The organism is Dactylosporangium sp. NPDC050588 (genome assembly GCF_040654975.1).
GTDB classification, from domain to species: Bacteria; Actinomycetota; Actinomycetes; order Mycobacteriales; family Micromonosporaceae; genus Dactylosporangium; species Dactylosporangium maewongense.
The window spans coordinates 1-56,093 of sequence record NZ_JBFAJA010000048.1 but is presented as its reverse complement, the minus strand read 5'-3'; the positions used below and the strand labels follow the sequence as shown (position 1 = coordinate 56,093).

The window sequence follows — 56,093 nt, the reverse complement described above, 5'->3', positions numbered from 1 at the left end:
CTCGGCTTCGCTCGGTCGCGGCACAACCCGGTGGGATCGCCGCACGCCCGCGAACAGCTGGTTGAGATCCTGGACGCGGTCTCGGGCTGTCAACAGGCTCTCCTTCGCAGCGTTGACGTCGGGCAAGGGTGGCACGGGAGGTGACCGGCCACGCCCGAATTTCACGTGTACCGGAGGCAGCCGGTTCACCGTCGTCGTCGGTGCCAGCGGGCGTCGCCGGATGCCGCGAACGCCGGGGCGCGGCCGGACGGCCACCGGTGCGGGGTGCACCGGTGGCCGCCTGGTTCACGTCAGTGTTGCGTTGGGGTTGGAGGGTTAGGGGTAGTTCACGACCTGGCGCGGGGTGGTGTTGCCGGCCGGGTTGGGGACGGCGCCGCCGGTGTCGTTGACGACGTTGGCGATGGTGCCGACGTCGCCGAGGGAGACGGTGATGACGCTGTGCAGCCGGACGCCGGTCCGGTTGGGCACCTCGAAGCCTCGGTCCACGCGGACCGCGGGGTTGACGTTGAAGTAGCAGTACACGCCGCCGCCCCACAGTTCGTGGTCGGTGACGGTGTCGGCGACCTTGTAGGCGGCGTAACCGTTGCCTCGGGGGCCGATCCACGCTGCCTGGTTGGGCACGTCGTACGGCTTCTCGTTCTGGAAGAAGATCGTCTTGCCGCGGTTGCCGTTCCAGATCACTTCGTACTTCTGGTAGTGCTCGACGAACAGGCCGGTGGCGAGGACGTCGTCGCCGTTCACGAGGAGGCCGGTGTCGCCGGTGTTCACCGTCCAGCCGGTGGGTGCGCCGCCGTGGTCGGCCCGCCAGGCCCAGATGTGGTCGATGATCGTGTCATCGCTGTGCACGGCGAGGGTGGTGGTGGCCTTGCCCTGGACGCTGCTGCCGATGCGGAAGAACACGTCCTGGATGCTGATCGGGTTCGCCGCGTGGTCGGTGTGCGCACCGGCCGTGCCGACGGTCATCAGCGTGGGGCTGTTGGTCGTGCCGGCGTCGAAGGTCAGGCCGCTGACCTTGACCCCGTTGACGTCGGCGATGTTCAGCGCCTCGACGCCGTTGACCGGGATCAGGGTCGGGTAGCCGATGCCGGTGACCACCGTGTCGGCCCGCGTGACCCGGATCGTCTGGTCGAGGGAGTAGGTGCCCGGGGTGAAGAACAGGTTCAGGCCCTGGGCGAGGGCGGAGTTGATCCGGGCGGCGCTGTCACCGGGCTTGGCGACGTAGAACTGCCGCATCGGGATCGAGGTGCCGGGGGTGTTCGGCCAGGTGGCACCCGCGGAGTTGCGCCGGATGGACGGCACGAAGACGCGGTACAGGCCGGCGCTGTCGACGTACAGGTACGGCTTCTCCCGGGTGACCGGGGTGGTCGCGAGGGTGGTGTGCGGCGGGTTCGGGAACGCGTTGGGCGGGGCGCCCTGCACGCCGGAGTAGACCATGTTCCAGACGCCGCCGTCCCAGCGCTGGATCCGGCTGTCGCGGGTGTACCACTGCTGCTGCGAGCCGGAGGTCACGTAGCCGTCGACGACGGAGTCGGCCAGGTAGCCGCCGCTGGAGTAGCCCTGCCCGTTGTCCTGGTTGGACGGGGCCAGGGTCAGGTTGCCCTTGATGTGCACGCGGCGCATCGGGGCGGCCTGGGAGACGGCCCACCGGTTGATGCCGCCCTCCGGCACGATCGACAGGTTCTCCATGCTGCGCCAGAAGTTCTGCGTCGCGTTGGACTCGTCGCCGTAGTTCCAGCCGGAGTCGACGTTGACCGCACCGTTGATCGTCACGTCGTCGGGGTTGAGGCCGAGACCGGCGACCGTGGTGTAGAAGCCGACGTTGGCCCAGACCCGCCCGTACGTGCCGGGCTTGAACAGGAACACGTGGCGCTGGGTGCCGAACTGCGCGGTGGGGCTGCGCAGCTGCGCGTTGAACGCCTGGTCGACCGCGGACTGGATGGTCGCCACCGGGGTGGACTGGTCGAAGATCCGCACGTTCGGACCGAAGTCGGGCGTGTCGGAGGTCGGCAGCGTCGGCGTGCTGGACGACGTGCTGGGCGACGGCGAGGCCGAGGTCGTCGGGCCGGAGCCGGTGAACACCTGGAACTCCCAGAGCGAATAGCCATACCCGGTGGCCCGGGCGGTGCCGTTCACGCGCACGTAGCGACCGGTCGTCGTGGTGACGGCCGGGGTCTGCACGCCACCGGTGCCGGCGGTGGTGCTGTAGATGTTCGTCCAGCTCGTGCCGTTGGTGGACACCTGGATCTGGTAGGCGGTCGCGTACGCGGCCTCCCAGTTCAGCGAGACGCCACAGACGGACACGGCCGAGCCCAGGTCAACCTGGAGCCACTGCGGGTCAGCGGCCGCGCTGGACCAGCGGGTGCCGGTGTTGCCGTCGAACGCGGCCGAGGCCGGGGTCCCGGCGTTCTCCGTCGACGACGCGGTGGCCGTCTTGCCCTGCGCCGCGTTGGTGGTACCGCAGCCGCCGGGGGTGTCGGGGGTGCCGCCGAAGACCTGGAACTCCCACAGCGAGACGCCCCACTGGGTCGCCTTCGCGGTCGCGTTGACGCGCACGTAGCGGCCGGTGCCGGTGACCGGGAGGCTCTGCTGACCGCCGGTGCTGGTCGTGGTGGAATAGATGTTCGTCCACGTGTTGCCGTCGGCGGAGGTCTGGATCTGGTAGGCGGTCGCGTACGCGCCCTCCCAGTTCAGTGCGACCCGGGTGATCGACTGGGCGGAGCCGAGATCGACCTGGATCCACTGCGGGACGCTGAAGGCGCTCGACCAGCGGGTGCCTGTGTTGCCATCGGTCGCGCTGCTGGCGGGGGTACCGGCGTTCTCCGTCGACGAGGCGGTCGTCGGCCGGCCCTGCGACAGCAGGGTCTCGGCCGCGTTGGCGCGGGTCGTGACCACGACGATGTAGGTCACCAGCATGGCCGCTACCGCGGTCACGATGGCGGCCATGCGCAGGGTGCGCCGGCTCGTCGATGATCCGGATGAACGGCTATGGCCGGGGCGGGGTTCCGACCATTCCATAGGGACTCCTTCGTGACGCTGAGGTGTCGGCGGTGTGTCAGGGGTGTGAGAGAGCGCTCTCGCAGACGTCACTTTGACCGCTCCTTGGAGAGGTGTCAATGCCTCACGATGAACGAACGACCTCTGAGCACTGCCGTCCCCAGCGCAGGCCAGGGCGCTGCAACGCACCACTGACCTGCGACACCCGCCGAGTACACGCACCTGGGAGCGCTCTCTGAAGCGGTTGGCCACGACCGGGCCGCGGGCCTGGGTCAGGCGTCCAGAGGGCTGTTCAGACGTCGCAACACAGCCGGACGATGATGACGTCGTCGGGTAGGCGCTCGAGGTAGGCGGCCATCTCCGCTCGCGTCCACGGTTCGCGCCGGCCTGCGCGATGCGGACACGTGTCGAGGCTTTCGCAGGCTCCATGCACCGGCGCACAGTTCCGCTCGGTCCACCAACCGTCGAGCGTGAGCAGCTCGGATTGCCGCAGCGCGTCCTCTGACCGATCTCCGCGTCGGCGACCGCGCCGGCCAGGTCGTTCGCCGGCACGTTGAGGATGCCGGAAGGGGTGGGTCACGAGGTCGGCGGGTCCGCCGGTCTGGCTCGCTGCGGCTGGATCGTCTCGTGCCGGGCGAGCATCGCCACGAATTCGGCTATCTTCCGGGTGCGCGTCTCGGCCCGCTTGACGCTGTTGACCCGGTTGATGAGGGCGAAGCGGTTGGTCTTGGTGAGCACGTCGAACATCGCCTGCGCCGCCGGGTCGGCGGCGATCGCGGCGCGCAGGTCATCCGGCACCTCCGCTTCCGACGACGGCGCATAGGCGGCCGTCCACCGCCCGTCGGCCTTCGCGGCGTCCACCGCGGCGCGACCGGCGGGCAGCATCAGGCCGGCTGCCTCCAGCCGGGCCACGTTGGCGACATTGCGTCGGGACCAGACGCTGCGGGGCCGGCGCGGGGTGAACCGCCGCCAGGAACTGCCTTCGTCGCGCTTGCGGGCCTGCCCATCGATCCAGCCGAAGCACAGCGCCTCGTCGACCGCGTGCTGCCAGGTCAGCGTGGTGACGGAGCCGTCCTTCCTGGTCAGCGCAAGCCACACGCCAGGCGACGCGGCGTGGTTGTCCAGCAGCCACGCGCGCAGCGCCGCACCGTCGGCCACGATCAACTCGTCCAGCTCGGTTCCCGACACCACCACAGGCTAGTGGAGCGATCATGCTGGGTGGCGACGTGCTCCGGAGCGGCCGGGCTATGGAACGCCGCGCTCTCGACGATCGCCGTGCGCCGGCGTCGAGCTTATGGTGGGGCCCATGAAAAGGGTGTCGTGGGCGACTCCGGTCGTCCTGCTGGTCCTCGCCGGCGGCTGCGGCCTCTTCGGCTGGTACTTCGCCGACAAGGGTGAGCGGCTCGACCGGATCGGGATCACCACCGAGGCGGTGATCGTGGAGCAGGGCACGTCCGGCAGGAACGGCAACAGTGCGGAGGTCACCTTCGTCACCGAGCACGGCGAACGCCCCGAGGTGCCGTGCGACACCTGCTCCAAGGACCTGCGCAAGGGCGAGCGCGTCGACATCCGCTACGACCCGGAGAACCCGTGGGACCCGGTCGAGCAGGCAGGCCGCCCCCAGGGGCCCGAAGCCGCCAGGTTCGGCTGGGCCGGCGCCGCCATCCTGCTGGCGCTGTCGGTGCTCACGGCCTGGCTGCGCATCAAACGCACCCGGGCGGCGCGGCGGCCGTGACCGGCACAGGGCTCGCCCGAGCTGCTCCGCCGGCCGGCGGCGATGTCGTGACGCATGCGGACGGCGAGGACCGTACTGCGGGACGGGTCGTCCGCGAACGTCGCCCTTGTCGTTGGTCTCAGACCCCCAGTGAGCTGATCGGTCAGTCCGGTGGCGGCGGCTCGTAGGTCCAGTCGGGGCGTAGCGTGGGGCGTTGGTCGCGGAGGGTGCGTTTGAGGACCTTGCCGGACGGGTTGGTCGGAAACTCGTCGACGAGGTAGAGCTCCTTCGGGACCTTGAACTTGCCCAGGCGCTGCCGGGCGTGTTCGATGAGCGACTCCGCGGTCAGGCCGGGCCGGCCGATGACGAACGCGACCGGGACCTCCTGCCACTTCGGGTGCGGCGCGCCGATCACAGAGACGGCGAGGACGAGCGGATGGTCGGCGAGGACGTTCTCGATCTCGGCGCTCGCCATGTTCTCGCCGCCGCTGCGGATCATGTCCTTGAGGCGGTCGCGGATGTACAGGTAGCCGTCGGCGTCGAAGCAGCCGACGTCGCCGGTGTGGAACCAGCCGCCCCGGAACGCGTGCGCGGTGGCCTCCGGGTCGTCGAGGTAGCCGGGGCTGACCTTCGGGCCGCGGGCGACGACCTCGCCGTTCTCCCCCGCCGGTACGTCGTTGTCGTCGGCGTCCACGACCCGGACCTGGACCCACGGCACCGGGATGCCGACGGAGCCCTGCTTGGACTCCATGTGGGCGTGGTCGAGGTAGGTGAGGCCGCTGCACGTCTCGGTCAGGCCGTAGCCCTCGATCAGCCGGGCGTTGGGGAACAGTTCCCGCGCCACCGCGTACAGCGCCGAGGTCACCTGCGAGTAGATGAGCCACCGCACCGACGAAAGGTCCGCGGGCGTGTCCGAGCGGCGCACCATGTCGAGCATCGTGGCGGCCATGACCATGCCGGTGATGCGCTCGGCCTCGATGGCCTGCCGCACCGCGGCGGGGTCGAAGCGGCGTTGCAGCACCATGCAGCCGCCGACGTGCCAGATGCCGTAGCCGGGCAGGTCGGTGCCGCCGACGTGGTACAGCGGCGCGAAGTTGAGGATCCGGTCGGTCGGGCGCAGGCCGAGCTCGACGATCTGGGCGTGCATGTTCATGTTCACGTTGCCGTGGGTGAGCATGACGCCCTTGGGCAGGCTCGTCGTGCCGGACGTGTAGATGATGCGTTGCAGTGCGTCGTCGGCCAGCTCGGCGTCGGCGACCCGGGCGCCGCGGTGCGCCTCGACGAGCGCTCGCAGGTCGATCCACCCGTCGATCGGCTCCAGCGCGAGCTTCCGCACGCCGGGCAGGTCGGCGATCGCGGCGGCGGTCAGCTCGGCGAACTCCGGCACGGTCGCGACCGACTGCACCCGGGCGTGGCCGAGCAGCTGGGCGAGCTCGCCCGCGGTGAGCCGGTAGTTGAGCGGGACGAACACGGCGCCGAGCTTCGACAGGGCGAGGGACAGGATGAGGAACTCGGGCACGTTGTTGGCCACGATCGCGACCCGGCTGCCGTGCCCGACGCCCTCGCCGGTCAGGCCCGCGGCGAGGGCGTTGACGTCCTCGTCGAGCTGCCGGTGGGTCCACCGCCGGCCCTCGAAGACGAGCGCGTCGGCGTCGCCGAACCGCAGCGCGTTGCCGCCCAGCATCGCCGCGATGTTCGCGGTCGTCATGCCGACCTCAGCTCGCGCTTGAGGACCTTGCCGGAGTCGTTGCGCGGCAGCGACTCCACCACGTCGACGTACTTGGGCACCTTGAACCCGGCGAGGTTGGCCCGGCAGTGCGACCGGATGTCCTCGCCGGTGCTCGTCGCGCCGTCGCGGAGGATGACGAACGCCTTCGGCACCTCGTCCCACTGCGGGTCGGGGACGCCGATGACGGCGACCTCGGCGACGTCCGGGTGCTGCGCGATGACCCGCTCGATCTCGGCGCCGGCGACGTTCTCCCCGCCGGACTTGATGAGGTCGGTGCGCCGGTCGACGAACCACAGGTAGCCGTCCTCGTCGATCCGGCCGACGTCGCCGGTCAGGAACCAGCCGTCGCGGCGGGTGCGCCGGTTGGTCTCCTCGTCGTTCCAGTACCCGGGTGAGATCTTCGCGCCACGGATGATGATCTCCCCTTCGGTGCCGGGCGGGACCTGCCGGAACTGTTCGTCGACGATCCTGATGTGCACGCCGGGGAACGGGGCGCCGAGCGCGCCCATCTTGCTCTCCTCGTGCGCGGCGTCCATGTAGCAGACGCCGTTGCACAGTTCGGTCATCCCGAACGTGTCGATGAGCCGGACGTGCGGCAGGCGCCGCTTCACGTCGCGCCGCACGGTGGGCGCGACCCCGGCGAACAGCAGGTACCGCAGCGCCGACAGGTCCGGCGGCTCCGGCAGGTCGAGCAGGCCGAACAGGATCTGCGCGGCGAGGACCATGCCGGTGATGCGTTCCCCGCTCGCGATCCGGGCGATGTCGGCGGCCTTGAACGTGGGGGTGAGCACCATCGTCGCGCCGGCGGTGAAGATCGCCAGCCCGGGTGCTTCCAGGCCGCTGACGTGGAAGAGCGGCGCCGAGATCAGGATCCGGTCGTGCTGGGTCAGCTCGAGTTCGAGGACCTGGGCGAGGTGGTTGGCGGTGAGGTTCCCGCAGGTGTGGATGACGCCCTTCGGGTGTGCGGTGGTGCCGGAGGTGTACAGCAGCCGGTGGATGTCCTCGGGTGCCTTCTCCGCGTCGGGGACCCGGATCCCGGCCGGCTGCCGGTCGAGGAGCGCGGACAGCGGCTGCGCGTCGCCGACCACCTGCGCGCCGTTGGCGACCGCGGTCGCGATCCCGGTCTTGGCGCAGAGCTCCGCGGCGGTGTCGGCGAAGTCGTCGTCGTAGAGCAGGCAGGTGATGCCGGCCTGGTTGATGACGTAGGCCTGCTCGGTGACGTGCAGCCGCCAGTTCAGCGGCACCGAGATCGCACCGATCCGGGCGAGGGCGAGCAGCTCCAGGACGTAGGTGGCGGTGTTGCGGCCGAGCACCCCGACCAGGTCCGAAGCACCGATGCCGGCGGACAGCAGGGCCGCGGCGTGCCGGTCGACGTCGGCGTCGAGCTGGGCGTAGGTCCAGCGGTCGGCGCCGTCGACGAGGGCTTCCCGGTCCGCGCGCCGCAGCGCCTGCAGCCGCAGGGTCTCGGCGAAGTTCGCGGCGCCCATCAGTCCGCGGTGCCGTTCCGGTACGCCAGGATCTCCTCCCGGCTGGGCAGCGACACGAACTCGAGGAGGTTGCCGTCGAGGTCGCGGGCCGCGAACGCGGTGATGTACCCGTAGTTCTCCAGCAGCACCCGGTTGGGTTCGCCGAGGCATTCCGCGCCGAGCTCCGTCATCTTCCGGTGCAGGTCGCCGATCTCCTCGACGGGCACCTCGAAGCTGAGCAGGAACGTGCCGAGCTCCAGGTGCCCCGCGGTCGCGGTCCTGGTCTTGGTGCCGTTCCACTCGATGAGCTCGAGCTGCCCGATCTTGCTCGGTCCCTGCATGTACTGCACCTTGCCGGTGGTGCCGGGCGGCAGGCCGAGGGACACCTCGATCCCCGGCCCGCCGACGTCGCTGCGCAGGGTCCTGCGGTAGCCGAGGGCCTTCTCGTAGAAGTCGGCGGCCCGGTCCACGTCGGACACGGTCATGGCCACGTGATGCACTTCGCTGACCGGCATCAATCGCTCACTTTCCGGAAAGTACCTGCTGGATCAGTTCGACCTCGTCGGCGCCGCTGTCCGGGACGATGAAGCCGTCCAGGGAGCAGATCTCGTCGAGCGCGCCGAGGATGTCGTCGGGGGTCGCCGGGGTTTCGCCGCCGTACCAGCCGGGGGTGACACCCAGGAAGATCCGGCCGACGCGGCCGCCGCCGACGGTGAGGATGTGCCGGGTCAGGGTGCACTGCTCCGAGGCGAGGAACGTGCCGACGGCGGCGACGTGCCGCGGGTCGAACCGGTCGGCGAGCTCCCCGAGCAGGCCGTCGGTCATCCGGGTCGCGGCGGTCGGGGCGATGGTGTTGACCAGGATGCCCCGGCGGGCGCCTTCCAGGGACAGCACCTGCATCAGCCCGGCGAGACCGGCCTTCGCGGCGCCGTAGTTGGACTGGCCGAAGTTGCCGAGCAGCCCGGAGGACGAGCTGGTGAGCACGACCCGGCCGTACCCTTGCGCCGCCATGACCGGCCAGGCGGGGCGCAGCACGTTGAACGCGCCGGTGAGGTGCACGTCGAGGACTGCCTGCACGTCGTCGTCGGTGAGCTTCGCCAGGGTCCGGTCGCGCAGGATGCCGGCGTTGTGGATGACGGCGTCGACCGTGCCGTACGTGTCGACGGCGGTCCGTACCAGGGCGGCGCCGCCCGCCGGTGTCGCGACGGAGTCCGTGGACGCGGTGGCGGTGCCGCCGGCCGCGCGGATCTCGTCGACGACCTTGTCCGCCGCGCCGCCGGTGCCCGTACCGTCGACGCCGCCGCCAAGGTCGTTGACGACGACGGACGCGCCGTGCGCCGCGAGGGACAGGGCATGCGCCCGGCCGATGCCGTTGCCGGCGCCGGTGACGATGACGACCCGCCCGTCCAGCCGCACGGCGCTCATCGCTCGCTCCCCAGCACCGCGACGAACGCGACGCAGGAGCCGGGCTGGCCGCCGAGGTTCTGGGCGACGGCGAGCTTCGCGCCGGGGACCTGCCGGGCTCCGGCCTCGCCCCGCAGCTGGGTGAAGCACTCGAACATCATCCGCAGCCCGGTCGCGCCGATCGGGTGGCCGAAGGACTTCAGGCCGCCGTCGGTGTTGACCGGCAGCGCGCCGCCGAGGTCGTAGCGGCCGTCGAGCAGGTCCCGCCACGCCTTGCCACGCTCGGAGAACCCGAGGTCCTCCATGAGCACCACCTCCGTCGGGGTGAAACAGTCGTGCACCTCCGCCAGGGAGATCTCCGCGGCCGGGTCGGTGACGCCCGCCTGCTCGTAGGCCTGGCGGGCCGCGGCGACGACCTCGGGGAAGCTGGTGAAGTCGTAGCCGTCCGACGCCAGGCCCGCACCGGACCCGGCGACGAAGCTCATCCCCTTCAGGTAGATGGGTTTGCTGGTGTACCGATGTGCGTCCTCGGCCCGCACGATGATGGCGGCGGCGGCACCGTCGGACACGCCGGAGCAGTCCATGACCCCGAGCGGCCCCGCGATGCGCGGGGAGTTCTCGACGGTCTCGACGGTGACGGCCTTGCGGAACTGGGCGCGTTCGTTGAGCGCCCCGTTCGCGTGGTTCTTCATCGCGACCTTCGTCAGGGCGCTGCGCATGTCGCGGGCGTCGACGCCGTACGCCTCCTGATAGGCCGGGGCGAGCAACGAGAAGCCGGCCGGTGCGGTCCAGTCCACGGCGGTGCCGTCGTCGGGCGGGTACACCGCCGACAGCCCGGAGTAGGAGGAGTCCTTGAGCTTCTCCACGCCGGTCGCCATCACCATGTCGTAGGCGCCGGAGGCGACCGCGAACACGGCGTTGCGGAAGGCTTCCGAGCCGGTGGCGCAGTAGTTCTCGACCCGGGTGACGGGTTTGCCGGTCAGCCGCAGCGGCCGGGCGAGGGTCTGCCCGGACATGCCGGAGCCCTGGGTGCCGACCCAGAACGCGTCGACGTCGTCGAGGGTGACCGACGGCAGCGACCCGACGCACTCCTGCACGGCGTCGACGAGCAGGTCGTCGGCGGAGGAGTGCCAGTGGTCGCGGAACGGGGTGCAGCCCATCGCGATGATCGCGACGTCGTGCGTGGTGCGTCTGCTGCCCATCACTGACCTTCCGTAAGCGGTGCCGGGCGGAGTTTCCAGAAGTAGTTGTGGATCGCGTCGGTGGTCCACAGCCGGCGGAACACCGGGGTCATGGGCATGCCGACGGTGACGTCGCCGGGCGGGACGTCGGTGGCGTAGGCGCTGAGCCGGCCGCCGCCGTCGACGTCGGCGATGACGACGGCGACCTCCGGCTCCGGCATCGTGGTCAGGTGGTCGCGGGTCACGGAGACGACCCGGGCGGTCCGGTCCCGCAGCGACACCTTCGCCTCGCCGGCCCCGACGATGCCGCAGGCGGCGCAGACCCTGCTCGGCGGGGTGGTGACCCGGCCGCAGGCGCCGCACTGGCTGCCCTCGAGGCGGTACTTCCAGCCGGCCCGGCGGTGCATCGGCGGCGCCGCCGGGGCCGGTGCCGCGGGGCGGGCCGGGCCCTGCACGTCCAGCAGCCCGCGCCAGCGCAGGTACCGGCCGTAGCCGAGGACCTGCCGGGCGGCGAGCTGGTCGCGCACCGACGGACCGCTGCGGGCGTCGCGGACCCCGTCGCCGGCGCGGAACACGAACGCGTCGGCGCCCTCGGTCGCGGACAGCAGCAGGATCGTCTGTCCCGGCTCGGCGTCGTCGAGCGCGGCGGCGAGCAGCAGCCCCGGGTGGGCGGCGCCGGTGAAGCCGGTGGCCCGTTCCAGGGCGGCGTCCTGCTGGGAGGGCACGGTGCCGCGCAGCGCCCGGCGCAGGGCCGCCGCCGCCCGCGGGTTGGAGGAGGAGACGACGACGTGGTCGACGGCGTCCAGGGCCGCCTCGGCGAGGGCGCGGCGGGCCGCGTCGAGGCCGGCGGCGGCGAGGATCTCGGCGGTGAACCGCTCGTCCCAGACCCGGTCGTGGCGTTCGCCGGGCAGCCGCCACCGTTCGAGGATCTCGGTGGTGTGCCCGGCGCGGGCCAGCAGCACCGCGGCGTGCCCGGCGCCGCCGGCGAACGCGGCCGCGGCGTCGCCCTGGGCGAGCTCGTCGGGGGCGCCGGGGCGGGTGGTGCGCAGGTCGGCGGCGGCGGCGACGGCACCGGCCCGGACCACCAGGTCGAGGGCGGCCGCGCCGGAGCGGTGCCCGCGCAGGTCGACGGCGCTGACGCCGGGGTCGAGCCCGAGCGTCTCGTGCACGATCCCGGCGGAGGTTTTCGCCTCGTAGGGTGCGCTCGTGGTGGCGAGCAGCAGGTGCCGGCCGGCCGGGGTGGCGGCCGCGAGGTGCCGCAGCGCCTCGACGGCCATCGTGATCACGTCCTCGTCGTAGCCGGCGACGCTGCGCGCCGGGCCCTTGGCCGGGGCGGGCCCGGCGGCCGGGTCGAGGCGGTTGTCGGTGAGCACGTAGGCGGGCAGGTAGGCCGCGTACGCGTCGATACCCTGGTCAGTCAAGGAACGCTCCACAGAGGTCGGGTCCACAGCGGTCAGGTCCACGAGGGGATGGCGGCGAGCAGCCGGCGGGTGTAGTCCTGCCGCGGCCGGTCCAGCACGTCCTCGACGCCGCCCTGCTCGACCACCTGGCCGCGGCTCATCACCGCGATCCGGTCGCAGAGGTCACTGGCGAGCATCAGGTCGTGGGTGACGAACAGCAGGCCGATGCCGAGCTCGTCGACCAGGGTCCGGAACAGCGCGACGACCTTGGTCTGGGTGGTGACGTCGAGCGCGGTGGTGCACTCGTCGGCGATGACGAGCGCCGGGCGGGTGACGACGGCGAGGCCGATCGCGACCCGCTGGCGCAGCCCGCCGGACAGTTGGTGGGGGTAGCTGTCCAGGACCCGGGCCGGGTCGCTGATCCGCATCTGTTCGAGGACCTCGACGGAGCGCCGCTCGACGTCGGCCTTGCCGATGCCGTGGACGTGCCGGCGCAGCACCTCGCCGAGGTGGGTGCGGACCTTCATCAGCGGGTTCAGCGACCGGGACGCGTCCTGGAAGACCATGCCGACGGCGGTGCCGCGGATCCGGTCCGTGCGGTCGACGCCGGGGGCGACCACCACGTCGCCGGCCAGTTCGACGGTGCCGGCCTCGACGGTGACGTTGCGTTCGAGCAGGCCGACGACGGAGCGGGCGAGGGTGGTCTTGCCGCTGCCGGACTCGCCGACGACGCCGACGATCTGGCCGCGGCCCACGTCGAGGTCGACGCCGTCGAGCAGCCGGAGGTGCCCGTCGGCGAGGCGGGCCGAGATGGACAGGCCGGACACGTGCAGCAGGCTGGTCATCGGCGCCTCTTGCGGGGGTCGTAGTGGGTGAGCATGGCGTCGCCGAGCAGGTTGACCAGCAGCACGAGGACGGTGACCGCGAAGCCGGGGAAGAACGCGATCCACCAGGCCGTGCTCAGCTCGTCCTGGCCGGCCGCCAGCAGCGAGCCCCAGCTGTTCATCGGGGGCACCACGCCGAGGCCGAGGAAGCTGAGCGCGCTCTCGATCAGGATCGCGGTGCCGACCTGGAGGGTGCCGAGCGCGACGATCGTGCCGCCGAGGTTGGGCAGGATGTGCCGGAACACGATGCGCAGCTCCGACGCGCCGGCGGCGCGCAGCCCGAGCACGAACTGGCGTTCCCGGATCGCGAGGGTCGCCGAGCGGGTGACCCGGGCGCAGACGGCCCAGCCGGTGAGCGCCAGGACCAGGAACAGCACCGGCAGGGAGCTGCCCCGGTTCGCGATGATGGCGAGGGCGACGAGGATGAACGGCAGCGCGAGCTGGGCGTCGATGAGCACGGAGATGACCCGGTCGACCCAGCCGCGGAAGTATCCGGCGAGCAGGCCCAGCAGGGTGCCGGGACCGATCGCGACGACCGCGCCGACCAGGCCGATCATGATGGTCAGCCGGCCCGCCTCGATGAACTGGGTGAGCAGGTCCTGGCCGAGCTTGTCGGTGCCGAGCGGGTGCGACCAGGAGCCGCCGCTCAGGAAGCCGGGTGGCTGCCGGGTCGCGTTCAGGTCCTGGCCGGCGGCGGGGAGCAGGCCGGTCAGTGGCAGGACGAACACGGCGACGGCGACCACGGCGATCGGCACCGCCAGCCAGAACGCCGACGTCCGCTTGGACCGGCGCGGCGCCTCGGCCGGTTTGAGGTCGAGCTCCAACTGGCTCACGCGGGTCACCTCACCCTCGGGTCGACGATCGAGTGGATGACGTCGACGAGCAGATTGAGCAGGACGAAGACCAGCGCGCCGAACACGACGATCGCCTGGACGAGCGGGAAGTCGCGGAACTGGATGGCCTGCAGGGCGAGCTGCCCGAGGCCGGGCCAGGAGTACACGTACTCGACGGCGACCGCGCCGGACAGCAGGATGCCGGTCTGCAGCACGACGATGGTGAGGATCGGCATCATGGCGTTCTTGAACGCGTGCCGCCACACCACCCGGCGGCCGAGGATGCCGCGGGCCTTGGCGGCGTCGATGTACGGCTCCGCGAGGGCCTCGCTCATCGAGGCGCGGGTGAGGCGGGCGATCTGCGCCATCGGGTACACCGACATCGTCAGCGCCGGCAGCACCAGGTGTGCGGGGGTGCCGGACTGGCCGGCCGGCAGCCAGCCGAGGTTGACGGCGAACAGCACCACCAGCATCATCCCGAACCAGAAGACCGGCACGGACTGGCCGAGCAGCGCGACGGTGGACGCTGCCCGGTCCCACCAGGTGCCTTCGCGCCTGGCGGCGAGCACGCCGAGCGGCACGCCGACGAGGATGGCGAGGGCCATGCCGGCCGCGACGAGCTGCAGCGTGAACGGCAACCGGTCCATGATCATCGAGGTGTTCGACTGGTAGAACTGCAGCGACTGGCCGAGGTCGCCGGTGAAGACGCCCTTGAGGTAGTCGAGGTACTGGACCAGCAGCGGCCGGTCGAGGCCGAGCTCGTGACGCAGGGCCTCGCGCTGCTCGGGTGTCGCCATCGGGCCGAGGATGGTCGTGGTCGGGTCGCCGGACAGCCGGCCGAGCATGAACGCCATGCTCAGCGCGATCAGCAGCGACGCCAGCAGGGCGGCGATCCGGGCGGCGGCGCGGCGCAGCGCACCGGCCCGCCTGGACCGGCCGTTCTTCGCCGCCGGGTTCGCCCCGCCGGGCACCGCCGGCATGCCGGCCTTGGTCAGCGGGGGTGCGACGTTGTTCGCCGGTGGGACCGGGCTGGTCTTCATTGCCGTGACCTCCATCGCGCTCCTGGCATCGCGGCGAGCAGCTCGCGGGTGTAGTCGTTCTGGGGCCGGGCGAAGACGGTCTCGCAGGGCCCGGACTCGACGACCCGGCCGTGGTACATGACGTGCACGACGTCGCAGACCGAGCGGACCACGGCCAGGTCGTGGCTGATCATGAGCAGAGCCGCGCCGGTCGTCGCGCGGATCTCCTTGAGCAGGGCCAGCACGTCGGCCTGCACGGACACGTCGAGGCCGGAGGTCGGCTCGTCGGCGACGATGAGCCGGGGCCGCATCAGCAGCGCCCGGGCGATGCAGACCCGTTGCGCCTGCCCTCCGGAGAGCTGGTGCGGGTAGCGGTCCAGGATCGACGGCTCGAGCCGGACCCGTTCGAGCAGGGCGGTGTCCTCGATCCAGGAGGTGCGCTCCGGTTGCAGCGAGCGCAGCTCCCGCAGCCCGGACCGCACGGACTGGCGGGGGTCGAGCGAGCCGTGCGGGTCCTGGAAGACCACCTGCGCCTCGGGCCGCAGCCGGCGCAGCTGCTTGCGGCCGACCGAGGACAGCGAGTGCCCGAGGAGCCGGATGTCACCCTCGCCGCGGGTGCCGAGCCCGGTCGCGGCCATCGCGAGGGTGGTCTTGCCCGAGCCGGACTCGCCGACGACCGCGACGCTCTCGCCGGCGGCGATGCGCAGCGACACGTGGTCGACGGCCCGGAACACCTCGCCGGTGCGCCGGTTACGGTGCTCGACGACCAGGCCGTCGACCTCCAGCACCGGCGCACCCCGATCCGGGGTCCTGTCTGCGGTCTTCTCCAGGGCGTGGGGGTGCCGGGCGTCGCCGCCCGGCATCCCGTTCTGCACGACGTCGGACATTGTCAGTGGGTCGTCTGGGTGAAGTCGACGGTGTTCAGCGGACCGAACACCAGACCCTTGACGCCGCCGGCGGTGGCGTAGTTGAACACCTGCCGGTACAGCGGCACGTAGCAGTGCTTCTCGACCACGCCGATCGTGTTGAGCTCCTCGTACATCGGGGCGGCCGCGGCGGCGTCGGTCTGCTCCAGGGCCTTCTGGGCCAGGTCGTCGATCTTCGGGTCCGGGCAGTTGCCGGTGATCGACTTGGTCTTCATGAAGCCGCTGGCGAAGAAGTCCGGGACGGCGACGTTGGGCACGCCGGCGAAGATCGAGATGCCGGGGACCTGGCGGCCGACGACCCGCTTCACGAGGGTGCCGTAGTCGATCGGCACGTACGTGACCTTGAAGCCGGCCTTCTCGAGGGCACCGCCGACGGCCTGGGAGACCTCTTCGATGTTGGTGTACTGCGCCGCCGGGTAATGGATCTGCACGGCCGGGGCGGCGGCACCGACGAGCTCCTTGGCCTTGGCCGGGTCTGCGGTCACGCTCTGCGCCGGCTTCTGGCCGGGGCTGACGTTGAGCAGGCCGGCGTCGGCGACGGCCTGGCCGTCGAAGATGCCCTTGACGATCGCGTCCCGGTCGATGGCCAGGGCGGCCGCCTCGCGCAGCTTCGGGTCGTCGAACGGCGGCTTCGTCGAGTCGAGGAACGCGATGATCTTGATCGCGGTCTCGGTGCTCGTCACCGTGATGCCCGCCTTCTTGGCCGTGGTGGCCTGGGCCGGCGGGAGGTCGAACGAGACGTCCACACTCTTACTCTGGATCAGCGCGAGCCGCTGCGCGGCCTCGTTCGCCCAGGTGAAGGTGATGCCGTCGTTGATCGCCTTCTTCGGGCCCCAGTAGTCGGGGTTCTTCTTGACCGACATGTCGCGGCCCGCGTTCGAGCCGGCCCACACGTAGGGGCCGGTGCCGATGGGGGCCGCGGCGAAGCCCGCCGAACCCTTCTCCTGGTAGTACTTCGGCGGCACCAGGTAGACGGTGGTGAGCAGGTCCGCGAAGTTGTACTGGGAGGTCTTGGTCTTCACCACGACTGTGGTGGCGTCCGGCGCCGCGATGTCGGCGACGTTGGTGAAGTACGACTTGAGCTGCGACGCCGCGGTGTCACGGGTGAGCGTGAGGGTGTTGGCGACCGCCGCGGCGTCGGCCTTCTCGCCGTTGCTGAAGCTGATGTCGGGCCGGACCTTGAACGTCCAGGTGGTCGCGTCGGTGCGGGTCCAGCTGGTGATGAGGCCGGTGTCGACGGCCTTGAGGCCGGCGTCGGTGTTGATCAGCGGTTCGAGCATGGTGGCCCAGACGATCTGGGCCGACCGCGCACCGACGATCGGGTCGAGGGTCGCGGGCTGGGCCGCGAGCAGCGCCCGGACGGTGAACGGGCCGGCCGACTGGGCGGTGCCGGGCTTCGAGTCACCACAGGCGGCGAGGCCGGCGCCGGCGAGGGCAAGGGAGGCGACCAGCGCCAGAGGCCGCCGGGATCGCAAGGAGTTCATGAGCATGTATGGACGTCCTTCACAACGATGGACCCGTCATGTCGCCGCGAGCCGCGGCCGTGACGCTGGCCACAAAGTACCGACCAGCCGGTATCAAGTCAACAGGTCCAACTGGTGTCAGGTCCGTAACGACCGCGTGACACACCCCCGTCTGCCAGCATCGTTGTCTTCATACCGACTGGTATGTATGATCCGGCGGTGGCCATCACCCTCACCCGCGAACACGACGGTCGCGTCGCCCGCGTCCGCTACGACAACGCGGCCCGCGGCAACTGCTTCGACGACGGCGCCCTCGCCGAGCTCGTCGCCACGATGGAGACCGCCGCCGCGGACGGCACCTGCGCCGTGATCCGGCTCGACATGGCCGGCCGGCACTTCTGCGGCGGCTGGGACACCACCTCGTTCGCCGCGCTCGCCGGCACCACCCAGGAGGCGGTCGCCGCCGGGCTGCGCGACAGCGACGCCGCGCTGCACCGCATCAGACGGCTGCCGGTGCCCGTGGTCAGCGCGGTCCGCGGGCACGTCATCGGCTTCGGCGCCGGCCTGCTCAGCGCCGTCCACCTGCCGGTCGCCGCCGCCGGCGCCCGGCTGTCGCTGCCCGAGGCCCGCTTCGGCTTCGCCCCCGCCGGCGTCGGCCACACCATCGCCCAGGCACTCCCCCGCCCGCACGCGTACGCGCTGGCGACCGGCGCGAGCACCGCGACCGCCGACCAGCTGCTGGGCTGGGGCCTGGTCGCCCGGGTGGTCGCCGACGACGACCTCGACAGCGAGGTCGACGCCCTCGTCGAGGCGCTCGCCGCCGTGCCGCCGCACACCCTGCGCGCGGTCGTCGAGGTGGTCGAGTCGAGCCTCGCCACCGGCTCCCCGGAGCACGCCTACGAGGTCTCCGCCCGCACGATCGTCGCGAGCGTGACCGCGTGAAGCCGCCGTTCCAGGCCGGCGAGGCCGTTTGGGTGGAGCTGTGCACCACCGACCCGCAGCAGGCCGAGGACTTCTACCGCGCGCTGCTCGGCTGGACCGTGCGGCACGAGCAGCTCGGCGCCACCACGTACCGGATGTGCAGCGTCGACGGGCACGACGTCGCCGGCATCTCCGACGCCACGGGCCTGCACGGCGGCCGGCCCCGCGGCTGGATCGCCTACTTCGCCGTCGACGACGTCGCACGCTCCGCGGACCAGGCCGTCACGCTCGGCGGGGAGCTCGTCACCCCGCCGCGCTACCTGCCGGCGGCCGGCACCGGCGCCGTGGTCGTCGACCCGTTCGGCGCGGCGTTCGGCCTGTACCAGGGTGAGTCCCGCGCGGGGGTGCAGACGCTCAACACCGTCGGCGCCCTGTGCTGGAACGAACTGGACACCGGCGAGCCGCAACGCTCGGTCGCCTACTACCAGGACCTGTTCGGCTACGCCACCCAGCAGCGCGACGACTCGCCGACCGCCCGCCCGTACACGGTCCTCATGCTCGGCGACGTGCCCGTCGCCGGCGTCCTGGAACTGGACAACGAGTGGCCGAACATCATCCCGTCGAAGTGGATCACCTACTTCAACGTCGGCTCCCTCGACGACGCGCTGGCGCGGGTGTCCGACCTGGGCGGCACGCCGACCGTCGGCCCCGTCGACAGCCCGCACGGGCGGCTCCACCTGGTGAAGGACCCCGGTGGACACACCCTGTGCCTGGTGCAGCTCGAAGGCGGCCTGCGCCCCGACGCTCCCAACTCCTCTCCCCCGGCGGTGGACCGATGACGACCGAGCCCCTGTTCGACTCCGCCGAGTTCCGCCAGGTCTGCGGCCACTTCCCCACCGGGGTCACCGCCGTGACCGCGACGGCGGCCGGCGGCGCCGTGGCCGCGCTGACCGTCAACTCGTTCACATCGGTCTCGCTGTCCCCGGCGAAGGTGCTGTTCTGCGTGGCGACCTCGTCGTCGAGCTTCAAGGTGCTCGTCGCGGCGGACCGGATCGCGATCCACATCCTCGGCCAGGACCAGGAGGACATCGCCCGGCGGTTCGCGACCTCCGGGCTGTCCGGCGCGGAGAAGCTCAGCGGCGTGTCCTGGGCGCCCGGCCCGGACGGCGTGCCGCTGCTGCCCGGCACCCCGGCGATCCTGGCCGGGGTCCGCGACGAGGTGATCACCAGCGGCGACCACGTCATCGTGCTGGTGGACGTCGACCACGTGCACCTGAAGCCGACGAAGGTCCCCGCCCTGTCGTTCTACCGCGGCCGGTTCGTCGCCCCCACCGGCCCCACCGAGTAGCAGCGGCAGCAAACGGCCGACGCCCCATCGGAGCGCCGGCCGTTTCGCGTGCGGCGGGTCAGCTGTAGTAGCGGAACAGGATCTCCGCGGCGCAGCAGGTCTCGCCGCTCTCGGCGAACTCCACCACCACCGACGCCTTGGCCTGCACGCCGGCGGGCTGGCCGGCGGCGGCGTCGATCGGCTTCGCCGACAGCAGGGTCGCCGCGCCCTGGATCTGCACGCCGGGCGGGAGCGGCTTGACGAACCGGACCCGGTCCAGGCCGTAGTTGACCCCCATCGAGTAGGTCCGCACCTCCAGGATGTCGGCGAGCAGCCGCGGCACCAGCGCCAGGGTCAGGAAGCCGTGCACGATCGTGGTGCCGAACGGCCCGGAGCGGGCCCGGTCGACGTCGACGTGGATCCACTGGTGGTCCTTGGTGACGTCGGCGAACTGGTCCACCTGCTCCTGGGTCACCACCTGCGGCTCGCTGGCGCCGAGGTCGTGGCCGACCAGGCCGAGCAGGTCGTCGGGGGCGGGCACGGTGGTGAGGCGGACGGGTCGCATGGTCACTCCGGTTCGGTGGCGAGGGCGGTCACGTGCTCGGTGAGGGTGGTCCATTCGCGCTCCCACGCGTCGGCGGCGACGACCGGCCGGGCGACCCGCAGCATCCGCCGCACCGCCGCCTCGTCCAGGGCGGCGATCCGCTCGGCGAGGGCGTCGACGTGCCGTTCGAGGTCCGCGGCGGGGACCGACTCGCTGACCAGGCCCCGGCGGGCGGCGTCCTCGCCGGTCCAGGTCTCGCCCGCGATGAGCAGCCGCCGGGCGGCCGCCGGCCCGACGGCGAGCGGCAGCAGCACGCTGGAGCCCCAGCCGGGGACCTGGCCGACGGCGATGTGCCGGTCACCGATCCGGGCGGTGTCCGCGGCGACGGCGACGTCGCAGGCGAGCAGCAGTTCGAGGCCGCCGCCAAACGCGGCACCGTTGACGGCGGCGATCGTCGGTACACCGGCGGCCATGACCGCACGGACCAGTCTCCGGCCCCGGTCCAGGAACTTCCGCAGCGCGGTCAGGTCACGCAGCAGCGCCGTGGCCTCGGTGAGGTCGGCGCCGGCGCAGAAGCTGCGGCCGGTGCCGGTGAGCACGAGGACGCGGATGCCGGGTTCGTCGGCCGCGGCGAGCCACTCCTCCAGGCCGGCCATGACCGCGGAGCTGCACGCGTTGCCGGCGCCGGGCCGGTCGATCCGCGCCCACAACGCCGGCCCCCGCCGGGTCACCACCACCGGCCCGGTCATGTGACGCTCACGCAGAGCTTGCCGAAGGCGGCGCCGGACAGCATCCGCGTCGCTTGGGTGGCGACGTCGGCGAGGTCGACGGTGCTGTCGACGACCGGCCGGAGCCGGTGCTCGGCGACGAGGTCGAGCAGCGCCCGGAACTCCGCCAGGGACCCGGTCGTCGACCCGTGGACGGTGATCTCCCGGGCGAACAGCCGGGTCAGGTCGAGGCTCGCGGTGAAACCGCTGGTGCCGCCGCAGACCACGATCGTCCCGCCGACGCGGGTGGAGCGGGTCGAGTGCTCGAACGTCGCGGCGCCGACGGTCTCGACGACCACGTCGGCGGGCTCCGGGATCCGAGCGCCGGTGTCGAACGCCGCGGCGGCGCCGAGCTCGAGGGCCCGTTCCCGCTTCCGCTCGGACCGGGAGGTGACCACGACGGTGGCGCCGGCCGCGACGGCCAGGCTGACCGCGGCTGTCGCCACGCCGCCGCCGGCGCCCTGCACCAGCACCACCTGCCCGGGGGCGAGGGCGGCCTTGGTGAACAGCATCCGGTACGCGGTCAGCCACGCCGTCGGCAGGCTCGCCGCCTCCGCCCAGTCCAGGTGCGCCGGGCGGGGCAGGACGTGCGCGGCGGGGACGGCGATGTGCTCGGCGAGCACGCCGTGACCGGCGTCGGGCAGCAGGGTCGCGTGCGCGACGGCCCGCCCGCCGTTCCCACCGTTCGCGGGCAGCACCGGGTAGACGACGACGTCCTGTCCGCCGGCCACCCCGGCGGCGTCGCTGCCGAGCACGTGCGGGCCGGTGCCCGGGTGCCGGGTGGCACCGCGCAGCGTCCACAGGTCGTGCATGTTGAGCGCGCCGGCCCGCACGTCGACGCGGACCCAGCCGTCGGGGACCGCGGGGGTGTCGAGGTCGCCGACCCGGATCGCGGCGACCGGGTCGGCCGGGGACGGCTCGGTGACGTAGGCGGCCCTCACGCGGACCCGGCCCGCTCGGTGGGACCGTTCCAGAACGTCACGTCGGCGAGGTCGGCGCGGGCGGCGGGCCGGAAGTCGAGGCCCTTGGTGTAGGCGACCGGCAGCAGCGTGATCGGCCGCCAGTCGTCGGGCAGGCCGAGCACCTCCCGCACCTGCGTCGCCTTGTGCGCCAGCGCGGTCGCCATCACCGACCCCAGGCCGCGGGAGCGCAGCGCCAGCTGGAACGACCAGGCGAACGGGAAGATCGAGCCGTAGTAGCCGGACGCGGTGCCGCCGACCGGGCGCTGCGGGACCGGTTTGGTGCTGCACAGCACGACCAGGACCGGCACCTCCTCGAGGTGGTCCACCAGGTACTTGACCGCGGTCAGGATCCGCGCCTGCCGGGCCTGCGACGCCGGGTCGGGCCGCACCGACGGCGACAGCCGGGTGGTCGTCGCCGCCTCACCGCCCGCGAGGGGCCCCTCGACGGTCTGGTGCCACACCTCGGTGTACAGCGCGCCGATGCGGCGTTTCAGCGCCGGGTCGTCGACCGCGACGACGCGCCAGTCCTCCAGGTTGGAGCCCATCGGCGCCTGCTGGGCCAGCCGCAGGCAGTGCTCGACGACGGCACGGTCGACGGGCCGGGTGAAGTCCATGCGGTGCCGCACCGCGCGGGTGGTGGTCAGGACCTCGTCGATGTCGGTGATCACGGCGGGGACGGTCATGCGGTGTCCTCTCCCGTCAGGCGGTCGACGGGCTTGTCCTCGTAGGGCAGCGGGTCGCCCCACCGGTCGAGGAAGGCGACGTCGCTGACGGGCTTGCGGGCGGCGACCTTGAAGTCGGTGCCCTGGGTGTACGCGATCGGGAGCATGGTGATCTGCAGGGCGTCGTCGGGGATGCCGAGCAGCGCGGCCGCGGCGGCGGCGTGGTGCAGGTGCAGGGTGGTGATGACGGTGCCGAGCCCGCGGGCCCGCAGCGCGAGGTTGAACTGCCAGATCGCCGGATACAGCGACCCGTACACGGCCGAGTGCGTGCCGGGGCCGCCCTTGGCCGGGTTGGGCCGGGTCGCGCACGGGATGACCAGGAACGGCGCCCGGCCGATGTGGTGCGCGAGGTGCTCGGCGCCGCCGAGGATCCGCGCGGTCCGGGCGCTGACGGCGCCGTGCTCGTCGACCCCGCCGAGACGGCCCCGCACGATCCGGCTCTCGGCGCCCTCGGCACTGTGCAGCGGCTTGTGCACGTATTCCAGGTAGGCGTCCAGGTACAGGCGGGCCAGTTCGGCCTTGCGGTCCGGGTCGCCGACGACGACCCAGCGCCAGTCCTCGGCGGCACCGCCGGTCGGGGCCTGCACCGCCAGCTGGAGGCACTCGCCGATCACGTCGACGGGCACCGGCCGGTCGTAGTCCAGCCGCAGCCGCACCGACCGGGTGGTGGTGAGGACGTGGTTGAGGTCGGTGAAGGGAAGCCCGGTCATGCTCCGACCTCCGCGTCGTAGCCCATGAGGTCGGCGATGTGCAGGGTGTCGCAGTACTCCCGGACCTGCGTGATCCCGTCCGGGGCGGTGTCCACGACCCACAGGTAGCGGTTCTGGTACCGGCGCTCGCCGCCCAGGGTCGCGTCGCCGCTGGCCTCGATCGCGACGAGGGTGTCGTCGGCGACCCACCGGTGCGGGGTGACGGTGACGGCCGCGGAGGCGTAGGCACCGGACGCGATCCTGGCGCGCATCGCGGTGAGCTTGTCGGCGATGGCGACGGTGCCGTGGAAGGGACCGTTGGCGGTGATGTCGCCGGTACGGTGCAGCCGCCCGCGCCCACGGTCCCGGCCGGAGTCGGTCCACCAGGTGGCGCCGGCGCCGAACAGCGCCGCGAAGGCGTCGACGTCGCCTCGCGCGAGCGCCGGCCACAGCGCGAGCGCGAGTTCCTCCGCCCGGCTCCCCGGCCGCTGCCCGCCGGGCCCGGGCACGTGCTCCACGGCGGTGCGGGGCACCGGGGCGCCGGCGCCGACGACGTGCTGGGCGTGGATGGTGTCGAGGTATTCGCGCACCGACACGATCGCCCCGGCCGCGTCGACGTCGAACACGAACGCGTACCGGTTGGCGTATTCGAGGCCCGAGGCGTGCAGGCCGTGGCCTTCGACCTCGATGACGCACACGTCGGTCCCGGCGATCACCCGGCGCGGGATCTGCCGGCAGCCGGTCGGGAACGCCTTCGGGCCGAGCGACCGCATCAGCGCGAGCTTGTCGTCCATGCGCATCAGCCCGTGCAACGGGAACCGGCCACTGCCGCCCGGCGACACCGCCGGGTCGCCGCCGCGGCGGTCCGGTCCGGTGTCGACCCACCAGGTCGCGCCGGGCGCGCACAGCCGGGCGAGGCCGCCGAGGCTGCCCCGGTCCAGCGCGGTGACGAAGTCCATGCCTGCCCGAACCGCCCGCGTCATGGACCCTCCAATCATTCCGACTGGAAGGTATCTATCACACCGGGAGCGGCCCCCTCAAGGGTTCGCCCTGCACATCAGGCGTACAGGCCCTCCAGGACCATGGCGCTGAACTGGCGCGCCACCTCGTCCACGCTCAGCGGGCCGCTCAGGTTGAGCCACTGGTACGCCCACGCGCACATGCCGACCAGACCGAACGTGGCGATCCGGGCGTCGACGTCCGCGCGGAACACACCCCGCGTGACGCCGTCCTGCACCATCCCGGCGAAGGCCGCCTCGACCAGATCCCGCTTGCGGGTCACCTCCGCGAACAGCTCCCCGGTCAGGTACCGCCGCTCCTGGTAGAAGATCGTCACGTGCGCCCGGTACTCGGCCACGCTGGTCAGGCTGAACCGGATCAGCTCGCGCACCCGCACCGCCGGGTCGTCGCTGCCGGCCTCGATCTGCTGGATCGCGGTGAGCTGGGCCTCCAGGTACTCCTCCTGGATGTGCCGCAGCAGGTCGTCCTTGCTCTCGAAGTGGTGGTAGAACGCACCCTTCGTCAGCTGCGCCTGGTCCGCGATCTCCTGCACCGACGTGCGGTCGAAGCCGCGCTTCTCGAACAGGTCCAGCGCGCTCGTGATCAGCGACTTGCGGGTGTTCTCCGGGTCGTACCCGTCCGGCCACCGCTGCCGGCGGCGGGTCGACTCCGGCCGGGCGGACGTCGCACGAGCCATTTACGGCCTCCTGTATCGCTGCGGAGCCCAGAGCCTACCGTCCGGTCGGAAGGTTTGCTGCTGGACCCCTCAAACTTTCGTGCGCACAGGGTACGGCGCAAAGTGCCAGCTTGCGCACCGCCTTGTGCTGTCACCCTCATACAGCCTAAAACGCGACGCTCAGAACGGCGGCCCATCGACCGGTCCCACCGAAGTCAGCCCGGCCGGCCTGGGCACGGGCCGGGTGCAGCACCGCCACGGCGTCCTGCACCCGGCCGAGGTCGAGCAGGTAGCCGGCAAGCCCCCCTCCCCGGCCGGAACCGTGGCGTCCGAGCACGTCGACCGCCTCTTGCGTGCGTCCGGCGCCGGCGAGCAGCCCGGCGACGGTCTCGGCCGCGTAGCCGGTGTCACCCTCGGGATGCCCGCTCGCCAGTTCGAGGGCCTCGTCGAGACGGCCACAGCCCGCCATCAGCTCCAGCCGGAGCATGAAGTACTCCCAGTCGTCGTCGCCGAGGGCGTCCAGAAACACCAAAGCGTCCCCGGCCCGCCCGTGGCCCGCGTAATGCTCGCACAGCGTGACGACGCTCCAGTCCTCCCGATACGTGGAAGCGAGCTCCAGCAGTACCTCCGTCGCCTCGTCGGGGCGGCCTCGCCGGCCCTCCCGTGCCGGGTCAGCAGGCCGCCGTGGAAGTGCAGCGCGTGCCGGTGCCCGGCCGCCACGAACGGCCGGACCAGGTCGATCGCCTCGCCGACCCGGCCCTGCGCCTCCAGCAGCTCCGCCATGGCCCTCGCCGCCGTCCACCAGCCCGTCGCCACGAACGGGGCGAGCAGCGCCGCCGCCTGCTCCGGGCGCCTGCGGGCCAGCTCCAGCGCGCAGAACCACTTCCCGCGGCCCGCCTGCAGCTCCACCTCGTCGGTATGGCCGAGCTCGATCAGGCGCATGACCACGTCCGGCGGGATACAGCCGGACTGCGTGCGGGCGCGGTAGTCAAGATCCTCCGCATCCACGGCGGACACTGTAGTTCGGCTGGTCAGAACGGAGGCTCGTCGGTCCGGGCGTCCGGCTCCGGCCACGTCGGTTGCGGCACGGGCGCCTGCATCAGTGCCACGGCCTCCTTGACCCGGCCGAGCTCGATGAGCAGCGTCGCCCGGTCGCGGACGAGGTCCGGCGCGTCCCGTTCCAGCACGGCGAGGGCCTCCTCCGTGCGGCCCGCGTCGGCCAGGATGGCGGCGACTGTCATCACCGCGAACCACGGCTCCCCCTCGGGAGCGTCGGTCCGCGCCAGGTCGACCGCCTCGTCGAGCAGGCCGCACCTGGCCATCAGGCGCAGCCGCAGCCCGAAGTACTGCCAATCCTCGCCGCCCACGCGGGTCTTGAGCCGGTCCAGGTGGGCGAGCGCCTCGTCCGGGCGGCCCCGGTCCGTGTAGTACTTGCACACCGCATAGACGACGACGTCCTCGGCGCCGCCGGGGCCGTCCGCGAGCGCGTGCAGCACCTCGAGCGCCTCGTCGTCCCTGCCGTGCCGGAGCAGCAGCTCCGCCAGCGACAGCCGGACGTAACAACCCGGCCCCTCCAGCGACTGCCGGTACACGTCGACCGCGCCGTCCACATCGCCGCGCTCCTCCAGTAACGCCGCGAGCCGGTCCGTGGCGTGGCCCAGGACCTCGGTGGCCGCGTACGCCCGCAGCTCCTCGACCCGGTCGTGGCGGGCGAGCAGGTCGGCCAGCACGCCCGGCGTGACGTCCGGGGTGTGCAGCAGGGCGACCGCCTCGTCGACGCGGCCCTGCCGTTCCCGGATCGCGGCGAGCAGCTCCACCGCATTGTCGGGTTCCACCCGCGGGCAGCCCCACTCCGAACGGCCAGGCGTCTCGAGGCGGGCGGTCAGCAGGACGGCCGCCTCCTCGTCCCGGCCCACCACCTCGGCGACGTCGACGAGCGCCTCGGCTGCGACCCGGCCCGCGATGTGCGGCACCAGCAGGTCGAACGCCTCCTCGCCGCGGCCGTGCCGGGCGAGGAGACGGGCGACGAACGACAGTCCGACGCCGGACGCGTACGGCCGGGTCAGCGCGATCGCCTCGTCGGCCCGTCCCCAGCCGTCGAGGAGCCCCGCGACGGTCTCCACGGCGACCCACCAGCCCGTGGCCACGAACGGGGCAAGGACCGCGAGGGCCTCCTCCTGCCGGTCCTGCCCCGCGAGGTCCCGTGCCAGGTGCAGCGCGCAGAACCACTCGCCGCGCCCCGCCTGCAGCTCCACCTCTCCGGTGTGACCGAGCTCCACCAGACGGGCGACCAGCTCCGGCGGAATGCAGCCGACCCGCATCCGGGTGCGGTAGTCGAGATCCACGGCGGACACCCTATGACGGCGCGCACGTCGCGTAAGGCATCCTAGGATACTGGGTCAGGAGACCGACAGGGAGTGGATGGCGCCGGCCCGGGTGCCGAAGTACATGGCGCCCTTCCAGACCGCGGGGGTCGACTCGATGCAGCCGCCGATCTTCAGCTCCCACAGCAGCTTCGGCTGGGCGTTGGTGTCCTTGACGTCGTAGGCGTGCATGACGCCGGAGCAGTCGCCGATGAACAGGGTGTCGTCGACGACGACCGGGGACTGCCAGGTCTCGTTGCCGGGGACGTGGAACTTCCACCGCACGGCGCCGGTGGCGCGGTCCAGGCCCATGACGTCGCCGCCGGTCGTGTCGAAGATGGCGATGTCCTTGAACAGCGCCGGCGTGCCCCAGATGCCGGCGGGCTTGCTGCCCTGGTCCTTGACCGACCAGACGACGGGATTGTCGGGCTTCGACGGGTCGAGCTTCAGCATCTGCCCGACCTGCTTGGAGCGGGCGTTGCCCTTCTCGTACTCCGAGCCGACGTACAGGAAACCGTCCTCGTCGATGACGATCGAGGCGTCGGTGTCGTCACCGGTCCAGAACCGGAACACCCGGGTCGGGGTCTTGCCGGCCTTCAGGCCGCTGATGTCCCAGCCCTGCACGAGCCCGCCCGAGTTCGCGAAGTACACGACGTCCTTGTAGATCGCGACGGAGTTCTCGATGGAGACGTTGGTGTCGCCGAAGTCCTTGAGCAGCTGCTGGTCCCAGCCGGGGGTGTTGAACACCAGCTTCGGGTCGACGGTCACCTTGCCGTTGGCGTCGTAGCCGCGGTTGAGCTTCACGATGTGGAACTGGCTGTTCTCGCCGCCCTCGAACAGGTAGTCGTCGATGATCAGGCCGGAGCCGTCCCAGTCGTCGTTCCACATCGTCGGCTTCACCGCGTTCGCCGACAGTTTCCACAGCTCGGTCGGCTTGCCCCGGTCCAGGGCGATGACCCGGTAGTAGTTGTCGCGGGAGCCGGAGTACAGCAGCGGGAAGCCGTCGGGGTCCATGGTGACGGTGCCCTTGATGATGTCGCCGGTCTGGAAGTCCGGGATGATCCGCTCGCCGGTGGCGGCGTCCAGGAAGTGGATGGCGCCGTCGTACGCGCCGAACACCACCCACGTCCGGCCGTCCTTCTCGAACACGGCGGGCTGGCCGGTCCAGCCGTTGCCGCACCACTGCGTCGTCTTGCCCTTGTCCTCCGACATGCGGCAGAGCCCGCCGGTCTTCGGGAACTGCCACTTGCGCACCGGCATCTCCCGCGGCACCGGGCCCTGCCCGTAGTAGGTGCGGGTCGGGTTGCCGCGGAACGTCAGCAGGCCCTGCACCTTCGTCCCGTACGGCTTGCCGACCATCGCGGGGTCCGACCAGCCGGTGAACGCCGGTTTCGCCGGTGACGGGGACGCCGGCTCGGCGGGCGCGCCGGTCGCGGTCACGTCCGGGGTCTCGGAGGCGGTGTCGCGCAGCGCGTACGCGGCGGTGGCTACCCCACCGACGACCAGGGCCAGGGCAGCAGCGATGGAGAGGCGGAAGGCCGCCGTACGTGACATTGCGCCAGTATGTCGATCGACCGCCACCCGCGGCTCCCCCGAACGGCGCTATGGGATCCGTGCCACCGGCCTCACCCCGCGCGGCACCCCATTACGGTTTTTCGAAATGCTGGTAATCCACGCCGGTTTTCCAGGCGCCTCCCCAGGCGAACCCCTCCGCCTTGAACGCGGTCACGACCACGTCACCGGCCACGATCATGCCGGGTCTGACATTACGCCGGTCCAGGTAGTCCTTGCCGGCGTACGGCATGATCTGCTTCCCCGGCAGGTACGGGTTCTCCACCGTGTTGACGTCGATCGCGCGGCCGTACGCGTGGTTGGACCAGTGCGTGGTGTTCGGGACGTTGCGGCAGTTGAACGCCGACGTGTTGTCCGCGGCCATGGAGGCGTCGTCGCTGCCGCCGTACGCCTCGATCGTCTGCATGCTGCGGATCGGGAACCGCGCCGCGTAGAGCCGGCCGAAGACCCGCACGACCGCGTCGGCGATGGCGCGGTGCACGACCAGCTCACCGACCCTGGCGGTGCCGTCGAAGCCGACGTAGGACAGCCGCAGCAGCCGCAGGTCGTCGAGGCCGACGGGGCAGCCGGGCCGCCACGACACGCCGGTCATCCGCTGCCGCGCCTCGGCGGACAGCACCTCGACCGTGCCGACGAAGGCGGGTGTACCGGCGGCGCTCGGCGATGCGGCGCTCGGCGACGCGGTCGACGAGCTCGCCGCGACGGCCCGTGACGGCGGCGACCCACTCGCGGCGGTGCCCCCGGAGCCGCCCCCGCAACCCGCGAGCACGGGCAGGACCAGCGCCGACGCCAGCGCCAACTTCACGACGGCGGCGACCGGGCGGGTGCGGGAACGGTTGCGCATGCAGCCGATACTATGTGTCGTGCCGGTTGACCAGCGCAGACGACGCGCCCCGCAGGTCCTGCTCACGCTCGCCACGCTGGTGCTGGTGCTCACGGCGTGTGGGAAGCCCTCCCGGTCCGCGCAGCCGGAGTCGAGCCCGTCCGCGTCGGAGGCCGCGGCGCCGCCCCTGGAGGCCGAGACGGCATCGGTGGCGGCGTCACCGTCGGTGCCGGTGTCACCGTCCGCGTCGGCCTCGGCGTCGAAGAAGCCGTCGCCGTCGAAGACCGCCGCGGCGGCGGTCGCGGCCAACGACGCGTCGCGGCTCAGGACGCTGCCGTCCGGCACGACGCAGGTCGTGATCGTGCAGGCGGCGAGCGCGTCCGCGACCACGGCGAGCCTGCAGGCCTACGCGAAGACCGGCGGGGCGTGGCAGCCGGCGCTGCCGGCGATGACCGCGAAGATCGGCGCCAACGGGTTCAGCGGCGCCAAGCACGAGGGCGACAAGACGACCCCGACCGGCGTGTTCGGCTTCGACGGCACCATGTACGGCATCTCCGCCAACCCCGGCGTGAAGTACACCTACCACCGGGTGGTGCAGGACGACTGGTGGGACGAGAACAGCGACTCCCCCGGCTACAACACGTTCCACCACGGGGCGAACCCCGGCGGGCCGAGCGAGCCGCTGTGGCAGATCAGCCCGCAGTACAACCACTTCGCGGTGATCCGCTACAACATGCCGGCGACGCCGGGCCGCGGGTCCGGCATCTTCCTGCACGTCACCAACGGCAACCCGACGCTCGGCTGCGTCGCGCTGCCCACCGGTGACCTGGTGGCGCTGCTGCGGTGGCTGAACCCGGCGGCGAACCCGCGGATCGTGCTGTCGCCGACCGGCCAGCTGTCGCGGTACTGAACCGGTCAGCTCACGTGGGTGGCGCCGCAGCCGGGGCAGGTGAACAGATGCACGTCGGTGGTGAGGCGCAGGCCCGTCGGGCGCTGGTGCGCGTCGCCGTCGGGGGCGGACCAGTCCAGGTCCTGCTCCTCGATGGGGATCCAGTGGAACGACGCGTCGTCGTACTCGTGATCGGAGATGACCAGGAGCAGGTCGCTGGGCATGCCGCAGTGCGGGCACGGGAACTCGCCGGCACGGCGCGGGTAGCCGCCGACCTTCCAGCCGGGCGCGACGAACCCGGCCGCGACACCCGGCGGCATGCGGTCGCGGACGGCCGGCGGCAGCGCGTCGGCGCACGGGTAGTCGGTGACCTGTTCCGGGTGCAGCAGGCACGGCGTCGGCAGCCAGCCGGCGTGCTGGACGTCGCCCAGCGGCGGGTCGGTCAGCAGGTCCGTCGGCAGGTCGGCGGCGCGCCGGTGGCGGATCTGCACGGCGGGGCCGGCGGTGTCGCGCAGGTGCTCGACGGGGCACCACAGGACCTGCAGGACGTCGAAGGTGTCGCCGTGCGGGTCGGTGCGGGGCAGGTCGGGGACGTCCGACGCCCACAGCTGGGCGAGCGGGACCAGCGGGTTCGGCCTGGCGTGCGGGCGGCCGTCGCGCAGCTCGTGCGTGCACAGCGGCCACGGCTCGTCCGCCGGCCACGCCAGGGGCCCGCCGACGTGGCTGTCCCCCGCCCTGGGCGGGTGGACGGCGGCATCGGGCACCCGGGCGGCGTGCGGCGCGCCGGCGTCGGCCACGCCGAAGGGGGCGCCGGCCGCGCGGGAAGCGGCGCCGGGTCCGGCGGAGGCACCGGGCCCGCCGGAAGTGGCGCGGCGCGGGTGCAGGCGGGTCGCGGTCCGGCCGAGCGCGGTCAGCTCCGGGAACTCGGCAAGGATCTCCGGCGCGAACGGCGGAGTGATCATGATCTCGAGGATAGCCACGGCGAATGGAGCGAAGCGGAAACAACGCTCAGGTTTCACGTTCTACGCAACCAGTTGGCAACCGAATCCGGCGATGATCATGTCGGCGGGAGCGGTTGCGTCGGCGTTGCGCAATTGTTACCGCCAACAACATTTTCGAAATCGCGGTGGACTTGTGCCCACCGGCCGCGGAGGAATACGTTGCCGGACACAACAATCACCGTCGTCCCGAAGACACCCCGACGGTGCCCCCGCCCCCGAAACCCCCCAGCGCCCTGAGGCGCATATCCGAAAGGACCCGTGCAATGCGCAGAGGGATCCTCTCCCTGTTGGCGGTTGGCGTCCTCGCCACCGGCGGTCTCACCGCCTGCGGCGACGACAAGGCCGCCGATCCCGGCAGCGGCGGCAACGCCAAGAAGCCGAAGATCGGCGTGATCCTGCCTGACAGCAAGTCCTCGGCCCGCTGGGAGACCGCGGACCGCAAATACCTCGAGGCGGCGTTCAAGACCGCCGGCGTCGACTACGACATCCAGAACGCGCAGAACGACAAGGCCGCGTTCCAGACCATCGCCGAGCAGATGATCACGGGCGGCGTCAACGTCCTCATGATCGTCAACCTGGACTCCGGCACCGGCAAGGCCGTGCTGGACAAGGCCAAGGCCGCCGGCGTCGCCACCATCGACTACGACCGGCTCACGCTGGGCGGCTCGGCGGCGTACTACGTCAGCTTCGACAACGTCGCGGTCGGCAAGCTGCAGGGTGAGGGCCTCGTCAAGTGCCTCACCGACGCGAAGGCCACCAAGCCGGTCATCGCCGAGCTCAACGGCTCCCAGACCGACAACAACGCGACCCTGTTCAAGCAGGGCTACGACGGCGTGCTCAAGGCCAAGTACGACAGCAACGAGTACGTCAAGGGCCCGGACCAGTGGGTCGCGGAGTGGGACAACACCACCGCCGGCACGGTCTTCGAGCAGATGCTGACCTCGACGCCGAACATCGCGGGCGTCCTGGCCGCCAACGACGGCCTCGGCAACGCCGCGATCAACATCCTCAAGAAGCAGAAGCTCAACGGCAAGGTCCCGGTGACCGGCCAGGACGCGACCGTCCAGGGCCTGCAGAACATCCTCAACGGTGACCAGTGCATGACCGTCTACAAGGCCGTCAAGCAGGAGGCCGACGCCGCCGCCAAGCTCGCCATCGGCCTGGCCAAGGGCGAGAAGGGCGCCACCTCGCAGAAGGTGACCGACCCCGAGGGCAAGCGTGAGGTCGACGCCGTCCTGCTGACCCCGAAGTCGATCACGAAGGACAACGTGAAGGACGTCGTCGACGACGGCTATGTCACGGTCGCCGAGCTGTGCACCGGCGACTTCGCCGCCAAGTGCGCCACGGCGGGCATCAAGTAGCACCCAGCCGACCGGCCCGGTGTCCGCGTTCCCCCCAGCGCGGACACCGGGCCTGCGCGCTGCCATCACCACCGTCGTCGGACATGCAAGAAGGAGCATCGTGACCGACACACCTCTGCTGGAGGTCCGTGGGCTCAACAAGAGCTTCGGACCGGTCCAGGTCCTGCGTGACGTGGACTTCTCCGCGTACGCGGGCCAGGTCACCGCCCTCGTCGGCGACAACGGCGCCGGAAAGTCCACCCTGGTCAAGTGCCTCGGCGGGATCTACTCGATCGACTCGGGCGAGTACCTGTTCGACGGCAAGCCGGTCAGCGTCCACGGGCCGCGCGACGCCGCCGCGCTCGGGGTCGAGATCGTCTACCAGGACCTCGCGCTCTGCGACAACCTCGACATCGTCCAGAACATGTTCCTCGGCCGCGAGATCAAGAGCGGCATCGTCCTGGACGACATCACGATGGAGCAGCGCGCCGCGGAGACCCTCGCGGGGCTGTCGGTGCGCACCGTCAAGTCGGTCCGCCAGCACGTGTCGAGCCTGTCCGGCGGCCAGCGGCAGACGGTCGCGATCGCCAAGGCCGTGCTGTGGAACAACCGCCTCGTCGTGCTCGACGAGCCGACCGCCGCGCTCGGCGTCGCGCAGACCGCCCAGGTCCTGGAGCTGGTGCGGCGCCTCGCCGACAACGGCCTCGCCGTCGTGCTCATCTCGCACAACATGAACGACGTGTTCGCGGTCGCCGACCGCATCGCCGCCCTGTACCTCGGCCAGATGTGTGCCCAGGTGAGCGCGACCGACGTGACCCACTCCCAGGTCGTGGAGCTCATCACCGCAGGTCGCAGCGGCGACCTCGGCCTGCGCAAGAACGGAGCGACGGCATGACCGTGTCCACCGTGCCGCCGGAGGAGAAGTCGACCGACGGCCAGCCGGCGACCCTCGGCCTCTACGTGCGCACGTACCTGGCGAAGGTCCGCGGCGGCGACATGGGCGCGCTGCCCGCCATCCTCGGCCTGATCGCGCTCACGATCATCTTCTCGGTCGCCCGGCCGGTGTTCTTCAGCGCCGCGAACTTCGCCAACCTGCTCTCCCAGGGCGCCGCCGTCACGGTCATCGCCATGGGCCTGGTGTTCGTGCTGCTGCTCGGCGAGATCGACCTGTCCGCGGGCTACGCCAGCGGTGTCTGCGCCGCGGTCCTGGCGACCCTGCTCACCACGCACGGGTTCCCCTGGTACGTGGCGATCCTCGGCGCCGTCGTGACCGGGGTCGCCATCGGCCTCGTCATCGGCCTGCTGGTGTCGAAGATCGGCATCCCGTCGTTCGTGGTGACCCTGGCCGCGTTCCTCGCCTTCCAGGGCGCGGTGCTGCTGCTCATCAAGGGCGGCACGATCATCTCGGTCGACGACCCGACGATCAAGATGATCAACTTTGACGGCCGGTTCACCCCGTTGCAGGGCTGGATCCTGTACGGCGTGACGATCGTCGCCCTGACCGCGCTGCAGCTGTGGAAGCGCACCAGCCGCGCCCGCCGGGGGCTCGCCGTCGAGCCGATGTCGGTGATCGCGCTGCGCGTCGGCTCGATCGCCGCGCTCATGGGCGTCGGCGTCTACGTGCTCAACCTCGAACGCGGCCGCAACATCCTGTTCTCGCAGAAGGGCGTGCCGATGGTCGTCCTGCTCATCGGCATCCTGCTGGTGATCTGGACGTTCGTGCTCAGCCGCACCGCCTACGGCCGGCACCTGTACGCGGTCGGCGGCAACAAGGAGGCGGCCCGCCGGGCCGGCATCAACGTCGACGCGATCCGCATCTCCGTCTTCGTCATCTGCTCCGGCATGGCCGCCGTCGGCGGCATCATCGCCGCGTCCCGGCAGGCGTCCGTCGACCCCAACACCGGCGGCAGCAACGTGCTGCTCTACGCCGTCGGCGCCGCCGTCATCGGCGGCACCAGCCTCTTCGGCGGCAAGGGCCGGGTCCTGGACGCCGTCCTCGGCGGCGCGGTCGTCGCCGTCATCGAGAACGGCATGGGCCTCATGCAGTACAGCGCCGGGCAGAAGTTCATCGTCACCGGTGTCGTGCTGCTCGCCGCCGCCGGCATCGACGCCCTGTCCCGCCGCCGGGCCGCATCAGCCGGGCTGAGATAGCCGCGCCGTCCCGCCGGTCGGAACAGCTGCCAGAACGGCTCTGGTCCGGCCAGCGGGACGGCCGTACGGTAAGCGGCAGCCATCAACGAGAAAGTCGAGCATGCGCGTCGGCCCCAGCCAGGAGGAGATCCGCAGGAGCAACCTCGGTGCTCTCCTGCGCTCCGTGCACCTCCACGGCGCCATGTCCCGCGCCGACCTGACCACGAGCCTGGGACTCAACCGCAGCACGATCGGCGCGCTCACCGCCGACCTCGCGGCGGCCGGGCTCGTCAGCGAGGGCGTCCCCCGCGAGCAGCGCGGCCGCGCCGGCCGGCCCTCCCTGGTCGTGCGGCCCGAGTCGGAGCACGTGTACGTGTTCGCGTTCGCCGTCGAGGTCGACCGGATCGTCGCCGCCCGCGTCGGGCTCGGCGGGGTCGTGCTCGACCGGCACGCCGCCGTCCGGGAACGCGGCGACCGCAGCGCCGCGCAGGTCGTCGCGCCGATCGCCGACTTCGTCCGGAAGATGCAGAAGGCCGCCCCGCCCGGGGCGAGGCTCGTCGGCAACGCCGCGGCGGTCTCCGCCATGGTGCGCCGCGAGGACGGGTTCGTCCGGCTCGGCCCCGAGCTCGGCTGGGTCGACCAGCCGCTCGGCGAGGCCCTCGCCGACGTCGTCATCAGCACCGGCGTCGACCTGTTCCCCGCCACCGGCGTGCGCACCGCCCCGGCGGGCATCGTGCCCGCGCAGCGCACGCCGCAGGCCCACGACCTGGTCGACCCGTCCGGCGCGGTGACCCGGTCCGCCCGGCCCGGCGGTACCGACGCCGCCGACGACACCGACGAGGACTTCGGCGAGCCGGACGGTCCCGAGCCGGCGCCGACCCGGGCGCTGGTGCAGGTGCGCAACAACGCCGACCTCGCCGCGCTCGCCGAGCACGCCCGCGGCGCCGCCGTCGGCTGCGACAACGTCGTCTACCTCTACGGCGACGCCGGCGTCGGCGGCGGCATCATCGCCGCCGGGCGCCCCGTCACCGGCCACGGCGGCTACGGCGGCGAGGTCGGGCACATGGTCGTCAACCCCGCCGGCAAGCCGTGCAGCTGCGGCTCCCACGGCTGCTGGGAGACCGAGATCGGCGAACACGCGCTGCTCGCCGCCGCCGGCCGCAACCCGTCGTCCGGGCGCGACGGCATCCTCGCCGTCGTCGACGCGGCCGGGCGGGGCGACGCCTCGGCGCAGGCGGCGGTCCGGCAGGTCGGCGACTGGCTCGGCTTCGGCGTGGCGAACCTCGTCAACATCTTCAACCCGGAGATGGTGATCTTCGGAGGCACGCTGCGGGAGGTGTACCTCGCATCCGCCGCACAGGTGCGCAGCCGCCTCAACCGCAACGCGCTGCCCGCCTGCCGCGAGCACGTCCGGCTGCGGACCCCGGTCCTCGGCGAGGACGCCGCCCTGCTCGGCGCCGCCGAGCTCGCGTTCGAGCCGCTCTTCGCCGACCCCCTCGATTTCGCGTAACCAGCAATTCCGTAATTCCGGGTGCGGTGCGGTTGCCGGGCCCCGCGACGCCTCAGCTCTCCTGCCCGTCACCCGATCTTTCCTGGCGCTGGACGGGAACCACGACGGGAGGCGACATTGCTGGGCAGGCTGCGGCACGTCGTCCCGACGCGTGGGTACGCGATCCTGTGCGGCTCCGCCGCCGCCGTCACCGCCCTGCTGTTCGTCGCGCTCGTCACCGGCGCCGGCGGGCCCATCGTCGCCCAGAACACGTCCAACGTCGCGCTCTTCGCCGCCGCGCTCGCCGCCGCGTGGGGGTGCCTGACGAAGGCGCTGGGCAAGGGCCCCGTCGCGCGCCGGGTGCGCTGGTCGTGGGCGCTGACCGGGCTCGGCGCGTTCTCCTGGGGCGTCGGGCAGATGTTCTGCATCTGGTACGAGACGATCCTGGGCACCGAGGTGCCGTTCCCGTCCCTCGCGGACGCCGGCTACTTCTGGATGATGCCGTTCACCGCGGCCGGGCTGCTCGTGCTGCCGATGAGCCGGCAGAGCGTCGCCCAGCAGGCCCGCAGCATTCTCGACGGGCTCATGATCGCCGCGTCGCTGCTGCTCATCACCTGGATCCTGATCCTGGGCCCGCTCGCCCGGCAGGGCGCCGACAGCTTCCTCGCGCTGCTGGTCACCCTCTGGTACCCGGGCGGCGACGTCGTCGTGCTCACCGTCGTGCTGTTCATGCTCGCCCGGCTGCGCGCCGGCGGGCAGCGGCCCATGTCGCTGCCGCTGGTCGGGACCGGCCTGGCCGCGTTCACCGTGTCCGACAGCGGCTACGCGTACCTGACGCTCATCGACAACTACGGCTCCGGCGCCGTGCTCGACCTCGGCTGGTTCGTCGGGTTCGTGCTGATCCTCGTCGCGTCCCGCAAACCCGACCGTGAGCACGCGGCCGGCGACTCCGACGCGCTGACGCGTCCGCTCGGCGTCATGCTGCCCTACATCGCGGTCCTCGGCGCCCTGTGCACCAGCACGTTCGAGGTGCTCAGGCACGGCGCGCACGACCCGTTCGTGTCCTGGTCGCGGTCCGCGATCATCCTGCTCATCGTCGGCCGCCAGCTGCTCACCCTGCTGGAGAACCGCAACCTGACCCGCGACCTGGAGGACCGGGTCGAGGCCCGCACCGCCGAACTGCGAGCCAGCGAGCAGCGCTTCCAGGCGCTCGTGCAGCACAGCTCCGACGTCGTCACCGTCGTCGCCGTCGACGGCACCGTCACCTACCAGTCAGAGTCGATCACCCGCGTCTTCGGCTACGACCGCGAGCACATCGCCGGGCAGCGGCTCACCGGCTTCCTGCCCGACGAGGCCCGCGCCCGCCTCGAGGAGGCGTTCGGCGCGGTCGCCGACACCCCGTACGCCAGCCGGGTCGTGGAGATCCCGATGCGGCACGCCGACGGGCACTTCCGCCTCGCCGAGGTCACCGTCACCAACCTGCTCACCGACGCCAACGTGCAGGGTCTCGTGCTCAACTCCCGCGACATCTCCGAGCGCAAGGAGCTCGAGGACCAGCTCATCCACGAGGCGTTCCACGACGGGCTCACGAAGCTCGCGAACCGGGCCCTGTTCAAGGACCGGGTCGAGCTGGCGCTGCGCCGCCGCGGCGACGCCGACATCGCCGTGCTGTTCCTGGACCTCGACGGGTTCAAGGAGGTCAACGACAGCCTCGGCCACGCCGCCGGCGACCAGCTGCTCGTGCAGGTCGCCGACCGGCTCGCCGCCGCCGTGCGCCCCGGCGACACCGTCGCCCGTTTCGGCGGCGACGAGTTCGCGGTCCTCATCGACGTGGTGGACAATGCGGACGACGCCGACGACCTCGCCACCCGCATCATCGACGCCCTCGACCTGCAATTCGATATCGACAATACGGAAATTCACGTGCGGGGCTCGATCGGCATCGCCCTCACCGGCCCCGACGCCGCCGACGCCGACCAGCTCATGCGCAACGCCGACCTCGCCATGTACCGCGCGAAGGCCGCCGGCGAGGGCACCTTCGCCCGCTACGACCCGGCGATGCACTCCGGGCTCGTCGACCGGCTGCAGCTCGCCGCCGACCTGCGCCGCGCCTTGGAGGGCACTGGAGGCACGGGAGGCAATGGAGGCACTGAAGGCACCGGCGAGCTCGTCCTGTATTACCAGCCGACGATCGAGCTGCGCTCCGGCACCGTCACCGGCTTCGAGGCGCTCATACGCTGGAACCACCCCGTCCGGGGCATGATCTCCCCCGCCGACTTCATCCCGCTCGCCGAGTCGACCGGCCTCATCCGCCCCCTCGGCCAGTGGGTCCTCGCCGAGGCGTGCCGCCAGGGCGTCGAGTGGGGCGCCGGCGACCCGGACCGGGTGCTGACGATGGCCGTCAACGTCTCCGGCCGCCAGTTCGACCAGACCGACCTGCCCGCGATCGTCGCCGGCGTCCTCGCCGACACGGGGCTGCCGCCGGAGCGGCTGTGCCTGGAGATGACCGAGAGCGTCCTGATGACCGACACCGAGGAGAACCTCGCGGTCCTGCTCAGCCTCAAGGCGATCGGTGTCAGGCTCGCCATCGATGACTTCGGCACCGGCTACTCGTCCCTGGCATACCTGCGCCGCTTCCCCGTGGACACGCTGAAGATCGACCGTTCCTTCGTCGAGCGCATCGGCGGCGCCACCCCCGACGCGGCCCTCGCCCGCACGATCGTGCAGCTCGGGCAGAGCCTGGGGATGGCGACGGTCGCCGAGGGCATCGAGCAGTACGCGCAGTTCCTCGCGCTGCGCCGGATGGGCTGCGACCTCGCCCAGGGCTACTACTTCTCCCGCCCGCTCCCGGCGGACGAGGCCGGCGCCCTGCTGCGCGACCCGGCCGCCCTCGCCGCCTGAGGTCCCGGTTGCCGCACCGGTGCGGCCGCGTGGGGTTCGCCCCCGTCCAGCAACGCCACTCATGTCCAGGAACCGCCGGCGCGTGCCGATCTCATCGTGGGCGAGGCGCCTGCCGCCGCCCCACCGTGCGATCACCGGGCCATCACCAGGCCATCACAGGGCCATCACGAGAAGGAGCTCATTGATGACGGCTGCCATCACCGACCAGGCGCGTCTGGACCTGCCCGGCCACTGGCCGGCCGCCCTCGGGCCGCGGGCCCTGGCGGGTCTCGACATGCCCACGCCGTTCCTGGCAGTCGACCTGGACACCGTCGCGGACCGGTACACCGCGTTCGCCGCCGCGATCCCGGGCGTGTCCACGTTCTACGCGATGAAGTGCAACCCCAGCACCGACATCCTCGGCACGCTCGCCTCGCTCGGCGCCGGCTTCGAGGTCGCCTCCATCGGTGAGCTGCGGATGCTGCAGGAGATCGGTGTCGACCCCGCCGAGGTCCTGTACAGCAACCCGATCAAGCCACCCGCCGCGATCGTCGAGGCCCGCAAGGCCGGCCTGTGGCGCTTCAGCTTCGACTCCGAGGGTGAGCTGCACAAGCTCGCCCAGCTCGCCCCCGGCGCCGCCGTCTACATCCGGCTGCGCGTCGACGACTCCACCAGCAGCTTCCCGCTGTCGCGGAAGTTCGGCGCCGAGGCGCACGAGGCCCGGGCACTGCTGCTGCTCGCGCGGGAGCTGGGCCTGCGGCCGTACGGCGTCACCTTCCACGTCGGCTCGCAGTGCGCGACCACCAGCGCGTGGCGGCAGGCGATCGCGGCCGCCGGCCGGCTGATGGCGGCCCTCGCCACCGACGGCGTCCGCCTGGAGATGCTCGACCTCGGCGGCGGCTTCCCGGCCCGCTACGTCGAGCGGGTGCCGTCGCTGGCCCAGATCGCCGACGCGATCGTGCCGGCCCTCGACGAGCTGCTGCCGTACCGGCCGGCGGTCCTCGCCGCCGAGCCCGGCCGGCACCTCGTCGCGGAGAGCTCCGTCATGGTGTCCTCGGTGCTGGGCCGCGAGGTCCGGGCCGGGGAGAACTGGCTGTACCTCGACATCGGCGCCTACCACGGCATGATGGAGACGCAGCAGACGGTGCAGCAGTGGCGCTTCCCGCTGTGGACGTCGCGGACCGACCACGCGCTCGTGCCGCACCTGCCGTTCACCGTCACCGGCCCGTCCTGCGACAGCTCCGACACGATGTTCTACGGCGTCAACCTGCCGTCCACGATCGACGTCGGCGACCAGCTGTACATCGGCTCCGCCGGGGCGTACACGCTGAGCTACGCCTCCAACTTCAACGGCTTCCCGCCGCCGGAGCCCGTCTTCGTCGGCGGCGTCGCCCCGTCCCGGGTGCCGGTGCACCTGCCCGGTGCCCGGGTGGGCGGCAGCTGATGGCCACGGCCGTTGCGCCCCCGCGGACGCACCGGCCCACGCGCCCGTCCCGCCATCGCAGTGTGACCCCCGGCGGGCGCCGGCGCGCCGGGCGGTTGCGCGAGCTGATGGTGTCCGGGCTCGTCGACTCGTTCGGCCTGTCGCTGGGCTGGACCGTCTTCAACCTCGTCGCCGTGGACCGTGGCGGGCTCGCCCTCGCCGGGCTGTTCAACGCCGCCATGCTCATCGGCGTCGTGCTGTCCGCGCCCGTCACCGGCCGGCTCGCCCGGCACCTGCACGGGCGCACGCTGCTGCTGCTCGCCGGCGGGACCGAGGGCGTGCTGCGGGTGGCGACGCTCGCCGCGCTGCTCGCCGGCTGGGACGGCAAGCTCGTCGCGGCGGGCATCGTCGTCATGCACATCGCCGCCTACGCCGGGTTCGCCGCGATGCGGGCCGAGGTCGCCGCCGTCGATGCCCGGCCGCAGGCGATGACCCGCTATGCGCTGTCGATCGCCGCCGTCGAGGCCGCGGGGGCCGGCGTCGCGGCGCTGCTGCCGCTGCGGGGGCATTTCCAGCTGGCGGTGTTTCTCGTGTACGGGCTGAGCCTCGTCCCCACGATCCTCACCGCACGCAGAGCGCGCGTCCGCGACTCGGCGGGCGTCGACGCCGGCACCGACGCCGGACCCGGCCCGGCGAGGACGCGGGTCCGGCGGCGCCGCCCCCGGCTGCCGTGGCCGGTCCTCGCCGGTGGCGGGTTCGTCACGCTCCTCGCGGCCGGGCCCACCCTGCTGTCCGTGGCCCTCGCCAGCGAGCTGCACGGTCACACGGCGGTGGCGGGCGCGGCGATCGCGTTCAGCGCCGGCTGCCTGCTGTCGTCGTCGGCGGTCTCGCTCGTCGACCGGCTCCGGCTGCCGATCCAGGTCACCTGGCCGCTGTGGGGCGTCGGCATGCTGGCCGGCTGGCTGCTCGCCCCGGCGCACCTGCTCGGGCTGTTCTTCGCGCAGTTCCTGTCGGGGCTGTCGATGACGGCGTTCGAGGGCGGCATGGACGCCCGCATCGCCCGCGACGCCGCCCCGGGCACGGTGACGACGGTCCTTGCGTGGAGCGCCTCGACCCGGGCGCTCGGCGGGGCGGTCGCGGTGCGGCTGCTGCCGGCGCTGGTCGCCGCCCCGGCGATCGGCCTCACCAGCGGCGTGGCGGCGGCGACCCTCGCGGCGGCGGCGCTGTCGGCGTTCATCAAGCTCAGGACGGCCCGCTGAGCGGCCGCCCCCGGCGTTCAACCGGCTCAGGAAAGCCCGTCGAGCAGCTGCCGCGCGAGCGGTCCCGCGGAGGCGGGGTTCTGGCCGGTGTACAGGTTGCGGTCGACGACCGTGTACGGCTTCCAGACCTCGCCCCGGCTGAACTCGACGCCCATGGCGACGAGCTCGTCCTCGGCCAGCCACCTCGCCCGGCTCGCCAGCCCGACGGCTTCCTCCTCGTCGTTGGTGTACGCCGTGACGCGGTACCCGGCGAACGGCGACACCCCGTCGCGCCGGGTGGCGAGCAGGGCGACCGGCGCGTGACAGACCACGGCGAGGGGCGTGCCGGCCGCGAGCGCGGCGGTCAGCAGCCGTCCCGAGTCCGCGTCCTGCCACAGGTCCTCCATCGGCCCGTGCCCGCCGGGGTAGTACACCGCGTCGTAGTCCTCGAGGCGGGCGGTGGCGAGCGCGACCGGCCGCCGCAGCTCCCCGGCCCCGCGGATCACACCCTCCTGCTCCAGGGCGACCTGCTCGCCGCCGGCCATCGCCGGGCGCAGGCTCATCACGTCCACGTGCGGCACGACCCCGCCGGGTGTCGCCACCACGATCTCGTGCCCGGCGCCGGTGAGCGCGGCGTACGGCGCCGTGAACTCCTCGGCCCAGTAGCCGGTCGGGTGCCTGGTGCCGTCCCTGAGCGTCCAGTAGCTCGCCCCGGTCATCACGAACAGGATCTTTCCCATGCTCTGAATCGTCCCCGTTCCCGGCGCCCCGGCGACCACCTCGAGGAGTGACTCCCCGCCGGGGCCCCCGCCGCGGGCGGGGACGGTTACGCTCGTCGCTGTGCTGGACACCATGACCTGGCTGCACGAGCCTCCGAGCTGGTCGGTCGAGGACGGCGTCCTGCGGGCCGTCGCCGGCCCGCGCACCGACTTCTGGCGGGAGACGTTCTACGGCTGGACCACCGACAACGGGCACTTCTTCCACCGGCCGGTGTCCGGCGACTTCACCGCCGAGGTGCGGGTGTCCGCGCGGCACACGACCCGCTTCGACCAGGCCGGCATGATGGTCCGCGCCGACGAGCGCACCTGGTTGAAGACCGGTGTGGAGCTCACGTCGGGCGCCCTGCACGTCGGCACCGTGTTCACCCGCGGGTGCTCCGACGTGTCGATGGCGCCGGTCGCCGGCGCCGCGGCCGAGACCGCCGTGCGGGTGAGCCGCTTCGGCAGGGCGCTGACCGTCCACTGCCGAGCCGGCGACGGGCCGTGGCAGCTGCTGCGCCTCGGCCACCTCGACCTGCCCGAGACGGTGGACGTCGGGGTCATGTGCTGCTCGCCGGAGGGCGCCGGCCTCGAGGCGACGTTCCGCGACCTGCGGATCGGCCCGCCGATGTCGCGGGACAACCTCGAGTGACGCCCGAAGGCGACGTCGCGATGCACAGGCGGGTCTTGTAGCTACCCGGTCCGCTCGATCAGCAGGACGTTGTCGGTGACGGTGGCGGTCTGCCCGCCGGGGCCGGTCGCCACGCGCTGCGGCATGTCAGCCCGGCGCTTGACCCATCGTGCCGGGTCGAGCGCCAGGTCGGCGGCGGCCTCGTCCGGTGTGGGGAACCGCGTGGCCGGGTCCTGGTTCCACGACCAGGGCGCGATCGAGCCGTGGTCGACGACCAGCAGCAGCCCGCCGGGGCGCAGCGCCGCCGCCGCGGTCCGCAGCACCCGGGCGCGGTCCAGCGGGAGCGGGGTCTGCAGGTACTGCGCGGAGATCAGGTCGAACGTCCCGCCCGGGAAGCTGGTCGCCAGGTCGTGCCGCTCGGCGGTCACGTCGAGGTCGCCGGCGCGGGCCCGGATCCGCTCGACGGCGGTGCCGGAGACGTCGACGGCGGTGACCCGCCAGCCGTGCCGCGCGAGCCAGAACGTGTCACCGCCGGCCCCGCAGCCGAGGTCCAGCGCGGTGCCGGGGGTGCGCTGCCCGGCGGTCTCGACGAGCAGCGGGTTGGCCCGCTGCCCGGGCGCGCTGTGCGTGCGGTAGTGCTCGTCCCAGAAGTGTTCGGCCTCGCTCATGCCGTCCAGCGTCGCGGCGCCCGTTGCCTGGTTGCAACTCTTGTTGCGGATCCGCATGCTGGTGGCATGGGTGGTGCCGAGGACGACGTGCTCGCCGGGGTCGGGCCGCGCCTGCGCGCGCTGCGCCGCTCCCGCAACGCCACCCTCGCCGGCCTGGCCGCCGAGACCGGCCTGACCGCGAGCACCCTGTCCCGCCTGGAGACCGGCAAGCTCCGCCCCACCCTCGAGCAGCTGCTGCCCCTGGCCCGCGCCCACGGTGTCCCGCTCGACGACCTGGTCGCCGCGCCGCCCACCGGCGACCCCCGCATCCACCTGCGCCCCGTCCGCCGAGCGGGCATGACGGTGATCCCGCTGACCAACCGTCCCGGCGGTGTCCAGACGTACAAGGTGATCTATCCACCGGCGGGCCGCTCCCGCACCGTGCAGCTCCGGACCCACGACGGGCACGAGTGGTTCTACGTCCTCAACGGCCACGTCCGGCTCGTGCTCGGCACGCAGGACCTGCGGCTCGGCCCGGGCGAGGCGGCCGAGTTCGACACCCGCACCCCCCACTGGATCGGCAGCGCCGGCCCCCACCCCGCGGAGGTGCTCACCATGTTCGGCCCCCAGGGTGAGCGCGCCCACCTGTCGCCCCGCCCCGGCGGTCAGTGAGTGTCCGCGGCCGCGCCCTGGTCGGCCAGCCAGCCGGCGACGCGGTCGAGGACGGCGGGATCGACCGGGCGGCGGACCTCTTCCTTGTAGGCGCGCAGCGACGGCGCGCCGGGCCGGGTGCGCAGCAGGTGGGTGACGTCCGGGGCGGCCCAGGTCTGCACCGGGCCGGGCACGAGCTCGGCGATCGCGGCCAGGTCCGCGGGGTCGACCTGCAGGTCCTTGCCGCCGGTGACGGCGAGGACGGGCATCCCCAGCCGGGCCAGGTCGTCGCGCGGGTCGTGGTCGAGGTACTCGCGGAACCACTTCGCGTTGATCTTCGCGCCGCCGATGCGCGCGACGTCGGTGCCGGTGGCGCGGATCTTGTCGTGGTTGCGGCTGACCTGGCGGACCAGGTCGGTGCGCAGCAGCTTGAGCAGGCCGCGGACCGGGGCCGGCAGCGTGGGGGCGAGCATGCCCGCCTGCCGGCGCAGCACGGCGTCGCCGGGACGGGCGGCGCCGGCCAGCAGCACCACCGCGGCCGGCGCGGGCCGGCCGGCGCGTGCGACGTGCGGGCGGCGGCGATGGTCACCAGGGTCGCGCCCTCGCTGTGCCCGACGAGGAACAGCCGCCCTGCGTCGGTGTCGGGGCGCTCCGCCAGCGCGGTGAACGCGGCGACCACGTCGTCGGCGTTGTCGAAGAGCCCGGCCCGCATCCAGCCGTCCTTGCCCTCGACGGTGCCGTCGCGCAGCAGCCGGCTTCCGCCCACGCCACGCTTGTCGTAGCGCAGCGTGGCGATGCCGGCGCGGGCCAGGGCGTGCGCCAGCTGCCGGGTGGCGTCGATCGCCAGCCTCGGGGCGTTCGAGTCGCGGTCGACCGGCCCTGACCCGCTGACCAGCACCGCCGCGGGGAACGGCCCGGCACCGCCGGGCAGGATCAGCGCGCCCGCGAGGTGCGGAGCTGCTGCTGCATCCGGTCCGGCTGCGGATCGTGCAGGCCTTCCTCGGCGGCCGCGACCTCACCACGCTGCGGCTGCGCGAGCTGCTCCCCGACGTGGCGACCGCGACCCTCTACCGGCAGGTGGCCACCCTGGCCGAGGCCGGCGTGCTGGAGGTGGTCGAGGAGCGCCGGGTGCGCGGCGCCGCCGAGCGCACCTACCGACTGCACAGCGAGGCCATGGTCGTCGGCCCCGAGGCGGCCACGCGGTTGACCGTCGAGCAGCACCGCGCCGCGTTCGCCGCCTTCACCGCCGGCCTGCTCGCCGACTTCGACCGCTATCTCGCCCGCGGCGACGTCGACCTGGGCCGCGACCTGGTCGGCTACCGGCAGCTGGCGCTGCACCTGACCGACGAGGAGCTCACCGGCCTGATCGCCGAGCAGCGCGAGGCGGCCGCCCGGCGGGCGGCGCTGCCACCGGAAGGCCGCACCCGCCGGCTGCTGACCACCATCCTGATGCCGGCGGACTGAACCCACGGCGACCTCGCGAGGCCCTCCGGGATCCCGGAGGGCCTCGCCTGTCGGACCTACTGCTCGACCTCGACCGTGAACGTGGTCGTCCGGACCGTGCCCGAGGCGTCCCGGAACTGTCCCCACAGCCGGTACAGGCCCGGCCGGGGCAGGTCCGCGTGCACCGTCAGGTCCGGGCCGAACCGCGCCGACGGCAGCGCGAACACCGGCCGCCGCCGTTCATCGGTGGCCTCGGCGTGCTCGTGGGCGAAGCCGGAGCCGTCCAGCGGCATCACCACGACGTGGCCGGCCACGGCCAGGAACGGGCGCAGCCCGGTCACCGGGGCGCCGGTCGCGGCGTCGGCGAACCTGTACGTGAACGTGTTCCCGCCCAGCTTCGCGTCGCCGTCCAGGGTGACCCGCAGCCCGCCGACGACCTGGGTGCGCGGCGACGGCCCCGCCGGTCCGGCCGGCTCCGGCCGGGGGCCGTCCACCACCACCTCGTGCCGGTCGATCAGGTCGCTCATCTGGCCGCGGCGGCGGAACTCGGTGTGGATCAGGTAGCGGCCGGCGGTGGGGAACGTCAGCTCGGTCCGGAACTCGCCGGGCGTCCCCGTCGGCTCCGGGTGGATGTGCAGGAACGTGCCCAGGTCGTCGCGGGTGACGATGAAGTGCATCCACGCCTCATGGCTACGCCCGACGTCGGTGACCGGCCGGCCGGTGACGGCGTCGGAGATCCGGATCCGCGCGGTGGTGGGCCGGCCCGGCAGCGCGCCGGCCGGCACGTCCACCAGCACCCGGACGTCGTCCTCGGCCACCGGCCGCAGCGGGGTGTCCGTGGTCATCATGACGCTCATCGCGGGCCGCATCGGCATGCCAGTAGTCTGCGCCCAGGCGAGCACGCCGTTCATGCCGCGGCCGGCGGCCTCGGTACGGCTCAGCACGGTCAGCCCGGCGCCCACGCTCACCGCGAGCACGGCGATCCCGGTCAGGTAGGCGTAGTCGCCGAGCCGGGTCCACAGGCCGGTGCGGGCGGCGTCGAAACCGCGCAGCCGGGCCGCGTTCGTGATGACGCTGACCGAGCTCATCGCCATCGCGGCGGCCGCCAGCGACGGGTCGAGCAGGGTGCCGGTGACCGGGTACAGCAGGCCCGCGGCGATCGGGATGAGCAGCACGTTGTAGGCGAACGCCCACACCAGGCCCTGCTTGATCGTGGTGACCGTGCGCCGGGACAGCGCGATCGCCGAGACGATGCCGCGCAGGTCGCCGCCGACCAGCGTGATGTCGCTCGCCGCGATCGCCACGTCGGTGCCGGTGCCGATCGCGATCCCCAGGTCGGCCCGGGCCAGCGCCGGCGCGTCGTTGATGCCGTCGCCGACCATCGCCACCACCGCGCCCCGGTCCCGCAGCCGGGCGATGTGCGCGGCCTTGTCCTCGGGCCGCACGTCCGCGACGACGTGCTCGATGCCGACCTCGCGGGCGACCGCCGCGGCGGTCAACGGGTTGTCCCCGGTGAGCATCCACACGTCGAGGCCGTGCGCCCGGAGCTGGGCGACCGCCTCCCGGGACTCCGGCTTGACGGTGTCGGCGACGGCGATCAGCCCGGCCGGCTCGCCGTCGACCGCCACGTACATCGGGGTGCCGCCCTCGGTGGCGATCCGGTCCGCCTCGGCGGCCAGTGCCGCGACCGCGACCCCGGTGCGGCGCATCAGCGCGGCGTTGCCGATCAGGACGGCCCGGTCCCCGACGCGCGCCTCGACGCCGTGGCCCGGCAACGCGGTGAACGACCGCGCCGCCTGGACGGTCAGGTCCCGCTGCCGCGCGTACGCGACGATGGCCTCGCCCAGCGGATGTTCGGATCCCGCTTCGGCCGACGCGGCGAGGGCGAGCAGCTCGTCGGCCGTGAGCGCGCCGGCGGTGCGGACCCGGGTGACGGCCGGACGGCCACGGGTGATCGTGCCGGTCTTGTCCAGCACCACCGTCGTCAACCGCCGGGCCTGCTCCAGCGCCTCCCCGCCGGAGAGCAGGATGCCCAGCTCGGCCGCCTTGCCGGTGCCCACCATGGTGGCGGTCGGGGTCGCCAGGCCCAGCGCGCACGGGCAGGCGATGATCAGCACCGCGATCGCCGTGCCCAGGCCCAGCGTGAGCGCCTCGCCGTCCGGGCCGAACACCGCCCAACCGGCGAACGTGAGCAGCGCCGTGGCGATGACCGCGGGGACGAACCAGGCCGACACCCGGTCGACCAGCCGCTGCATCGGCGCCTTGGCGCCCTGCGCCCGCTCGACCAGCTGGACGATCTGCGCGAGGGTGGTGTCGGCGCCGACCGCGGTCGCCCGCATCAGCAGCGACCCGGTGCCGTTCATGCTGGCGCCGATCAGGCGGTCCCCCGCGGTCTTGTCGACCGGGAGGCTCTCCCCGGTGACCACGCTCTCGTCGACCGCGGACGCGCCCTCGGTCACGACGCCGTCGACCGGCACCTTCTCCCCGGGGCGGACCCGCACCAGGTCACCGACCACGACCTCGGCGAGCGGCACCTGCGTGTCGGTCCCGCCGCGGACCACCCGGGCGGTCGGCGGCTGCAGGTCCAGCAACGCCCGGATCGCCGCGCCCGCCCGGCGCATCGCCCGCGCCTCCATCCACCGGCCCATCAGCACCAGCGCGAGCACCACCACGGAGATCTCGAAGTACACGTGCAGCGGCAGCCCGGCCCGCTCCGCGGTCGCCGGCCACAGGGTGACGAACGCGCTGTAGCCGTACGCGACGGTGGTGCCCAACGCCACCAGGGTGTTCATGGTGACCGCGCGGTGCCTCGCGGCCGCCCACGCCGCGGCGAACAGCGGCCCACCGGCCCAGACCTGCACCACCGACGCGATGACCAGCAGCAGCGGCATCAGCCAGTCCATCGTGTCGATGGGCAACGGCACGTACATCAGCACCATCATCGCCAGGCCCACCGGCAGCGCGACCTGCCAGCGCCGCCGCAGCCCGGCCAGCTCCCGGTCGCGGTCGTCGACCGGTGCTTCGGTGCGCCGGGCCGGCTGACCCGCCGGCTGCCGCACCGCGGGTGGCGTCGCGGTGTACCCGGCCGCCCGGACCGCCTCGGCCATGTCGTGCGCGCCGACGCGGGCCGGGTCGTAGGTGACGGTCGCGACCTCGGTCGCCAGGTTCACCGCCGCCGCCTCGACACCGTCGAGGCGGACCAGCGCCTTCTCCACCCGGCCCACGCACGAGGCGCAGGTCATGCCACCGATGTCGAGCCGGCACGAGACCGCCGTCGGTGTCGTCATGTCGTCCTCCCTCGTCGGGCCCGCCGCGCGGGCCGATGCCGCAGACGTTGCCGGCACCCGCTGTCCGCGGGCTGGCCGTGCACTGGACAGGACCGGGGCCCGGACGGACAGCCGGCGGACAGCGGCGGCCCGCACGGTGATGGCACGTCCGGCGCCCCGCCACGGGGCGCCACCCGAGAGGAGCCACCATGACCGAGCAGCTGTTCTCCGTGCCCGGCATCACCTGCGGCCACTGCGCCACCGCCATCCGCCAGGAGGTCGCGGCGGTGCCCGGCGTCCGCCACGTCGACGTCGACATCACCGGCAGGACCGTCCGGGTCGCCGGCGGCGAGGACGGCGTGATCCGTGCCGCCATCGCCGAGGCCGGCTACGAGGCCGCCCGATGAGCACCGACGTGCACACGCTGGTCGTCGGCGGCGGCCAGGCCGGTCTGGCGACGGGCTACCACCTGCGCCGGGCCGGGATCGGCTGCGCCGTCCTCGACGCCCACCCGCGGGTCGGCGACGCCTGGCGGCGGCGCTGGGACTCGCTGACCCTGTTCACCCCGCGCCGCTTCGACGCGCTGCCCGGCCTGGCGTTCCCCGGCGACCCGGACGGCCACCCCGGCAAGGACGAGGTCGCCGACTACCTGGCCGGCTACGCCGAGCACTTCGCGCTGCCGGTGCACACCGGCTGCGCGGTGACCGGGCTCCGGCCGGCCACGGACGGCGGGTTCGTCGCGGAGACGGGCACCGGCGAGTGGACGGCACGGCAGGTCGTGGTGGCCGGCGGCGCCTTCCACACGCCGAGCGTGCCGGCGGTCGCCGCCCGGCTCGCCCCGTCGGTGGTCCAGCTGCACAGCAGCGACTACCGCAACCCCGCCGGGATCCCGGACGGCGACGTCGTGGTCGTCGGGGCCGGCAACACCGGCGTGCAGATCGCCGCCGAGCTCGCCGCGGCCGGCCGGCGCGTCACCATCGCGTACGACGAGCTGGGCCCGGTGTTGCCGCAGCGGCTGCTCGGCCGCGACATCTTCTGGTGGTTCTCCCGGCTGGGCACGATGGGCCTGTCCGGGGAACGCGGGATCGGCGCGCGGATCCGGGCGCAGAACCCCGTCATCGGCACGGACGTGCGGGGCCTGCTGCGCACCGTTCGCCGCACCGGACGGGTCGTCGACGCGGAACGGGACGCGCTGGTGTCCGCCGACGGCACCCGGCACCCCGTCGCCGCGGTGGTGTGGGCCACCGGGTTCCGGCCGAGCTACCCGTGGATGCACGTGCCGGTCCTCGACGGCCGCGGCGCGCCGGTGCACCGCGGCGGCGTGACGGACTGGCCCGGCCTGTACTTCGTCGGGCTGCCGTGGCAGCGGGCCCGCGGCTCGGCCGTGCTCGGCTGGGTCGGCCGCGACGCCGAGGTCATCGCCGGGCACGCCGCCGCCGCGGCTGGTCGCTACCGGACGGCTGTACGAACCGGCTGACCCGCCGCCGCACGTATGATCGTCGGCACCATGGGTGAGACATGTCAGAGCTGCTGATCCGGGTGCTCGGACCGGTCGAGGTCCAGGCACCCGGCCGTGCCGCGGTGTCCCCGGCGCCGTCGGTGCGCGCGCTGCTCGCCCGGCTCGCCGGGTCGCCGGGCCGGGTGATGTCAGCGGACGCCCTCACCGACGCCCTGTGGGGCGAGGAGCTGCCCGCCGACGCGGCGAACGCGCTGCAGATCCGCGTGTCGAAGCTGCGCCGCGTGCTGGCGTCCGCCGGACTCGACGCGGCCGTGCTCACCACCCGCGCCCCGGGCTACCAGCTCACCCTGCCGCCGGAGGCGGTGGACGCGCACCGCTTCGACACGGCGGTCGCCCGGGCCCGCACGGCCGCCGACCAGGAGGCGGCGCTCGCCGCGTACGACGAGGCGCTGGGCCTGTGGCGCGGGCCGGCGCTCGCCGACGTCGGCGAGACGGACTGGGTCCGCGCCGAGCGGCTGCGCCTGGAGGAGCTGCGGCTCGCCGCGCTGGAGGACCGGCTGGAGCTGCTGGTGGACACCGGGCGGCACGCCGCGGTCGTGGCCGAGCTGGAGTCGATGGTGGCGGAGCACCCGCTGCGCGAGCGGCTGCACCGGCTGCTGATGCTGGCGCTGTACCGGGCCGGCCGGCAGGCGGACGCGCTCGCCGTCGAGCAGCGGCTGCGGCACCGGCTCGCCGAGGAGCTCGGCATCGACCCGTCACCGGACCTGCGGGCGCTGACCGAAGCCATCCTGCGCCAGCAGATTCCGTCCGCCGCACCGGCGGCACCGGCGAAGCCGGCCACTTCGGCGAGGCCCGCCGCGTCGGTGGCCGTGCCCGCTCGCCTGTCGTCGTTCCTCGGGCGCGACGCGGACCTCCGCACGACGCTGCGGGAGCTGCGCGCCGCCCGCCTGGTCACGCTCACCGGCCCCGGCGGCGTCGGCAAGACCACCCTCTCGCTGGAGACCGCGCGGCTCGTCGAGCCGGCGATCGCCGACACCGTCCACATCATCCGGCTCGCCGCCCTCGCCCCGGACGCCGACGTGGCCGGGGCGTTCGCCGCCCAGCTCGGCGTGCAGACCCCCGGCCCCGGTGCGCCGGCCGCCGAGGCCGTCGCCGAGCACCTGCGGCAGCGGCGGGCGCTGCTCGTGGTGGACAACTGCGAACACGTCGTGGACGCCACCGCCACCGTCGTCGAGCACCTGCTGCAGGCCACCACCGGCGTTCGGGTGCTGGCCACCAGCCGGGAGGCCCTGGCCGTCGCCGGGGAGACCCAGGTCGCCGTGGGCCCGCTCGCCGTGCCGGACGAGACCGCCGCCCCGGACGAGATCGCCGCCTCCCCCGCCGTCCGCCTGTTCCTGGACCGCGCCCGCAGCGTGCGGCCCGGCCTGGAGCTGGACGCCGGCGCCGCGCGGGCCGTCGCGGCCATCTGCCGCCGGCTCGACGGCATGCCGCTGGCGATCGAGCTGGCCGCGGCCCGGGCCAAGGCGCTGCCCCCGGCCGAGATCGCGGACCGGCTCCGGGACCGGTTCGCGCTGCTGACGGCCGGGCCGCGCAGCAGCGAGGCCCGGCACCGCACGCTGCGCGCCACCATCGACTGGAGCCACGACCTGCTGCCAGAGGGCGAGCGGCGCCTGCTGCGCCGGCTGGCCGTGTTCCGCGGCGGCTGGACGCTGGACGCGGCCGAGCAGGTGTGCGGGTTCGGTGGCAGCGCGCCCGCCGACGTCGCGGACCTGCTGTTCCGCCTCGTCGACCAGTCCCTGGTGACCGCCGACCCGGACACCGGCCGGTTCCGGCTGCTGGTCACGATCCGCGAGTACGCGTGGATGAAGCTGCGCGAGGCCGGCGAGGAGGACGACTGCCGGCGGCGGCACCTCGCGCACTACATCGCGATGGCCGAGGAGCACGGCCCGCTCGTGCGCTACACCGGCCCGGCGTGGGACCTGCTGGTGGAGGACCAGGACAACCTGCGCGCCGCCATCGAGTTCTGCGTCGAGCGCGTCGCCGAGCCGCCGGAGCCCGGCCTGCGCCTCGCCGCGGCCCTCGTGCCGTTCTGGAACTACGGACCCCGCTACGAGGGCGTCCGCGCCATCACCGCGCTGCTGGAGCGCGGCGGGTCGGACGCCGCCCGGGCCCGCGCGCTGCAGGGGCTGGCGCTGCTGTACGTCTACTACCCCACGCCCGAGTCACGGGCCGCCGCCCGCGAAAGCCTCGCGTTGTTCACCGCACTCGGGCTCGACCACGAGGCCGCCGTCTCCCGCATCGTCGTCGCCTTCGAGGGGCAGTACGGCGGCGACCCCGAGGAGCACCGGGCGCTGATCCGGCGCAGCCGCGAGGACCTGGGCGAGCAGGACGGCGGCTGGTGGCACGCCATGACCTACTACGTGGAGGCGCTGATCAACCTGCGGTGCAGCGAGTTCGAGGACTCGGTGCGCGACTGGCGGCGCAGCCTCGACCTGCTCGGCGCCGCCGACGACCGGATGATGAGCAGCGCCGCCCGCGCCCACCTGGGCGTCGCGCTGCGCCAGACCGGCCGCCTCGACGAGGCGCTGACCCAGCTGCGGTCCGCGGCCGACGAGTGCCGGGCGCTCGGCTCGCTGCACGGCCTCGCGTTCGCCCTCGTGCACCTGGCGCACACCCGGCTCGACCTGGGCGAGACCGAGCGCGTGCCGGCCGAGCTGGCCGAGGCCGACGAGATCGCCCGGCGGGTCCGCAACCCGCGCAACCCGGCGTGGGCGGCCTGGGGGCGGGCCCGGCTGGCCCTGACCCGCGGCGACGCCACGGCCGCGGCGGACGACCTGCGGCGGGCCCTGGAACTCCTCGAGGACCGGGAGTTCCCGTGGGCCCGCGACCAGCTCCGGGCGGCCTACGCCGAGGCCACCGCCGCTGACCTGCCGGTGACCGGCCACTAGCCTCCGGGCACCGGGAAGCCGGCCCGGTCCCGGGCCGCCCGCACCTCGGCGGCGTCCACGTCGCCGGAGACCGCCAGCAGCCCCTCGCCCACCTGCAGCGACACCACGCCCGGCACGTCGCTGACGTGCCGGCTGAGCAGCCGCACGCAGCGCCGGCACAGGTCGGGCGGCACCGCGACAGTCACTTCGTCACGCATGCGGACAGCGTGCCGCGGGCCGCTGTCCGCCCGCTGTCCGCCGCCGCTCAGCGGGCGGCCAGGGCACGGACAGCCGGCGCCGCGAGTCTTCGGCGTGTCAGCACACCGCCGACGACGCCAGGAGGTCCGTCGTGCATCCCCTCTTCCTCACCGACTACGTCCGGGAACGCCACGCGGACCTGGTCCGCGACGCCGAGGCGTACCGCTCCGCCCGCCGCGCACGCATCCGCATCCCCGTCCGCCGGCGTACCGCCGCGGCCGAATCCTGATCTGAGGAGCCACGTCCATGAGCATCAGCACCGCACCCCACCGCACCATCGCCGTCGAGGCCCGTGCCGTCGTCAAGACGTACGGGCGGGGCGACACGGCGGTGCGCGCCCTCGACGGCGCCACCCTGACCATCCCGGCCGGGCAGTTCGCCGCCGTGATGGGCCCGTCCGGCTCCGGGAAGTCCACCCTCATGCACACGCTCGCCGGGCTGGACGACGCCGACGCCGGCCAGGTCCTGCTCGGCGACACCGACGTGACCCGCCTGAGCGAGCGGCAGCGCACCCTGCTGCGCCGCGACCGGATCGGGTTCGTCTTCCAGAGCTTCAACCTGGTGCCGACGCTCACCGCGGCCGAGAACATCGCGCTGCCGCTGCGGCTGGCCGGCCGCCGGCCCGACGCCGTCTGGGTGGACCGGCTGGTCACCACCCTCGGCCTGGCGGACCGGCTGCACCACCGGCCCGCGCAGCTGTCCGGTGGCCAGCAGCAGCGGGTGGCGGTGGCCCGGGCGCTCGTCACCCGCCCCGAGATCGTGTTCGCCGACGAACCCACCGGAAACCTCGACTCCCGCTCCGGGGAGGCGCTGCTGGACTTCCTCCGCCACGCCGCACACGACCTCGGGCAGACGATCGTCATGGTCACCCACGACCCGCACGCCGCCGCGTACGCCGACCGGGTCGTCTTCCTCGCCGACGGCCGGGTCGTCGACGAGCTCGCCGAGCCCACCGTCGCCGCCGTGCTGTCCCGGATGTCCGGCCTCGACACCGTCACCACCACCCGGAAGGAGCGCTGACGACCATGTGGCGTCTCATCCTGCGCACCGCCCTGGCCCACCGGGCCCGGCTGGCGTTCACCATGCTCGCCGTCGTCCTCGGCGTCACCTTCGTCAGCGGCACCCTGGTCCTCACCGACACCTCCCGGCAGGTCCTCGACGACCAGTTCCGGACCGCGACGGCCGGCACCGACCTCACCGTCCGCGACGCCGCGGCCTTCGACTCGGCGATGGGCGTCGAGGTCGAACGCGACCCGCTGAGCGCGGCGACGGTCGCCCAGGTCCGGGCCCTGCCGGGTGTGGCGGGCGCCGAACCGGTCGTCCGCGGGCAGGGCCTGCTGGTCGCCGGGGGCACCGCGATCGTCCCCTCCGGCCCGTCCCTGCTGCAGTCCTGGACCCCGCCGCCGGTCGGCGCGTTCACGCTGCGCGCCGGACGGGCACCCGCCGCCGACGGCGAGGTGGTCATCGACGCCGCCACCGCCGATCGCCACCACATCACCCTCGGGCAGACCGTCACCGTCCACGCCGAGACCGACCTGACCGCGCAGGTCGTCGGCCTGGCCGGGTTCGGTGACCGGCCCGGCCTGCCGAACAGCACGGTGGCCCTGGTCAGCCTGCCGACCGCGCAGCGGATGCTGGGGCTCGGCGACGGCGTGACCGAGCTGGCCGTGACGGCGGCCGACGGCGTGGACACCGGCGCGCTGCGGCGCAGCATCGGTGCCGCGCTCGGCTCCGGCTACGAGGTGACCACCGGCCGCGACGTCGCGGCCGCCGCCTCCGCCGCCGCCCAGAACCAGGTCGGCTACCTGGAGGTGATGCTGCTGGCGCTGGCCGCGGCCGGCCTGCTCGTCGGCGCCTTCCTCATCGCCAACACGTTCTCCATCGTGGTCACCCAGCGCACCCACGAGCTGGCCGTGCTGCGGGCCACCGGCGCCACCGGCCGCCAGGTGCTCGGCTCGGTGCTCGGCGAGGCGTTCCTCGTCGGCGTCGCCGCGTCGGCGCTCGGCCTCGGCACGGGCATCGGCGCCGCGATCGGGCTGCGCGGCCTGGCCGGCGCGTTCGGCATCGCGCTGCCGGACGGCGCGATGGTGATCACCGCCCGCACGGTGCTGGTGTCGCTTGCCGTCGGCGTGCTCGTCACGGTGCTGGCCGCATACGGCCCGGCCCGCCGCGCCGCCCGGGTCGCCCCGGTCGCGGCGATGCGCCGGTCGGCGGCCGCCGAGCCGATCGGCGCCGCCCGCACCGTCGCCGGCGCGGTCGCGGCCGCCGCCGGGGTCGCCGGGGTC

52 protein-coding genes and 1 pseudogene are annotated in these 56,093 nt (G+C 73.1%); 21 read left to right on the top strand and 32 right to left on the bottom strand.

From position 1 onward, the window contains the following. Positions 1–315: 315 nt before the first annotated feature. Both AB0I21_RS30525 and AB0I21_RS30520 read right to left on the bottom strand, forming a co-directional pair. Positions 316–2,943, bottom strand: coding sequence for a discoidin domain-containing protein (locus tag AB0I21_RS30525; protein ID WP_360566315.1), 2,628 nt, complete (start codon positions 2,941–2,943; stop codon positions 316–318). A 627-nt stretch (positions 2,944–3,570) separates the two neighbouring features. Further along, positions 3,571–4,182 carry a YdeI/OmpD-associated family protein gene (locus AB0I21_RS30520; RefSeq protein WP_360566313.1) on the bottom strand — a complete coding sequence of 204 codons (612 nt, stop codon included), beginning with the start codon at positions 4,180–4,182 and terminating at the stop codon, positions 3,571–3,573. 118 nt (positions 4,183–4,300) lie between these two features. On the opposite strand from AB0I21_RS30520, the gene AB0I21_RS30515 reads away from it, so the two are divergent. Beyond that, positions 4,301–4,729, top strand: coding sequence for a DUF3592 domain-containing protein (locus AB0I21_RS30515; RefSeq protein WP_360566312.1), 429 nt, complete (start codon positions 4,301–4,303; stop codon positions 4,727–4,729). A 142-nt stretch (positions 4,730–4,871) separates the two neighbouring features. Here the strand turns inward: AB0I21_RS30515 and AB0I21_RS30510 are convergent, their stop codons facing one another. The 11 genes from AB0I21_RS30510 to AB0I21_RS30460 are packed head-to-tail and all read right to left on the bottom strand — an operon-like array spanning position 4,872 to position 17,034. Continuing rightward, the gene (locus AB0I21_RS30510; RefSeq protein WP_360566310.1) at positions 4,872–6,416 is read right to left on the bottom strand and encodes an AMP-binding protein; all 1,545 of its coding nucleotides are present in this window, start codon (positions 6,414–6,416) and stop codon (positions 4,872–4,874) included. Next, positions 6,413–7,924 (bottom strand): AMP-binding protein, encoded by a 1,512-nt coding sequence (locus tag AB0I21_RS30505; RefSeq protein WP_360566308.1) that lies wholly within the window; start codon positions 7,922–7,924, stop codon positions 6,413–6,415. The genes AB0I21_RS30510 and AB0I21_RS30505 overlap by 4 nt, the downstream gene beginning before the upstream one ends. Continuing rightward, positions 7,924–8,418 (bottom strand): VOC family protein, encoded by a 495-nt coding sequence (locus AB0I21_RS30500; RefSeq protein ID WP_360566306.1) that lies wholly within the window; start codon positions 8,416–8,418, stop codon positions 7,924–7,926. The genes AB0I21_RS30505 and AB0I21_RS30500 overlap by 1 nt, the downstream gene beginning before the upstream one ends. Positions 8,419–8,425: 7 nt before the next feature. After that, positions 8,426–9,328 carry an SDR family NAD(P)-dependent oxidoreductase gene (locus tag AB0I21_RS30495; RefSeq protein ID WP_360566304.1) on the bottom strand — a complete coding sequence of 301 codons (903 nt, stop codon included), beginning with the start codon at positions 9,326–9,328 and terminating at the stop codon, positions 8,426–8,428. Beyond that, the gene (locus tag AB0I21_RS30490) at positions 9,325–10,509 is read right to left on the bottom strand and encodes an acetyl-CoA acetyltransferase (protein ID WP_360566303.1); all 1,185 of its coding nucleotides are present in this window, start codon (positions 10,507–10,509) and stop codon (positions 9,325–9,327) included. Before AB0I21_RS30490 ends, AB0I21_RS30495 begins: the two co-directional genes overlap by 4 nt. Further along, entirely contained in the window at positions 10,509–11,909 is a 1,401-nt protein-coding gene (locus tag AB0I21_RS30485) for a zinc ribbon domain-containing protein (RefSeq protein WP_360566301.1), read from the bottom strand. Before AB0I21_RS30485 ends, AB0I21_RS30490 begins: the two co-directional genes overlap by 1 nt. 32 nt (positions 11,910–11,941) lie before the next feature. Continuing rightward, a complete protein-coding gene (locus tag AB0I21_RS30480; protein ID WP_360566299.1) occupies positions 11,942–12,733 on the bottom strand; it encodes an ABC transporter ATP-binding protein in 792 nt (263 codons plus the stop codon). Continuing rightward, positions 12,730–13,605: an ABC transporter permease gene (locus AB0I21_RS30475; protein ID WP_360566297.1), complete on the bottom strand. Its 876-nt coding sequence runs from the start codon at positions 13,603–13,605 to the stop codon at positions 12,730–12,732. The genes AB0I21_RS30480 and AB0I21_RS30475 overlap by 4 nt, the downstream gene beginning before the upstream one ends. Before the next feature lie 5 nt (positions 13,606–13,610). After that, positions 13,611–14,645 (bottom strand): ABC transporter permease, encoded by a 1,035-nt coding sequence (locus AB0I21_RS30470; protein ID WP_360566295.1) that lies wholly within the window; start codon positions 14,643–14,645, stop codon positions 13,611–13,613. Further along, the gene (locus tag AB0I21_RS30465; protein WP_360566294.1) at positions 14,642–15,511 is read right to left on the bottom strand and encodes an ABC transporter ATP-binding protein; all 870 of its coding nucleotides are present in this window, start codon (positions 15,509–15,511) and stop codon (positions 14,642–14,644) included. Before AB0I21_RS30465 ends, AB0I21_RS30470 begins: the two co-directional genes overlap by 4 nt. A 2-nt stretch (positions 15,512–15,513) precedes the next feature. Continuing rightward, the gene (locus tag AB0I21_RS30460) at positions 15,514–17,034 is read right to left on the bottom strand and encodes an ABC transporter substrate-binding protein (RefSeq protein ID WP_360566292.1); all 1,521 of its coding nucleotides are present in this window, start codon (positions 17,032–17,034) and stop codon (positions 15,514–15,516) included. A 198-nt stretch (positions 17,035–17,232) separates the two neighbouring features. Here AB0I21_RS30460 and AB0I21_RS30455 point away from each other — a divergent pair, with 198 nt between their 5' ends. Genes AB0I21_RS30455 through AB0I21_RS30445 form a run of 3 tightly spaced genes read left to right on the top strand, consistent with a single transcriptional unit; the run spans position 17,233 to position 19,282 of the window. Further along, entirely contained in the window at positions 17,233–17,955 is a 723-nt protein-coding gene (locus AB0I21_RS30455) for an enoyl-CoA hydratase/isomerase family protein (RefSeq protein ID WP_360566290.1), read from the top strand. Beyond that, complete coding sequence (locus AB0I21_RS30450) at positions 17,952–18,773, top strand: VOC family protein (RefSeq protein ID WP_360566288.1); 822 nt, start codon at positions 17,952–17,954, stop codon at positions 18,771–18,773. Before AB0I21_RS30455 ends, AB0I21_RS30450 begins: the two co-directional genes overlap by 4 nt. Then, positions 18,770–19,282 (top strand): flavin reductase family protein, encoded by a 513-nt coding sequence (locus AB0I21_RS30445; protein ID WP_344504988.1) that lies wholly within the window; start codon positions 18,770–18,772, stop codon positions 19,280–19,282. Before AB0I21_RS30450 ends, AB0I21_RS30445 begins: the two co-directional genes overlap by 4 nt. A gap of 58 nt (positions 19,283–19,340) precedes the next feature. Here the strand turns inward: AB0I21_RS30445 and AB0I21_RS30440 are convergent, their stop codons facing one another. The 12 genes from AB0I21_RS30440 to AB0I21_RS30385 all read right to left on the bottom strand — a co-directional run bounded on the left by AB0I21_RS30440 (position 19,341) and on the right by AB0I21_RS30385 (position 29,399). After that, the gene (locus AB0I21_RS30440) at positions 19,341–19,826 is read right to left on the bottom strand and encodes a MaoC family dehydratase (protein ID WP_360566286.1); all 486 of its coding nucleotides are present in this window, start codon (positions 19,824–19,826) and stop codon (positions 19,341–19,343) included. 2 nt (positions 19,827–19,828) lie between these two features. Next, positions 19,829–20,554 (bottom strand): enoyl-CoA hydratase/isomerase family protein, encoded by a 726-nt coding sequence (locus tag AB0I21_RS30435; protein WP_360566284.1) that lies wholly within the window; start codon positions 20,552–20,554, stop codon positions 19,829–19,831. Beyond that, the gene (locus AB0I21_RS30430) at positions 20,551–21,513 is read right to left on the bottom strand and encodes a zinc-binding dehydrogenase (protein WP_360566282.1); all 963 of its coding nucleotides are present in this window, start codon (positions 21,511–21,513) and stop codon (positions 20,551–20,553) included. The genes AB0I21_RS30435 and AB0I21_RS30430 overlap by 4 nt, the downstream gene beginning before the upstream one ends. Beyond that, complete coding sequence (locus AB0I21_RS30425) at positions 21,510–22,217, bottom strand: nitroreductase family protein (RefSeq protein ID WP_360566280.1); 708 nt, start codon at positions 22,215–22,217, stop codon at positions 21,510–21,512. The genes AB0I21_RS30430 and AB0I21_RS30425 overlap by 4 nt, the downstream gene beginning before the upstream one ends. Next, a complete protein-coding gene (locus AB0I21_RS30420) occupies positions 22,214–22,966 on the bottom strand; it encodes a nitroreductase family protein (protein WP_360566278.1) in 753 nt (250 codons plus the stop codon). Before AB0I21_RS30420 ends, AB0I21_RS30425 begins: the two co-directional genes overlap by 4 nt. After that, positions 22,963–23,928: a hypothetical protein gene (locus tag AB0I21_RS30415; RefSeq protein ID WP_360566276.1), complete on the bottom strand. Its 966-nt coding sequence runs from the start codon at positions 23,926–23,928 to the stop codon at positions 22,963–22,965. Before AB0I21_RS30415 ends, AB0I21_RS30420 begins: the two co-directional genes overlap by 4 nt. A 74-nt stretch (positions 23,929–24,002) precedes the next feature. Continuing rightward, the gene (locus tag AB0I21_RS30410; protein WP_344505000.1) at positions 24,003–24,641 is read right to left on the bottom strand and encodes a TetR/AcrR family transcriptional regulator; all 639 of its coding nucleotides are present in this window, start codon (positions 24,639–24,641) and stop codon (positions 24,003–24,005) included. A gap of 145 nt (positions 24,642–24,786) precedes the next feature. Then, a complete protein-coding gene (locus AB0I21_RS30405) occupies positions 24,787–25,107 on the bottom strand; it encodes a hypothetical protein (RefSeq protein WP_360566274.1) in 321 nt (106 codons plus the stop codon). Then, complete coding sequence (locus AB0I21_RS30400) at positions 25,089–25,628, bottom strand: hypothetical protein (protein ID WP_360566272.1); 540 nt, start codon at positions 25,626–25,628, stop codon at positions 25,089–25,091. The genes AB0I21_RS30405 and AB0I21_RS30400 overlap by 19 nt, the downstream gene beginning before the upstream one ends. A 23-nt stretch (positions 25,629–25,651) precedes the next feature. Continuing rightward, positions 25,652–26,965 carry a hypothetical protein gene (locus AB0I21_RS30395; RefSeq protein WP_360566270.1) on the bottom strand — a complete coding sequence of 438 codons (1,314 nt, stop codon included), beginning with the start codon at positions 26,963–26,965 and terminating at the stop codon, positions 25,652–25,654. A gap of 54 nt (positions 26,966–27,019) precedes the next feature. Continuing rightward, entirely contained in the window at positions 27,020–28,537 is a 1,518-nt protein-coding gene (locus tag AB0I21_RS30390) for a PQQ-binding-like beta-propeller repeat protein (RefSeq protein WP_360566268.1), read from the bottom strand. Positions 28,538–28,628: 91 nt separating this feature from the next. Next, positions 28,629–29,399 (bottom strand): M15 family metallopeptidase, encoded by a 771-nt coding sequence (locus tag AB0I21_RS30385; protein WP_360566266.1) that lies wholly within the window; start codon positions 29,397–29,399, stop codon positions 28,629–28,631. 19 nt (positions 29,400–29,418) lie between these two features. On the opposite strand from AB0I21_RS30385, the gene AB0I21_RS30380 reads away from it, so the two are divergent. Next, positions 29,419–30,288, top strand: coding sequence for a L,D-transpeptidase family protein (locus tag AB0I21_RS30380; protein WP_360566265.1), 870 nt, complete (start codon positions 29,419–29,421; stop codon positions 30,286–30,288). A 5-nt stretch (positions 30,289–30,293) separates the two neighbouring features. Here AB0I21_RS30380 and AB0I21_RS30375 read toward each other — a convergent pair whose 3' ends face one another. Further along, the gene (locus AB0I21_RS30375; protein WP_360566263.1) at positions 30,294–31,229 is read right to left on the bottom strand and encodes a hypothetical protein; all 936 of its coding nucleotides are present in this window, start codon (positions 31,227–31,229) and stop codon (positions 30,294–30,296) included. Positions 31,230–31,531: 302 nt separating this feature from the next. On the opposite strand from AB0I21_RS30375, the gene AB0I21_RS30370 reads away from it, so the two are divergent. From AB0I21_RS30370 to AB0I21_RS30340, 7 genes are all read left to right on the top strand, one after another. Further along, positions 31,532–32,629 (top strand): substrate-binding domain-containing protein, encoded by a 1,098-nt coding sequence (locus AB0I21_RS30370; RefSeq protein ID WP_360566261.1) that lies wholly within the window; start codon positions 31,532–31,534, stop codon positions 32,627–32,629. A 100-nt stretch (positions 32,630–32,729) separates the two neighbouring features. Then, positions 32,730–33,503, top strand: coding sequence for an ATP-binding cassette domain-containing protein (locus AB0I21_RS30365; RefSeq protein WP_344505009.1), 774 nt, complete (start codon positions 32,730–32,732; stop codon positions 33,501–33,503). Then, positions 33,500–34,759 carry an ABC transporter permease gene (locus tag AB0I21_RS30360; protein ID WP_344505010.1) on the top strand — a complete coding sequence of 420 codons (1,260 nt, stop codon included), beginning with the start codon at positions 33,500–33,502 and terminating at the stop codon, positions 34,757–34,759. The genes AB0I21_RS30365 and AB0I21_RS30360 overlap by 4 nt, the downstream gene beginning before the upstream one ends. 100 nt (positions 34,760–34,859) lie before the next feature. Then, positions 34,860–36,248 carry an ROK family protein gene (locus tag AB0I21_RS30355; protein WP_360566258.1) on the top strand — a complete coding sequence of 463 codons (1,389 nt, stop codon included), beginning with the start codon at positions 34,860–34,862 and terminating at the stop codon, positions 36,246–36,248. Positions 36,249–36,365: 117 nt separating this feature from the next. Further along, positions 36,366–39,128: an EAL domain-containing protein gene (locus AB0I21_RS30350; protein WP_360566256.1), complete on the top strand. Its 2,763-nt coding sequence runs from the start codon at positions 36,366–36,368 to the stop codon at positions 39,126–39,128. A 184-nt stretch (positions 39,129–39,312) separates the two neighbouring features. Then, on the top strand, positions 39,313–40,551 hold the full coding sequence (locus AB0I21_RS30345) for a type III PLP-dependent enzyme (RefSeq protein ID WP_360566255.1): 1,239 nt from the start codon (positions 39,313–39,315) through the stop codon (positions 40,549–40,551). 62 nt (positions 40,552–40,613) lie between these two features. Further along, positions 40,614–41,789 carry an MFS transporter gene (locus tag AB0I21_RS30340; RefSeq protein WP_360566253.1) on the top strand — a complete coding sequence of 392 codons (1,176 nt, stop codon included), beginning with the start codon at positions 40,614–40,616 and terminating at the stop codon, positions 41,787–41,789. A gap of 26 nt (positions 41,790–41,815) precedes the next feature. Here AB0I21_RS30340 and AB0I21_RS30335 read toward each other — a convergent pair whose 3' ends face one another. Then, positions 41,816–42,508, bottom strand: coding sequence for a type 1 glutamine amidotransferase domain-containing protein (locus tag AB0I21_RS30335; RefSeq protein ID WP_360566251.1), 693 nt, complete (start codon positions 42,506–42,508; stop codon positions 41,816–41,818). A 100-nt stretch (positions 42,509–42,608) separates the two neighbouring features. Here AB0I21_RS30335 and AB0I21_RS30330 point away from each other — a divergent pair, with 100 nt between their 5' ends. Continuing rightward, positions 42,609–43,178, top strand: coding sequence for a DUF1349 domain-containing protein (locus AB0I21_RS30330; RefSeq protein WP_360566249.1), 570 nt, complete (start codon positions 42,609–42,611; stop codon positions 43,176–43,178). 41 nt (positions 43,179–43,219) lie between these two features. On the opposite strand, the gene AB0I21_RS30325 is transcribed toward AB0I21_RS30330, so the two are convergent. Next, on the bottom strand, positions 43,220–43,825 hold the full coding sequence (locus AB0I21_RS30325; RefSeq protein ID WP_360566248.1) for a class I SAM-dependent methyltransferase: 606 nt from the start codon (positions 43,823–43,825) through the stop codon (positions 43,220–43,222). A gap of 66 nt (positions 43,826–43,891) precedes the next feature. On the opposite strand from AB0I21_RS30325, the gene AB0I21_RS30320 reads away from it, so the two are divergent. Beyond that, on the top strand, positions 43,892–44,476 hold the full coding sequence (locus tag AB0I21_RS30320) for an XRE family transcriptional regulator (RefSeq protein WP_360566246.1): 585 nt from the start codon (positions 43,892–43,894) through the stop codon (positions 44,474–44,476). On the opposite strand, the gene AB0I21_RS30315 is transcribed toward AB0I21_RS30320, so the two are convergent. Both AB0I21_RS30315 and AB0I21_RS30310 read right to left on the bottom strand, forming a co-directional pair. Then, positions 44,470–44,988 carry a hypothetical protein gene (locus AB0I21_RS30315; protein WP_360566244.1) on the bottom strand — a complete coding sequence of 173 codons (519 nt, stop codon included), beginning with the start codon at positions 44,986–44,988 and terminating at the stop codon, positions 44,470–44,472. The two genes, AB0I21_RS30320 and AB0I21_RS30315, sit on opposite strands and share 7 nt — an antisense overlap. A gap of 86 nt (positions 44,989–45,074) precedes the next feature. Then, positions 45,075–45,353: pseudogene (locus AB0I21_RS30310) on the bottom strand (hypothetical protein); the annotation flags it as partial. A gap of 59 nt (positions 45,354–45,412) precedes the next feature. Here AB0I21_RS30310 and AB0I21_RS30305 point away from each other — a divergent pair. Then, on the top strand, positions 45,413–45,919 hold the full coding sequence (locus AB0I21_RS30305; RefSeq protein WP_360566372.1) for a helix-turn-helix domain-containing protein: 507 nt from the start codon (positions 45,413–45,415) through the stop codon (positions 45,917–45,919). 56 nt (positions 45,920–45,975) lie between these two features. Here the strand turns inward: AB0I21_RS30305 and AB0I21_RS30300 are convergent, their stop codons facing one another. Further along, positions 45,976–49,185 (bottom strand): heavy metal translocating P-type ATPase, encoded by a 3,210-nt coding sequence (locus AB0I21_RS30300; RefSeq protein WP_360566242.1) that lies wholly within the window; start codon positions 49,183–49,185, stop codon positions 45,976–45,978. Positions 49,186–49,373: 188 nt separating this feature from the next. Here AB0I21_RS30300 and AB0I21_RS30295 point away from each other — a divergent pair, with 188 nt between their 5' ends. Genes AB0I21_RS30295 through AB0I21_RS30285 form a run of 3 tightly spaced genes read left to right on the top strand, consistent with a single transcriptional unit; the run spans position 49,374 to position 53,571 of the window. After that, entirely contained in the window at positions 49,374–49,571 is a 198-nt protein-coding gene (locus AB0I21_RS30295; RefSeq protein WP_360566240.1) for a heavy-metal-associated domain-containing protein, read from the top strand. Then, positions 49,568–50,641 carry an NAD(P)-binding domain-containing protein gene (locus AB0I21_RS30290; protein ID WP_360566238.1) on the top strand — a complete coding sequence of 358 codons (1,074 nt, stop codon included), beginning with the start codon at positions 49,568–49,570 and terminating at the stop codon, positions 50,639–50,641. The genes AB0I21_RS30295 and AB0I21_RS30290 overlap by 4 nt, the downstream gene beginning before the upstream one ends. Positions 50,642–50,682: 41 nt before the next feature. Beyond that, entirely contained in the window at positions 50,683–53,571 is a 2,889-nt protein-coding gene (locus tag AB0I21_RS30285) for a BTAD domain-containing putative transcriptional regulator (RefSeq protein ID WP_360566237.1), read from the top strand. Here AB0I21_RS30285 and AB0I21_RS30280 read toward each other — a convergent pair. Then, positions 53,568–53,768: a hypothetical protein gene (locus tag AB0I21_RS30280; protein WP_360566235.1), complete on the bottom strand. Its 201-nt coding sequence runs from the start codon at positions 53,766–53,768 to the stop codon at positions 53,568–53,570. The genes AB0I21_RS30285 and AB0I21_RS30280 overlap by 4 nt on opposite strands. 131 nt (positions 53,769–53,899) lie before the next feature. Here AB0I21_RS30280 and AB0I21_RS30275 point away from each other — a divergent pair, with 131 nt between their 5' ends. The 3 genes from AB0I21_RS30275 to AB0I21_RS30265 all read left to right on the top strand — a co-directional run. Beyond that, positions 53,900–54,037 (top strand): hypothetical protein, encoded by a 138-nt coding sequence (locus tag AB0I21_RS30275; protein WP_360566233.1) that lies wholly within the window; start codon positions 53,900–53,902, stop codon positions 54,035–54,037. Positions 54,038–54,054: 17 nt separating this feature from the next. Further along, positions 54,055–54,828, top strand: coding sequence for an ABC transporter ATP-binding protein (locus AB0I21_RS30270; RefSeq protein ID WP_360566231.1), 774 nt, complete (start codon positions 54,055–54,057; stop codon positions 54,826–54,828). 5 nt (positions 54,829–54,833) lie between these two features. Then, on the top strand, positions 54,834–56,093 hold a 1,260-nt coding region (locus AB0I21_RS30265; protein WP_360566229.1), incomplete at its 3' end, for an ABC transporter permease.

What these genes read in the sequence shown, in the direction of transcription:
- AB0I21_RS30525 (WP_360566315.1), bottom strand. Translation starts at nt 2,943, where the DNA reads ATGGCCGCCATCGTGACCGCGGTAGCGGCCATGCTGGTGACCTACATC.
- AB0I21_RS30515 (WP_360566312.1), top strand. Translation starts at nt 4,301, where the DNA reads ATGAAAAGGGTGTCGTGGGCGACTCCGGTCGTCCTGCTGGTCCTCGCC.
- AB0I21_RS30510 (WP_360566310.1), bottom strand. Translation starts at nt 6,416, where the DNA reads ATGACGACCGCGAACATCGCGGCGATGCTGGGCGGCAACGCGCTGCGG.
- AB0I21_RS30505 (WP_360566308.1), bottom strand. Translation starts at nt 7,924, where the DNA reads ATGGGCGCCGCGAACTTCGCCGAGACCCTGCGGCTGCAGGCGCTGCGG.
- AB0I21_RS30500 (WP_360566306.1), bottom strand. Translation starts at nt 8,418, where the DNA reads ATGCCGGTCAGCGAAGTGCATCACGTGGCCATGACCGTGTCCGACGTG.
- AB0I21_RS30495 (WP_360566304.1), bottom strand. Translation starts at nt 9,328, where the DNA reads ATGAGCGCCGTGCGGCTGGACGGGCGGGTCGTCATCGTCACCGGCGCC.
- AB0I21_RS30490 (WP_360566303.1), bottom strand. Translation starts at nt 10,509, where the DNA reads ATGGGCAGCAGACGCACCACGCACGACGTCGCGATCATCGCGATGGGC.
- AB0I21_RS30480 (WP_360566299.1), bottom strand. Translation starts at nt 12,733, where the DNA reads ATGACCAGCCTGCTGCACGTGTCCGGCCTGTCCATCTCGGCCCGCCTC.
- AB0I21_RS30470 (WP_360566295.1), bottom strand. Translation starts at nt 14,645, where the DNA reads ATGAAGACCAGCCCGGTCCCACCGGCGAACAACGTCGCACCCCCGCTG.
- AB0I21_RS30465 (WP_360566294.1), bottom strand. Translation starts at nt 15,511, where the DNA reads ATGTCCGACGTCGTGCAGAACGGGATGCCGGGCGGCGACGCCCGGCAC.
- AB0I21_RS30460 (WP_360566292.1), bottom strand. Translation starts at nt 17,034, where the DNA reads ATGAACTCCTTGCGATCCCGGCGGCCTCTGGCGCTGGTCGCCTCCCTT.
- AB0I21_RS30445 (WP_344504988.1), top strand. Translation starts at nt 18,770, where the DNA reads ATGACGACCGAGCCCCTGTTCGACTCCGCCGAGTTCCGCCAGGTCTGC.
- AB0I21_RS30440 (WP_360566286.1), bottom strand. Translation starts at nt 19,826, where the DNA reads ATGCGACCCGTCCGCCTCACCACCGTGCCCGCCCCCGACGACCTGCTC.
- AB0I21_RS30435 (WP_360566284.1), bottom strand. Translation starts at nt 20,554, where the DNA reads ATGACCGGGCCGGTGGTGGTGACCCGGCGGGGGCCGGCGTTGTGGGCG.
- AB0I21_RS30425 (WP_360566280.1), bottom strand. Translation starts at nt 22,217, where the DNA reads ATGACCGTCCCCGCCGTGATCACCGACATCGACGAGGTCCTGACCACC.
- AB0I21_RS30420 (WP_360566278.1), bottom strand. Translation starts at nt 22,966, where the DNA reads ATGACCGGGCTTCCCTTCACCGACCTCAACCACGTCCTCACCACCACC.
- AB0I21_RS30415 (WP_360566276.1), bottom strand. Translation starts at nt 23,928, where the DNA reads ATGACGCGGGCGGTTCGGGCAGGCATGGACTTCGTCACCGCGCTGGAC.
- AB0I21_RS30410 (WP_344505000.1), bottom strand. Translation starts at nt 24,641, where the DNA reads ATGGCTCGTGCGACGTCCGCCCGGCCGGAGTCGACCCGCCGCCGGCAG.
- AB0I21_RS30405 (WP_360566274.1), bottom strand. Translation starts at nt 25,107, where the DNA reads ATGCTCCGGCTGGAGCTGATGGCGGGCTGTGGCCGTCTCGACGAGGCC.
- AB0I21_RS30390 (WP_360566268.1), bottom strand. Translation starts at nt 28,537, where the DNA reads ATGTCACGTACGGCGGCCTTCCGCCTCTCCATCGCTGCTGCCCTGGCC.
- AB0I21_RS30385 (WP_360566266.1), bottom strand. Translation starts at nt 29,399, where the DNA reads ATGCGCAACCGTTCCCGCACCCGCCCGGTCGCCGCCGTCGTGAAGTTG.
- AB0I21_RS30375 (WP_360566263.1), bottom strand. Translation starts at nt 31,229, where the DNA reads ATGATCACTCCGCCGTTCGCGCCGGAGATCCTTGCCGAGTTCCCGGAG.
- AB0I21_RS30370 (WP_360566261.1), top strand. Translation starts at nt 31,532, where the DNA reads ATGCGCAGAGGGATCCTCTCCCTGTTGGCGGTTGGCGTCCTCGCCACC.
- AB0I21_RS30360 (WP_344505010.1), top strand. Translation starts at nt 33,500, where the DNA reads ATGACCGTGTCCACCGTGCCGCCGGAGGAGAAGTCGACCGACGGCCAG.
- AB0I21_RS30355 (WP_360566258.1), top strand. Translation starts at nt 34,860, where the DNA reads ATGCGCGTCGGCCCCAGCCAGGAGGAGATCCGCAGGAGCAACCTCGGT.
- AB0I21_RS30345 (WP_360566255.1), top strand. Translation starts at nt 39,313, where the DNA reads ATGACGGCTGCCATCACCGACCAGGCGCGTCTGGACCTGCCCGGCCAC.
- AB0I21_RS30335 (WP_360566251.1), bottom strand. Translation starts at nt 42,508, where the DNA reads ATGGGAAAGATCCTGTTCGTGATGACCGGGGCGAGCTACTGGACGCTC.
- AB0I21_RS30325 (WP_360566248.1), bottom strand. Translation starts at nt 43,825, where the DNA reads ATGAGCGAGGCCGAACACTTCTGGGACGAGCACTACCGCACGCACAGC.
- AB0I21_RS30320 (WP_360566246.1), top strand. Translation starts at nt 43,892, where the DNA reads ATGGGTGGTGCCGAGGACGACGTGCTCGCCGGGGTCGGGCCGCGCCTG.
- AB0I21_RS30300 (WP_360566242.1), bottom strand. Translation starts at nt 49,185, where the DNA reads ATGACGACACCGACGGCGGTCTCGTGCCGGCTCGACATCGGTGGCATG.
- AB0I21_RS30295 (WP_360566240.1), top strand. Translation starts at nt 49,374, where the DNA reads ATGACCGAGCAGCTGTTCTCCGTGCCCGGCATCACCTGCGGCCACTGC.
- AB0I21_RS30290 (WP_360566238.1), top strand. Translation starts at nt 49,568, where the DNA reads ATGAGCACCGACGTGCACACGCTGGTCGTCGGCGGCGGCCAGGCCGGT.
- AB0I21_RS30285 (WP_360566237.1), top strand. Translation starts at nt 50,683, where the DNA reads ATGTCAGAGCTGCTGATCCGGGTGCTCGGACCGGTCGAGGTCCAGGCA.
- AB0I21_RS30280 (WP_360566235.1), bottom strand. Translation starts at nt 53,768, where the DNA reads ATGCGTGACGAAGTGACTGTCGCGGTGCCGCCCGACCTGTGCCGGCGC.
- AB0I21_RS30270 (WP_360566231.1), top strand. Translation starts at nt 54,055, where the DNA reads ATGAGCATCAGCACCGCACCCCACCGCACCATCGCCGTCGAGGCCCGT.